Annotated in this window: 59 protein-coding genes, 3 tRNA genes and 1 pseudogene (1 of these 63 cut by a window edge); 39 read left to right on the forward strand and 24 right to left on the reverse strand. The window is 54.1% G+C overall.

Translation table 11 applies throughout. The annotated features are described in order from the left end of the window. Window positions 1–25 precede the first annotated feature (25 nt). The 3 genes from HALO_RS05440 (at window position 26) to HALO_RS05450 (ending at window position 372) form a co-directional block, all read left to right on the forward strand. Window positions 26–102, forward strand: a tRNA-Asp gene (locus HALO_RS05440). Window positions 103–142: 40 nt separating this feature from the next. Then, window positions 143–218: transfer RNA gene (locus HALO_RS05445), tRNA-Val, on the forward strand. Window positions 219–295: 77 nt separating this feature from the next. After that, window positions 296–372, forward strand: a tRNA-Asp gene (locus HALO_RS05450). 121 nt (window positions 373–493) lie between these two features. Here the strand turns inward: HALO_RS05450 and HALO_RS05455 are convergent. The 4 genes from HALO_RS05455 to glcD all read right to left on the reverse strand — a co-directional run bounded on the left by HALO_RS05455 (window position 494) and on the right by glcD (window position 4913). Next, window positions 494–898 (reverse strand): heme-binding protein, encoded by a 405-nt coding sequence (locus HALO_RS05455; protein ID WP_035585408.1) that lies wholly within the window; start codon window positions 896–898, stop codon window positions 494–496. A gap of 107 nt (window positions 899–1005) precedes the next feature. After that, entirely contained in the window at window positions 1006–2238 is a 1233-nt protein-coding gene (glcF, locus tag HALO_RS05460; protein WP_050713153.1) for a glycolate oxidase subunit GlcF, read from the reverse strand. 11 nt (window positions 2239–2249) lie between these two features. Beyond that, the gene (gene glcE, locus HALO_RS05465) at window positions 2250–3344 is read right to left on the reverse strand and encodes a glycolate oxidase subunit GlcE (RefSeq protein WP_050713154.1); all 1095 of its coding nucleotides are present in this window, start codon (window positions 3342–3344) and stop codon (window positions 2250–2252) included. Between the two features lie 69 nt (window positions 3345–3413). Next, on the reverse strand, window positions 3414–4913 hold the full coding sequence (glcD, locus tag HALO_RS05470) for a glycolate oxidase subunit GlcD (protein ID WP_050713155.1): 1500 nt from the start codon (window positions 4911–4913) through the stop codon (window positions 3414–3416). Between the two features lie 205 nt (window positions 4914–5118). Here glcD and glcC point away from each other — a divergent pair, with 205 nt between their 5' ends. After that, a complete protein-coding gene (gene glcC / locus HALO_RS05475; RefSeq protein WP_050713156.1) occupies window positions 5119–5898 on the forward strand; it encodes a transcriptional regulator GlcC in 780 nt (259 codons plus the stop codon). Window positions 5899–5903: 5 nt separating this feature from the next. Here the strand turns inward: glcC and HALO_RS05480 are convergent, their stop codons facing one another. Further along, window positions 5904–6587, reverse strand: coding sequence for a GntR family transcriptional regulator (locus HALO_RS05480; RefSeq protein ID WP_035585400.1), 684 nt, complete (start codon window positions 6585–6587; stop codon window positions 5904–5906). Window positions 6588–6796: 209 nt separating this feature from the next. Between HALO_RS05480 and HALO_RS05485 the strand changes: the two genes are divergently transcribed. From HALO_RS05485 to HALO_RS05525, 9 genes are all read left to right on the forward strand, one after another. Beyond that, window positions 6797–7258: a GlcG/HbpS family heme-binding protein gene (locus HALO_RS05485; RefSeq protein WP_035585398.1), complete on the forward strand. Its 462-nt coding sequence runs from the start codon at window positions 6797–6799 to the stop codon at window positions 7256–7258. Between the two features lie 317 nt (window positions 7259–7575). After that, window positions 7576–8550 carry a TRAP transporter substrate-binding protein gene (locus HALO_RS05490; RefSeq protein ID WP_035585396.1) on the forward strand — a complete coding sequence of 325 codons (975 nt, stop codon included), beginning with the start codon at window positions 7576–7578 and terminating at the stop codon, window positions 8548–8550. A gap of 66 nt (window positions 8551–8616) precedes the next feature. Next, window positions 8617–9177, forward strand: a complete 561-nt coding sequence (locus HALO_RS05495) for a TRAP transporter small permease (RefSeq protein WP_035585393.1) — start codon at window positions 8617–8619, stop codon at window positions 9175–9177. Between the two features lie 9 nt (window positions 9178–9186). Further along, complete coding sequence (locus HALO_RS05500) at window positions 9187–10470, forward strand: TRAP transporter large permease (protein ID WP_035585392.1); 1284 nt, start codon at window positions 9187–9189, stop codon at window positions 10468–10470. Between the two features lie 69 nt (window positions 10471–10539). Then, window positions 10540–11346, forward strand: coding sequence for an enoyl-CoA hydratase/isomerase family protein (locus HALO_RS05505; RefSeq protein WP_035585389.1), 807 nt, complete (start codon window positions 10540–10542; stop codon window positions 11344–11346). A 42-nt stretch (window positions 11347–11388) separates the two neighbouring features. Then, window positions 11389–12576: a CaiB/BaiF CoA transferase family protein gene (locus HALO_RS05510; RefSeq protein WP_035585387.1), complete on the forward strand. Its 1188-nt coding sequence runs from the start codon at window positions 11389–11391 to the stop codon at window positions 12574–12576. A 100-nt stretch (window positions 12577–12676) separates the two neighbouring features. Beyond that, window positions 12677–13888: a pyridoxal-phosphate-dependent aminotransferase family protein gene (locus HALO_RS05515; protein WP_050713157.1), complete on the forward strand. Its 1212-nt coding sequence runs from the start codon at window positions 12677–12679 to the stop codon at window positions 13886–13888. An 18-nt stretch (window positions 13889–13906) separates the two neighbouring features. Next, window positions 13907–16909 carry an FAD-binding and (Fe-S)-binding domain-containing protein gene (locus tag HALO_RS05520; protein ID WP_035585384.1) on the forward strand — a complete coding sequence of 1001 codons (3003 nt, stop codon included), beginning with the start codon at window positions 13907–13909 and terminating at the stop codon, window positions 16907–16909. A gap of 33 nt (window positions 16910–16942) precedes the next feature. After that, window positions 16943–17467, forward strand: a complete 525-nt coding sequence (locus tag HALO_RS05525; protein WP_035585382.1) for a gamma carbonic anhydrase family protein — start codon at window positions 16943–16945, stop codon at window positions 17465–17467. A 106-nt stretch (window positions 17468–17573) separates the two neighbouring features. Here HALO_RS05525 and HALO_RS05530 read toward each other — a convergent pair whose 3' ends face one another. Beyond that, window positions 17574–19265, reverse strand: a complete 1692-nt coding sequence (locus tag HALO_RS05530; RefSeq protein WP_035585380.1) for an L-lactate permease — start codon at window positions 19263–19265, stop codon at window positions 17574–17576. Window positions 19266–19652: 387 nt separating this feature from the next. Here HALO_RS05530 and HALO_RS05535 point away from each other — a divergent pair, with 387 nt between their 5' ends. From HALO_RS05535 to HALO_RS05545, 3 genes are all read left to right on the forward strand, one after another. Beyond that, window positions 19653–20345: a glutathione S-transferase family protein gene (locus HALO_RS05535; RefSeq protein ID WP_035585378.1), complete on the forward strand. Its 693-nt coding sequence runs from the start codon at window positions 19653–19655 to the stop codon at window positions 20343–20345. A 103-nt stretch (window positions 20346–20448) separates the two neighbouring features. Further along, complete coding sequence (locus HALO_RS05540; protein WP_035585376.1) at window positions 20449–21138, forward strand: glutathione binding-like protein; 690 nt, start codon at window positions 20449–20451, stop codon at window positions 21136–21138. A 181-nt stretch (window positions 21139–21319) separates the two neighbouring features. Further along, window positions 21320–21679 (forward strand): phasin family protein, encoded by a 360-nt coding sequence (locus tag HALO_RS05545; RefSeq protein ID WP_035585375.1) that lies wholly within the window; start codon window positions 21320–21322, stop codon window positions 21677–21679. 75 nt (window positions 21680–21754) lie between these two features. Here HALO_RS05545 and HALO_RS05550 read toward each other — a convergent pair whose 3' ends face one another. Both HALO_RS05550 and uraD read right to left on the reverse strand, forming a co-directional pair. Next, the gene (locus tag HALO_RS05550; protein WP_035585373.1) at window positions 21755–23122 is read right to left on the reverse strand and encodes a uracil-xanthine permease family protein; all 1368 of its coding nucleotides are present in this window, start codon (window positions 23120–23122) and stop codon (window positions 21755–21757) included. 152 nt (window positions 23123–23274) lie between these two features. Beyond that, on the reverse strand, window positions 23275–23811 hold the full coding sequence (gene uraD, locus HALO_RS05555) for a 2-oxo-4-hydroxy-4-carboxy-5-ureidoimidazoline decarboxylase (protein WP_035585371.1): 537 nt from the start codon (window positions 23809–23811) through the stop codon (window positions 23275–23277). Window positions 23812–23957: 146 nt separating this feature from the next. On the opposite strand from uraD, the gene uraH reads away from it, so the two are divergent. The 3 genes from uraH to HALO_RS05570 are packed head-to-tail and all read left to right on the forward strand — an operon-like array spanning window position 23958 to window position 26320. Next, a complete protein-coding gene (gene uraH, locus HALO_RS05560) occupies window positions 23958–24311 on the forward strand; it encodes a hydroxyisourate hydrolase (RefSeq protein WP_035585369.1) in 354 nt (117 codons plus the stop codon). 11 nt (window positions 24312–24322) lie between these two features. Beyond that, window positions 24323–25525 (forward strand): urate hydroxylase PuuD, encoded by a 1203-nt coding sequence (locus HALO_RS05565; RefSeq protein ID WP_035585367.1) that lies wholly within the window; start codon window positions 24323–24325, stop codon window positions 25523–25525. A 15-nt stretch (window positions 25526–25540) separates the two neighbouring features. Further along, window positions 25541–26320 (forward strand): GntR family transcriptional regulator, encoded by a 780-nt coding sequence (locus HALO_RS05570; protein WP_050713158.1) that lies wholly within the window; start codon window positions 25541–25543, stop codon window positions 26318–26320. A gap of 7 nt (window positions 26321–26327) precedes the next feature. Here the strand turns inward: HALO_RS05570 and ilvY are convergent, their stop codons facing one another. Next, complete coding sequence (ilvY, locus tag HALO_RS05575) at window positions 26328–27206, reverse strand: HTH-type transcriptional activator IlvY (protein ID WP_035585742.1); 879 nt, start codon at window positions 27204–27206, stop codon at window positions 26328–26330. A 208-nt stretch (window positions 27207–27414) separates the two neighbouring features. Here ilvY and ilvC point away from each other — a divergent pair, with 208 nt between their 5' ends. The 3 genes from ilvC (at window position 27415) to HALO_RS05590 (ending at window position 30693) form a co-directional block, all read left to right on the forward strand. After that, on the forward strand, window positions 27415–28887 hold the full coding sequence (ilvC, locus tag HALO_RS05580; RefSeq protein ID WP_035585363.1) for a ketol-acid reductoisomerase: 1473 nt from the start codon (window positions 27415–27417) through the stop codon (window positions 28885–28887). 123 nt (window positions 28888–29010) lie between these two features. Next, window positions 29011–30498 carry a molybdate ABC transporter ATP-binding protein ModF gene (modF, locus tag HALO_RS05585; RefSeq protein ID WP_035585362.1) on the forward strand — a complete coding sequence of 496 codons (1488 nt, stop codon included), beginning with the start codon at window positions 29011–29013 and terminating at the stop codon, window positions 30496–30498. Window positions 30499–30543: 45 nt separating this feature from the next. Further along, complete coding sequence (locus HALO_RS05590) at window positions 30544–30693, forward strand: CopG family antitoxin (protein WP_081899176.1); 150 nt, start codon at window positions 30544–30546, stop codon at window positions 30691–30693. A gap of 112 nt (window positions 30694–30805) precedes the next feature. Here the strand turns inward: HALO_RS05590 and HALO_RS05595 are convergent, their stop codons facing one another. The 3 genes from HALO_RS05595 to HALO_RS23705 all read right to left on the reverse strand — a co-directional run bounded on the left by HALO_RS05595 (window position 30806) and on the right by HALO_RS23705 (window position 31916). Next, a complete protein-coding gene (locus HALO_RS05595) occupies window positions 30806–31102 on the reverse strand; it encodes a type II toxin-antitoxin system RelE/ParE family toxin (protein WP_035585360.1) in 297 nt (98 codons plus the stop codon). Further along, complete coding sequence (locus tag HALO_RS05600; protein WP_035585358.1) at window positions 31102–31356, reverse strand: type II toxin-antitoxin system ParD family antitoxin; 255 nt, start codon at window positions 31354–31356, stop codon at window positions 31102–31104. The genes HALO_RS05595 and HALO_RS05600 overlap by 1 nt, the downstream gene beginning before the upstream one ends. A 113-nt stretch (window positions 31357–31469) precedes the next feature. Next, window positions 31470–31916, reverse strand: a complete 447-nt coding sequence (locus HALO_RS23705; protein ID WP_442905733.1) for a DUF2971 domain-containing protein — start codon at window positions 31914–31916, stop codon at window positions 31470–31472. Between HALO_RS23705 and HALO_RS23445 the strand changes: the two genes are divergently transcribed. Then, entirely contained in the window at window positions 31850–32080 is a 231-nt protein-coding gene (locus HALO_RS23445) for a hypothetical protein (RefSeq protein WP_231896812.1), read from the forward strand. The two genes, HALO_RS23705 and HALO_RS23445, sit on opposite strands and share 67 nt — an antisense overlap. 319 nt (window positions 32081–32399) lie before the next feature. Here HALO_RS23445 and HALO_RS05610 read toward each other — a convergent pair whose 3' ends face one another. From HALO_RS05610 to HALO_RS05650, 9 genes are all read right to left on the reverse strand, one after another. Beyond that, on the reverse strand, window positions 32400–33014 hold the full coding sequence (locus HALO_RS05610; protein ID WP_035585354.1) for a hypothetical protein: 615 nt from the start codon (window positions 33012–33014) through the stop codon (window positions 32400–32402). Window positions 33015–33135: 121 nt separating this feature from the next. Continuing rightward, window positions 33136–33378: a hypothetical protein gene (locus HALO_RS05615; protein ID WP_035585352.1), complete on the reverse strand. Its 243-nt coding sequence runs from the start codon at window positions 33376–33378 to the stop codon at window positions 33136–33138. A 111-nt stretch (window positions 33379–33489) separates the two neighbouring features. Then, window positions 33490–33741, reverse strand: a complete 252-nt coding sequence (locus tag HALO_RS05620; protein ID WP_035585350.1) for a hypothetical protein — start codon at window positions 33739–33741, stop codon at window positions 33490–33492. A gap of 100 nt (window positions 33742–33841) precedes the next feature. After that, a complete protein-coding gene (locus HALO_RS05625) occupies window positions 33842–34579 on the reverse strand; it encodes a hypothetical protein (RefSeq protein WP_035585348.1) in 738 nt (245 codons plus the stop codon). Window positions 34580–34686: 107 nt separating this feature from the next. Beyond that, entirely contained in the window at window positions 34687–35001 is a 315-nt protein-coding gene (locus HALO_RS05630; RefSeq protein WP_050713159.1) for a hypothetical protein, read from the reverse strand. Window positions 35002–35111: 110 nt separating this feature from the next. Beyond that, window positions 35112–35657, reverse strand: coding sequence for a hypothetical protein (locus HALO_RS05635; RefSeq protein WP_050713160.1), 546 nt, complete (start codon window positions 35655–35657; stop codon window positions 35112–35114). Between the two features lie 327 nt (window positions 35658–35984). Beyond that, complete coding sequence (locus HALO_RS05640; RefSeq protein WP_035585346.1) at window positions 35985–37451, reverse strand: NCS1 family nucleobase:cation symporter-1; 1467 nt, start codon at window positions 37449–37451, stop codon at window positions 35985–35987. A 29-nt stretch (window positions 37452–37480) separates the two neighbouring features. Then, window positions 37481–38839 carry an NCS1 family transporter gene (locus tag HALO_RS05645; RefSeq protein WP_050713161.1) on the reverse strand — a complete coding sequence of 453 codons (1359 nt, stop codon included), beginning with the start codon at window positions 38837–38839 and terminating at the stop codon, window positions 37481–37483. A 148-nt stretch (window positions 38840–38987) separates the two neighbouring features. After that, window positions 38988–39752 carry an aspartate/glutamate racemase family protein gene (locus HALO_RS05650; protein WP_035585342.1) on the reverse strand — a complete coding sequence of 255 codons (765 nt, stop codon included), beginning with the start codon at window positions 39750–39752 and terminating at the stop codon, window positions 38988–38990. A 309-nt stretch (window positions 39753–40061) separates the two neighbouring features. On the opposite strand from HALO_RS05650, the gene puuE reads away from it, so the two are divergent. From puuE to HALO_RS05680, 6 genes are all read left to right on the forward strand, one after another. After that, window positions 40062–41000 carry an allantoinase PuuE gene (gene puuE / locus HALO_RS05655; RefSeq protein WP_035585340.1) on the forward strand — a complete coding sequence of 313 codons (939 nt, stop codon included), beginning with the start codon at window positions 40062–40064 and terminating at the stop codon, window positions 40998–41000. Window positions 41001–41022: 22 nt separating this feature from the next. Beyond that, window positions 41023–41898, forward strand: a complete 876-nt coding sequence (locus tag HALO_RS05660) for a MurR/RpiR family transcriptional regulator (RefSeq protein ID WP_050713162.1) — start codon at window positions 41023–41025, stop codon at window positions 41896–41898. 340 nt (window positions 41899–42238) lie between these two features. Then, entirely contained in the window at window positions 42239–43093 is an 855-nt protein-coding gene (locus tag HALO_RS05665; protein ID WP_197671977.1) for a transporter substrate-binding domain-containing protein, read from the forward strand. Between the two features lie 8 nt (window positions 43094–43101). Then, window positions 43102–43779 (forward strand): amino acid ABC transporter permease, encoded by a 678-nt coding sequence (locus HALO_RS05670; protein WP_035585336.1) that lies wholly within the window; start codon window positions 43102–43104, stop codon window positions 43777–43779. Continuing rightward, entirely contained in the window at window positions 43776–44432 is a 657-nt protein-coding gene (locus HALO_RS05675) for an amino acid ABC transporter permease (RefSeq protein WP_035585334.1), read from the forward strand. The genes HALO_RS05670 and HALO_RS05675 overlap by 4 nt, the downstream gene beginning before the upstream one ends. Continuing rightward, window positions 44413–45141, forward strand: coding sequence for an amino acid ABC transporter ATP-binding protein (locus HALO_RS05680; protein WP_035585332.1), 729 nt, complete (start codon window positions 44413–44415; stop codon window positions 45139–45141). Before HALO_RS05675 ends, HALO_RS05680 begins: the two co-directional genes overlap by 20 nt. A gap of 11 nt (window positions 45142–45152) precedes the next feature. Here the strand turns inward: HALO_RS05680 and HALO_RS05685 are convergent, their stop codons facing one another. Continuing rightward, window positions 45153–46601 carry a YfcC family protein gene (locus HALO_RS05685; protein WP_050713163.1) on the reverse strand — a complete coding sequence of 483 codons (1449 nt, stop codon included), beginning with the start codon at window positions 46599–46601 and terminating at the stop codon, window positions 45153–45155. 322 nt (window positions 46602–46923) lie between these two features. Between HALO_RS05685 and HALO_RS05690 the strand changes: the two genes are divergently transcribed. The 7 genes from HALO_RS05690 to HALO_RS05720 all read left to right on the forward strand — a co-directional run bounded on the left by HALO_RS05690 (window position 46924) and on the right by HALO_RS05720 (window position 53000). Beyond that, on the forward strand, window positions 46924–47754 hold the full coding sequence (locus HALO_RS05690; RefSeq protein ID WP_050713164.1) for a bifunctional allantoicase/(S)-ureidoglycine aminohydrolase: 831 nt from the start codon (window positions 46924–46926) through the stop codon (window positions 47752–47754). Window positions 47755–47763: 9 nt separating this feature from the next. After that, window positions 47764–48252, forward strand: coding sequence for an ureidoglycolate lyase (locus HALO_RS05695; protein WP_050713165.1), 489 nt, complete (start codon window positions 47764–47766; stop codon window positions 48250–48252). 104 nt (window positions 48253–48356) lie between these two features. Further along, a complete protein-coding gene (gene pyk / locus HALO_RS05700; protein WP_050713166.1) occupies window positions 48357–49841 on the forward strand; it encodes a pyruvate kinase in 1485 nt (494 codons plus the stop codon). Further along, a complete protein-coding gene (gene modA, locus HALO_RS05705) occupies window positions 49819–50613 on the forward strand; it encodes a molybdate ABC transporter substrate-binding protein (protein ID WP_035585322.1) in 795 nt (264 codons plus the stop codon). Before pyk ends, modA begins: the two co-directional genes overlap by 23 nt. A 41-nt stretch (window positions 50614–50654) precedes the next feature. Then, complete coding sequence (gene modB, locus HALO_RS05710; RefSeq protein WP_035585321.1) at window positions 50655–51323, forward strand: molybdate ABC transporter permease subunit; 669 nt, start codon at window positions 50655–50657, stop codon at window positions 51321–51323. Next, complete coding sequence (locus HALO_RS05715; RefSeq protein ID WP_231896814.1) at window positions 51316–52464, forward strand: ABC transporter ATP-binding protein; 1149 nt, start codon at window positions 51316–51318, stop codon at window positions 52462–52464. The genes modB and HALO_RS05715 overlap by 8 nt, the downstream gene beginning before the upstream one ends. 2 nt (window positions 52465–52466) lie before the next feature. Next, the gene (locus tag HALO_RS05720; RefSeq protein WP_050713167.1) at window positions 52467–53000 is read left to right on the forward strand and encodes a DUF192 domain-containing protein; all 534 of its coding nucleotides are present in this window, start codon (window positions 52467–52469) and stop codon (window positions 52998–53000) included. Window positions 53001–53109: 109 nt separating this feature from the next. Here HALO_RS05720 and HALO_RS05725 read toward each other — a convergent pair whose 3' ends face one another. Further along, window positions 53110–53844 (reverse strand): ParA family protein, encoded by a 735-nt coding sequence (locus HALO_RS05725; RefSeq protein ID WP_035585317.1) that lies wholly within the window; start codon window positions 53842–53844, stop codon window positions 53110–53112. Between the two features lie 76 nt (window positions 53845–53920). On the opposite strand from HALO_RS05725, the pseudogene HALO_RS23710 reads away from it, so the two are divergent. Then, window positions 53921–54046: pseudogene (locus HALO_RS23710) on the forward strand (DUF192 domain-containing protein); the annotation flags it as partial. Here HALO_RS23710 and HALO_RS05730 read toward each other — a convergent pair. After that, window positions 54021–54875: a DMT family transporter gene (locus tag HALO_RS05730; protein ID WP_035585314.1), complete on the reverse strand. Its 855-nt coding sequence runs from the start codon at window positions 54873–54875 to the stop codon at window positions 54021–54023. The pseudogene HALO_RS23710 and the gene HALO_RS05730 sit on opposite strands and share 26 nt — an antisense overlap. Window positions 54876–55201: 326 nt before the next feature. Between HALO_RS05730 and HALO_RS05735 the strand changes: the two genes are divergently transcribed. Next, window positions 55202–56083 carry a sugar phosphate isomerase/epimerase family protein gene (locus HALO_RS05735; protein WP_050713168.1) on the forward strand — a complete coding sequence of 294 codons (882 nt, stop codon included), beginning with the start codon at window positions 55202–55204 and terminating at the stop codon, window positions 56081–56083. A gap of 47 nt (window positions 56084–56130) precedes the next feature. Continuing rightward, window positions 56131–56903: the 5' portion of a hydroxypyruvate isomerase family protein gene (locus HALO_RS05740; RefSeq protein ID WP_035585312.1), read on the forward strand. It continues 127 nt past the right edge of the window; 773 of the gene's 900 nt are visible here — the first part of the coding sequence; the start codon lies at window positions 56131–56133; its stop codon lies off the right edge, out of view.

The following is a 56903-nucleotide window of genomic DNA, read 5'->3' on the forward strand; positions in this document are numbered from 1 at the left end:
TGATTGAAAGAGTTGTTATCGATTCGGACCGGTAGTTCAGTCGGTTAGAATGCCGGCCTGTCACGCCGGAGGTCGCGAGTTCGAGTCTCGTCCGGTCCGCCACGATAACTGCGAAGATAGGTTGGCAATACGCCAATAGATTGGGTGGTTAGCTCAGTTGGGAGAGCACCAGCCTTACAAGCTGGGGGTCACTGGTTCGAACCCAGTACCACCCACCATCGCCTACCCTTTAGAAGCGCCTCTGAACCGCTTGTAAATGTTAGCTTCGATGGTTGTTTTAAAAGTGCTTTAACGTGGACCGGTAGTTCAGTCGGTTAGAATGCCGGCCTGTCACGCCGGAGGTCGCGAGTTCGAGTCTCGTCCGGTCCGCCATTAAGCATTTGTGTTATTAGCTGCATTGTTAGTAAATATCGGCATTGGCCGAACGAATTCAAAAAAAGCCCGGATCATTGATCCGGGCTTTTTCGTATGTCTGCATCTTAAGTTGCAGCTGTTAGCCCGTAATCGCGGCAACGCCTGCTTTGGCAACCTGCACATCCTGGTCGGGTTTTACGCCGGAAATGCCCACGGCACCTACCACATGACCGTCAACAGTAATCGGCACGCCACCTGAAAGCAGGCCTTGCAGCGGTGCGGTGACGAACGCAGTGCGGCCGCCATTAATCATCTCTTCAAACACCTGGGTCTCTTTACGGCCTAGCGCTGCGCTGCGCGCTTTGTGCGTAGCGACGTCGGCGCTGAAAGGGGCAGCGCCATCCAAACGGCGCAGCGCCAATAGATGGCCGCCATCGTCAGTCACCGCGATGGTCACTGGCCAGCTATTACTGTCAGCCTCTTTCTGCGCGGCGTCCAGAACGTTGAGTACATCGGCTTGAGCGAGAATGGCTTTTGTTTGCATGCTTACATCCTATTAATGGTAGGGAGTGAAGTTGTCGCGCCCAACAATAGCAGCGCAACCAGGGGTTATGAAGGCTAAGAATTAATGCAAAGCACTAATGCAAAGCACTAAGTGAGCGCCGCATCGACGATCTCCACCCAGTGGCGTACCGGGGTTCGATTGGCGCCTGCGAGGKGGGTCTGACAGCCGATATTAGCCGTTACTATCACCTCGGGATCACCGGCCTCCAATGCATTGAGCTTATTGTCGCGAAGTTGAGTGGCCAGTTCAGGCTGGGTAATCGAGTAGGTGCCCGCCGAACCGCAGCACAGATGCGCATCCTGAACCGGGGTTAACGCAAAACCCAGTTTACTCAGCACGCCTTCGACCGCGCCGTTAAGCTTCTGTGCGTGCTGCAGTGTACAAGGGCAGTGGAACGCCAGGCGTTGTGACGCTGTGACATTCAGTGTGTCTAGGGGCTCATCGCGCAAAATTTCGACGATATCTTTGGCCAAGGTGCTGACCTTTTGCGCTTTAATGGCGTAATCGGGGTCATCTTTGAGCATGTCGCCATACTCTTTGACGAAAGCGCCGCAGCCGCTGGCGGTTTGAACAATGGCTTCGGTGCCTTGTTCAATATATGGCCACCAGGCATCAATATTGGCGCGCATGCGAGCACGCCCATCGTCCTGGGCGTTGAGGTGAAAATCAACGGCGCCGCAGCAGCCTGCTTCAGCCACTGGCGTGACGCTAATGCCGAGCCGGTCAAGAATCCGCGCGGTGGCAGCATTGGTGTTGGGTGACAGCCCCGGCTGTACGCAGCCTTCCAAAATTAACACCTGCCGGGTGTGGCGGTTTGCATCGGGGCGTGCGCCTGCATCTATCGGGTTCGAGGGCATTTTACTGCGTAGCTTGCTGGGCACCAGCGGTTTAAAGGTTTGCCCCAGTTTTAGCAGTGCCTGGAAACGTTTAGGCTCGACCATCATTTTTCGCAGCGCATAGCGCTGGGCCCGCTCGCCTGCAGGGCGGGGGACGCGACGCTCAATTTCGGCACGGCCAATGTTGAGTAGCTTGTGGTACTCCACGCCCGAGGGGCAGGTGGTTTCGCAGTTAAGGCAAGTCAGGCAGCGATCGAGATGCAGGCGCGTCTCATCGGTGACCTGGTCGTCATCGTCATGGCTCTCCAGCAGCTCCTTCATGAGATAGATACGCCCACGGGGGCCATCGCGCTCATCGCCTAACAGCTGGTAAGTGGGGCAGGTGGCGTTACAAAAACCGCAGTGAACGCAGGTGCGCAAAATGCGCTCCGCTTCTTTAATATGCGGCTTCTGAAGGTCGGCATCGGTAAAGTGCGTTTGCATGTCAGCTCTCCTTAAAACGCCGCATAAAGGCGACCGGGGTTAAAAATGCCACGGGCATCCAGCTCCGCCTTTAGGTTACGGTGATATTTTTCCACTACTGCATTGAGCGGTGTAAACGGCTCAGCGGCGCCGCCTTGGGCGTGGGGGGTATAGCAGGTGGCATGCCCCCCCACCGCAGCACAGGCAGCGCGGAGAGKGTCCGCATCCAGGGTGGTTTTCACCCAGCGCTGGCTGCCCGCCCAGTCGTAAAAAATATCGGCCTCGGGAATATCCAGCGCCAGCGGTGCGGTGTTGGGCGGTAGTGATAGGCGCCACAGTGCTTGGTCGTCGTTACAGGCGAAGAAAGCGTGGGTATGGTCGCGCAGCTCGCGCCAGAAGCTAGCATCAAGCGGCTCGCCGCCTAGGCTTGCCTGGGTGGCGGCCACAGAGCTTTTGCCGCCTTCCAAGCGTAGAAACAGTTCGCCGTGGTGCCAAGCGGCGGCGGTAATCGGTAGCGGCTTTCGACCCAACTCGGCGAGTTTTTTGAGCGCTTCATCCAGCCCAACGGCTAAGCGCAGGCTGTGAGTCGCGGTGGGAATAGGCAGCACTTTAAAGGAGATATCGGTCAATACGCCGAGCGTACCCTGGGCGCCTGCCATCAGACGCGACAGGTCGTAACCGGCAACATTTTTCATCACTTCACCACCAAAGCGGAGCAGCTTGCCCTCTTGGGTGATGATGCGTGTGCCCAGCACAAAGTCACGGGCAGCACCCGCCCAGGGGCGGCGTGGGCCGGAGAGGCCAGTGGCCACGGCGCCACCAATGGTAGATGTATCACCAAATATGGGCGGCTCAAAGCCCAACATTTGGTGTTTTTCCGCCAGCACTTCCTGAAGTTCGCTAAGCCGCGTACCAGCGCGTACGGTGACCACCAGCTCCACCGGGTCGTAGCTCACAATGCCGCTATGTTCGGCCATCTGCAGCGCTTGGCCTTCTACCGGTCGGCCATAAAAAGCACGGGTATCGCCGCCTACAATGCGTAGCGGCGTACGCGCGTCATAGGCGCTGCGCACCTGTTCACACAGGGCATCAGCGATATCGCGGTCGGTAATCGCTCGTTCGGTCATGGTCTTTTCCATTATTAGTCTTGGCTATTTATTAGCTTGGCTATTTATTAGTCTTTTTAGGCCGCAGCACTAAAAACGTGGCAGCTCCGGGTGCGGGAGTTCGTTGTTATGCACATGCATAGCGCCAAACTCAGCGCAACGCGCTAGGGTCGGAATGTTCTTACCCGGGTTGAGCAGCCGCTGTGGATCAAAGGCGGCTTTCAAAGCATGAAAAACGCTGATTTCATCTGCCTGGAATTGGCTGCACATTTGGTTGATCTTTTCACGCCCAACGCCATGCTCGCCGGTGATTGAACCGCCCGCGGCCACGCAGAGCTCCAGGATCTTGCCGCCCACCTCTTCGGCAAGGGCCAGTTGACCTTCTTTATTGGCATCAAACAGGATCAGCGGATGCATATTGCCATCACCGGCGTGGAACACGTTCGCGACCGCCAGGCCGCTCTCCTCGGAAAGCGCCGCAATGCCTTTAAGCACGCGGGGCAGCTCGCGGCGGGGGATAGTGCCATCCATACAGTAGTAATCCGGCGACATACGACCCACCGCAGGGAAGGCGTTCTTACGCCCGGCCCAGAATTTGGCACGCTCGGCTTCATCCCGGGCCTGCTGGATATTGGTCGCACCGGCGGCTTCCAGCACGCGGCGCACGGTCTCGCAGTCGTCATCTACATCGGCTTCAACGCCATCCAGCTCGCAAAGCAGAATCGCCTCGGCGTCGAGTGGGTAGCCCGCTTTGACAAAATCCTCGGCGGCTTTAATCGCCAGTTTATCCATCATCTCCAGGCCACCAGGAATAATCCCTGCAGCAATGATATCGCCGACGGCGCGACCAGCCTTTTCGACGTCGTCGAAGCTGGCCATCAGTACCTTAGCGGTTTCCGGCTTGGGCAGTAGTTTGACGGTAATCTCGGTGACCACGCCGAGCATGCCCTCCGAGCCGTTCATCAAGGCCAACAGGTCAAAGCCAGGCGCATCAAAAGATTCAGCGCCCAGCGTCATTGCCTCACCCTCAATGGTGAGTACATCAACGCGCATGACGTTGTGAACGGTTAACCCGTATTTTAAGCAGTGCACGCCACCGGCGTTCTCAGCCACATTGCCGCCGATGGAGCAGGCAATTTGCGAGGAGGGATCCGGCGCGTAATAAAGCCCATAGGGTGCTGCGGCTTCCGAAATCGCCAGATTGCGTACACCCGGTTGAACCCGTTCCAAGCGGGCATCCGGGTCGACTTTGAGAATTTGATTAAAGCGCGACATGACCAGCAGCACGCCCTGTTCCAGTGGCAGGGCGCCGCCGGAAAGCCCGGTACCCGCGCCGCGGGTGACCACTGGTACGCTAAGCGCATGGCAGCGCTTGAGTAGCGCTTGAACCTGAGCAAAGGTTTCGGGCAGCGCCACCAGCATAGGTAGCACGCGATAGGCCGCCAGCCCATCGCACTCGAAGGGGCGCAAGTCTTCTTCGCGGTGTAGTAGCGTCATTTCAGGAACGGCTTKCTGCAGGKCGGCTAAGACCTCGCTTTTTTCGCGCCGAACCAATTCGCCGTCCAGGCGCTCATCAAAGAGGATATTCATTACGACATCCCATGCTTATTATCGTTAAAGGTAAATGCTAAAACGGTCTGTAGATAACATGGCCTCAATTTGGGCTTTTTTTACCCGCCTGTCTAGGCTGTGGTGCATTGGTCTGACCAGTAATTAGTCGACTGTGTTGTCTTCTTTGTTTAGTACTGGGTTAAGTACTGGCAAGCTGGACATAAAGCCCATCAGGAGAGCTAACATGCCAGAGGAGAATCAAGCCTTGTCACCTGGGCTGCGAATGCCGGATCAGGTGGCTACCCGGCTTGAACGTTTAATTCTTGATGGCGTTTTTCGKCCCGGCCAACTGCTTCCTTCTGAGCGGCGGCTGTGTGATCGGCTGGGCGTCTCACGTGCTTCGTTGCGTGAGGGGTTGAGAATTCTGCGCAGTAAAGGAATTATCGAGACCCGCCAGGGCCACGGCTCGACGGTCGCCACGCTGTTGCCGGTGGGTAACCAAAGCCCATTGATGCATCTGTTTAAAGATCATCCGCGCACGCTGTTTGATCTGTTAGAAGTGCGCGCCCTGCTGGAAGGGGAGTCGGCGCGTTTAGCTGCGAGCCGCGGCACCTCCGCCGACCGGGTGCTGATCACCCGACGCTATCGTGAAATGGCCGACTACGCGGAAAGCGCAGAAAGCATTGATGTCGAGCGTCTAGCCAGGCTGGATCACGCCTTTCACCTGGCGGTCTCCCAGGCGTCCCACAACCCGGTGTTGGTGCATACGCTGCAGAGCCTGACCGATTTACTGCTCAGCTCGGTGTTTGCCTCGGTCAAGCACCTTTATCACTTGCCAGCACCCAGGGCGATGATTAATCAGCAGCATGCGCGGTTGCACGATGCTGTCGTCAGTGGCGACGCCGAGCAGGCAGAGCAGGTGGCGCTGGAGCACCTCTCCAGCATTAGCCAACTGCTGCGCGATTTAGAGGAGGAGCACGAACGGCTAGAGCGTTCATCCATGCGCCTTGAAGAGTGGCAGTAGCTGAATTAGCTATTAGCCACATTCTTATCGTCTTCTGTGTCTATCACGCCCGCTAAAGTCGCTACTTCAATCTTATTGCACAGGTGGTCACGCAGGATCTGACCAAGCAATTGGCTGTCACGCTTTTCCAGCGCCGCCATCATGTTTTCATGGTCTTTTACCGCCTGACTCCAGTAGCGTTCGGTCATCTTCTTGGAGTAGCGCACGCGCTTAACGCGCTGGCTTAAGTTGCTATACATTTCCTGCAATACGTCGTTATTGGACGCCGCCAGAATACTCTCGTGAATCTGCCGATTAACCTGGAAATAAGGCATTAAATCCCGGTTGCGGTAGTGCTCCAGCATCGTATTGTGAAGCTGCCTTATGGCCGCAATTTCAGCGTCGCTGATGTACTGGCAGGCAAGCTCGCCTGATAGCCCTTCAAGTGCTGCCATCAAGTCATAAGTGTCTTTCACGTTTTTCAACGTGAGCCGTACCACTCGCGCGCCGCGATTGGGTAGCAGTTCAATCAAGCCTTCGGTGGCAAGCACTTTCAGCGCTTCACGTAACGGCGTGCGTGAAACCCCAAAGCGGTCACACAGCTGCTTTTCAGATATACGTTCGCCGGGTGAAAGCTCACCGTGCTCAATCAGATCGCCAATCCTATCGGCCACCTCACGATATAAGTTGCGCTGCAAAATTTTTGTCATTTGTCAGTTCCTTGTCAGTGGCGCACCTGGCTTATTGCCGAGCTACCCAGACCACCTGGATCGTTTTGAGCACGATACCATTTATGCCATATCAGCTTTGTATAGTGGCTATTGTTTATATGATCTGCAAAAGTAATTATGAATTCAATATTCCTTTGGTGGTKCTTTTGCCCACCACTGCCGACTAACAATGACAAAGGTAAAACCTAATGGCCGGACAAGTATTCCATTGCAGTGTACAGCTCACCAGAGAGCAGGGCAGAAAGATAATCGATGGGGCCATGGCGCTGGCACGCAAGGCGGATTTGACGCCGTTGACGATCGTGGTGCTGGATGGCGGCGGCAACCTAGTTGCTGCGGAGCGCGAGGATGGCTGCGCGCCGCTGCGTTTTCCGGTGGCCAAGGGTAAAGCTTACGCCTCTCTGGGCATTGGGGTTGCTAGTGGCGTGCTAGGTGAACGCAATGCCGAGCGCACAGCCTTTGTTGCCAGCGTGGCTTCGGCTTCACAGGGCCACTTTGTGGCAGTCGCTGGCGGGGTGCCCATTCTCAATGAGCAGAGCCATGTCATCGGCGCTGTAGGCGTTAGTGGCGCCTCGTCAGACGAGGATCAACAAGCTGCGATTGCGGGCATTGAGCTTGCTGAATTGCGCTGGGGGCTGGAGCCTAGTTAGCAATTTTGGCGGGATAATGGCGCTCCTCAACGGGCAGTTTGGCTTATAGAGCCACTGCCCGTTTTTTTATTGGCAACTATTTTTTTATTTGCTCGTTTATAAACAATCGGTTGCAACAGACTTTTTGTGGCAAGACGAAAGTTTAATACCTAATTTTGAATTTTGAATTCAAATTGAAGTGGAGAGAGTCTTAAGCGTAGAGCACGTCCAATAACAAGTAGGTCTACACGAATGACTCCCCAAGCAGGTTTCATCGGGACACAGAGCCACGATGACAACATTGCCTACAACAACAAATGCTTTACCTGGAGTTCACTATGAAATTGCTCAAAACAGCACTCGCCACTATCGTTGTGACGTTTGGGGTGCAGGCCGCCGCCAATGCCCAGACGGAAATTCGCCTTGGTCATGTCGGTGGCCCTGGATCTCTGTTTGAAATTTCCGCGAATCGCTTTGCCGAACTTGCTAACGAGCGTCTAGAGGGCGTTGCTGAAGTTAACGTCTACGGCAATAGCCAGTTGGGTGGTGACGAATCGATGATGCGTCGACTGCGCTTGGGTTCGTTGGACCTTTCGCTGCCTTCGACGGTGATGAGTTCTGAATCCGCTGAGTTTGCGCTGTTCGAGATGCCTTACTTGATTGAAGACCGCGAGCATATGAAGCGCGTGCGCGAAGAGATCGTTCGTGGCCCGCTATATGACGCCGCAGAAGCGCGCGGTTTTAAAATTATCGGCGTTTGGGAAAACGGCTTCCGCCAGATTACTAACAACGAACGGCCAATCGTTACGCCAGAAGACCTTGAAGGTATAAAGCTGCGCGTACCCGGTGGCACATGGCGTATTGATATGTTCCGTAGCTACGGCGCGGCACCCTCACCAATGTCGCTGTCGGAAGTGTTTGTTGCCCTGCAAACCGGCGCAATGGACGGCCAGGAAAACCCCTTTATTCAAACCTACTCCTCGCGCTTTCATGAAGTGCAGGACTACCTCTCCATCTCCAACCACGTTTATACCCCTGCTTACCTGACAGCAGGCGCTAGCTGGAGCCGCCTGCCTGAGGAAGTACAGCAGGTGCTTGAAGAAGTCGCCGTTGAAATGGAGGACTTCGTACTCGAAGAAGGCCAACGCCTGGATGATGAAACCCTTGTAAAAATGCGTGATGAAGGCATGGAAGTGAATGAAGTTGACTTCGATGCTTTTGTTGATGCCTCTGAGACTATCTATAGCCAGTTCGCTGAAGAAGTGGATGGTGGCCAGGACATGATTGACGCCGTGACTGCTTTACGCGAGTAAGCAAAGCGCCACTCTATTAGAGGCGCGTCGCGAAGCCGCGGGGCGCCTCGTCTTTCGGAGGTCTCAATGAGTACTTTTACAAAGTTCAAGAACGCCTATTTCGCGTTTCTTGAAGGCATCGTGGTCTTTCTAGTGATTGCGCTTGCGGCTGTGGTCACCCTGGGCTTTGTGACCCGTTACCTGGGCTCGCCGCTAAGCTGGTATGACGAGCTCGCCGCTGCGCTGCTGGCCTGGGTGACCTACTACGGCACAGCATTAGCCGCCGCCAAGGGCGCGCACATCACCTGCCCAAGCGTGTTAAACATGTGTCCACCCTCTATTCGAGTGCCCATCGCGTTGTTAGCCGAAGCCATTACGATCGGTTTCTTCGTGTTTTTGGGGCTCGCCAGCTACCAAGTCATGTTGATTCTCGACGGCGTGGGTATGGTTAGTCTTCCAGGGGTGTCTATGCAACTGGTTCACTCAGCGATTCCCGTCGCCGCTGTGCTGTTCATCATTGCTGAACTGCTGCGGCTGCCTGACGTGATTAAAAGTGCTCGGGGCCGAGGCTTTATTGACCATGAGCTTGAAGAAGCAGGCATCGATGCGGAAGAAGTCGCCTCTGTCAGCACACATCAGCGAGGGTAAGTAGATACCATGGTCATACTGTACATATTTATAGCGCTGATTCTGCTCATTCTGATTAACGTGCCGGTCGCCGTTGCCTTGGCGCTGGTCGGCACTATTGCCACCTTTATGACATACGGCAACATGGCAATGCCCACGGTGGGCATGACCATGTTTGAGGGTGCGACCAACTTTCCGCTCATCGCAATACCGTTGTTTATTTTAGCCGGTGCCATTATGAACGCCTCGAGTATTTCGCGGCGCTTGATCGACCTAGCCATGGCAATGGTGGGATTCATCAAGGGTGGCTTGGCAATGGTGACCATCGGCGCTTCGGTTTTCTTCGCCGAAATCTCTGGGTCGGCAGTGGCGGGTGTATCGGCGATCGGCAGTATTCTGATTCCTGCCATGCGCAAGAAGGGCTACTCAAAAGAGTTTGCTGCTTCCATATCTTCATCCGCTGCGAGTCTGGCGATTATCCTACCGCCCTCTATCCCGATGATTCTTTACGCGGTGATGTCGGGTGAATCAGTTGTGCAGATGTTTGTGGCGGGTATTTTGCCAGGCTTATTGGGCGCGATGGGCTTAGCCGCGATGTGCTACTACTTAGCGCGCAAGAACAACTTCCCTTCTGAGGGGCGCTTCCGGGTTTCGCAACTTTGGTTAGCCTTTAAGGATGCGATCTGGGCGCTGCTGATTCCCGTCATCATCTTGGGCGGTATCTTTGGCGGCTTCGTTACCGCGACCGAAGGTGCGGCGCTGGCAGTGTGTGTGGCTATCTTTATCAGTGCAGTGGTTTATCGCGAATTCACTATCAGAAATTTCATCGATTCCTGTAAGAGTGCGGGTGTCCAAACGGCGGTGGTTATGCTGCTAGTGGCCGCGTCAGCAGTGGTGGGTGGCTATCTTACTGAAACCCGCGTGCCTCAAGAAATCGCGATGCAGATCAGCGAACTAACGAATAATAAATATCTGATCCTGGCACTTCTCAATGTCATCTTCTTGATATTAGGTATTTTTCTGCACTCTGCCGCCGCGATCATCCTGGTAGTGCCGATCGTTCTGCCGCTGGTATTGGAAGTCGGTATCGATCCGCTGCACTTTGGCCTGATTGTGACGCTGAACTTAGCTATTGGTCAGCAAACGCCGCCGGTGGCCAGCGTGCTCATCGCATCTTGCTCAATCGCCAAGTCAGATGTGTGGGCAACGTCCAAAACCAACCTGTGGTTTATCGCCGTTCTGTTCGCCGTGTTGATGATTAACACCTATATCCCAGCGTTTGCGCTGGCATTAGTGAACTTTGTATATGGCTAAACACGCGAGATGTTGGCGTGCTATGACGGGCGGTAACGCCCGGCATCGCTTGCCATACAGGAGAAGCTGATGAGCAACACAAACGAACGACAACTCGTTGACAGCGTCACGTTTGCCATTCGCCATGGGGTGGCTTGGATTGGCTTCAATCGTCCCCAGAGCCGCAATGCCATGACCTGGGAGATGTACGACGCCCTGGAAAAGCACTGCGATCAGTTGGCAGAGGACGACGCTATATACGCCGTTGTATTGCACGGGGTAGGCGGTGAAGCCTTTGTGGCGGGCACTGATATCAGTCAATTTTCAGACTTTACCAAGCCTGAAGACGCGATTGGCTACGAGCGACGTATTGACCGTGTTGTGGGCAAACTCGAAACCTTTCCCAAGCCTACCCTGGCGCTGATCGAAGGTGCCTGCGTGGGCGGCGGTGCGGCGCTGGCGCTGGTGTGCGATTTTCGCTACGCCACGCCAACGATGAAGTTTGGCGTGCCGATTGCCAAAACGCTGGGTAATACGCTCTCGATTAACAATGTCTCCCGGATGGTCGACATGCTCGGCATAGCGCGCACTAAAGAGGCGCTGATGATGGCGCGGCTGTTTAGCGCTGATGAAGCCCTCGCTGCTGGTCTGGTTAATCAGTTATTCGACGCTGAGGCGATTTACGCCGAAGTGGCCGCACTGGCTGAAGCTTTTGCTAAGCGCGCACCACTAACGCTTCAAGCCAGTAAAGCATTGATTGGCCGTGTTCAAGAGCAACGTCGACTCACCGCAGAGGCTAGCGACGACTGGGTTACCACCTGCTATATGAGCCGGGATTTTGCCGCGGCGGTGGATAAATTCGTCAATAAAACGCCGTTTGAGTGGTCAGGCCACTAGCCCCGAAACAGAGTGCAAATCTACTAATTGGGAGGAAAGCCGATGCTTCCCCTACAAGACATAAAAGTGTTGGACGTGTCACAAATTATGGCTGGCCCTTACTGCACCATGGTGCTGGCGGATATGGGCGCTGAGGTGATTAAAGTAGAGAAGCTCAATGGTGGTGACGACAGCCGCCAAATGGGGCCTTACGTAAATGGTGAATCGACCTGCTTTTCGCAAATTAACCGTAACAAAAAGAGCATATCGCTCAATCTTAAAGACGAGCGGGCACGGCAGATTTTCTATCGTTTAGCCGCTGATGCCGATGTGATTGTGGAGAACTATCGCCCTGGCGTGACCAAATCGCTGGAGATCGACTACGAGACCATCAAAGCAATCAACCCTGGCATCGTTTACTGCTCTATTTCAGGCTATGGCCAAACCGGGCCCTATAGCCATAAAGGGGGTTTTGATTTAGTGGCGCAAGGCATGACAGGGTTGATGTCGATGACCGGGGAGGAGGGTAAGCGACCGCTGAAAACCGGTATCGCGGTTTACGATATTGGCGGTGGCTTAACCGCGGTCTATTCGATTCTGGCGGCGTGCATCCACAAGATGAAAACCGGCGCCGGGCAGCATATCGATATCGCCATTACCGAATGCGGCCTGCCCTGGTTTACCTGGGAAGCGGCGGCCTATTTTTCCGAAGGCACCGTGCCTGGGCCGACGGGCTGGCGCCACCGTGTTTCCGCTCCTTATCAAGCAGTCAAAGCAAGCGATGGTTTTTTGATGCTCGGCTGTGCCAACCAGCGCACCTGGGAGCGCTTCTGTCAGGATGTACTAAAGCGCGAAGAGCTTATGCAAGACCCACGCTTTATCACTAACCAAGACCGTGGCCGGAACGTTGAGGCGCTGGAAGCACTGCTCGAAGAGTTAATGGCCGATAAAAGCGTCGACGAGTGGCTAACGCTCTGTGATACCGCTGGTGTGCCTGCCGGCCCAATCAACGACTTCGCTCAGGCAATGCAGGATGAGCACTATTTAGCGCGGGGCATGGTGCAGGAGATGGAACATCCTGTGATGGGCAAAATGAAAACCATTGGTTTTCCCAGCAAGTTTTCGGCAACGCCCTCGCAGATTCGCAGTCCCGCACCGCTGTTTGCCCAGCATACCGATGAAGTGCTCGACAGTTTAGGGTTCTCAGGCGATGAACTTGATGCCTTACGTGCCGAAGGATGCATCAAATAGCGCTTTTTTAGTACGCATAATTGCATTCATTATACATTTTAAGTAACGCTAACCGGCAGTGCTAACACCTAGCCGTACAACAACAAACAGGAAAGCCACTATGTTAAAGCTTAATTTTCACCCATCCGGCCGTCACTTTTTGCAAATCCCTGGCCCATCGCCGGTGCCAGACCGCATCTTGCGGGCCATGAGCCTACCCACTATTGATCACCGCGGGCCGGAGTTTGGCGCTCTCGGGCTTGAACTATTGAACAAGATTCAAAAAATCTTCAAAACCGAGAGCCCGGTGATTATCTACCCGGCCTCAGGCACCGGGGCTTGGGAAGCGGCACTAGCCAATACCATGTCGCCTGGTGACCGTGTATTGATGTTCGAGACCGGGCACTTCGCCACGCTGTGGCACAAAATGGCCCTGCGTTTGGACGTGCAGCCCGAGTTTTTGGGTTTACCGGGCTATGAAGGCTGGCGCCACGGTGTTCAGGCCGACATGATCGAAGCGCGCCTGAAAGAGGACACCAACCACGAGCTTAAAGCGGTCTGTGTGGTGCATAACGAAACCTCTACTGGCGTAACCAGCGATATTGCCGCTGTCCGTAAAGCTATCGATGCCGCTGACCATCCAGCATTATTGATTGTTGATACCATTTCCGGCTTGGCCAGCGCTGACTACCGCCATGATGAATGGGGTGTTGATGTCACTGTATCTGGCTCCCAAAAGGGCTTAATGCTGCCACCGGGTATTAGTTTTAACGCGCTCTCTCCTAAAGCCATTGAGGTCAGCAAACAGGCAAAACTGCCTAAAAGCTTCTGGGCCTGGGATGAAATTCTAGAGGCTAACAAGAACGGCTACTGGCCCTMCACGCCCAGCACCAACCTGCTTTACGGTCTCAATGAAGCGCTGGATATGCTGCTGGATGAAGGTATGGAGCAGGTGTTGGCCCGCCATCAGCGCTGGGCCGCTGGGGTGCGTGCGGCGGTTGAGGCGTGGGGTTTAGAGATTCAATGTCTAGATCCGTCAGTTTACTCGCCGGTACTGACGGGTGTGGTAATGCCAGAGGGTGTCGATGCGGATGCGGTACGCAAGATTATCTATGAGCGTTTTGACCTTTCACTGGGAATGGGGCTGGGCAAGGCCAAAGGCAAGATGTTCCGGATCGGCCATTTGGGCGACTGCAACGATTTAACGCTGATTGCCACGCTGGGAGGCTGTGAAGCGGGTATGAAGCTGTCGGGCGTTAACCTTAAAGGCAGTGGTGTAACGGCTGCCTTGGACTACTTTGCTGCCAACCCGCTTAACGCAGGCAAGCGCTAAACGACGGGGGAGAGCCATATGACGTCTCTGACGAACCAATACCCGTCCCGTGATGCCAAGATTAAACCGCTCGGCGAACTAGCCGAGCGGTTATCCCGGGAGATGGCCGGAGAGGTGCTGTTTGACCGGGCAACTCGGGGGCGCTATTCAACCGACGCTTCGATTTATCAGGTGACGCCGGTAGGTGTGATCATCCCGCGCCACCAGGAAGATCTGAAAATTGCCCTGGATATTGCCCGTGATGCCAAGGTGCCGATTTTGGCTCGGGGCGCGGGTACCAGCCAGTGTGGCCAAACCGTTGGTGAGGCGCTGGTGATCGACACCACCCGCTGGCTTAACGAGATCGTTGAGTTCGACGCCGAGGCGCGCACCGTGGTGGTCGAGCCAGGAGTGGTGCTTGATCACCTAAACGCTTGGCTTAAACCCCATGGGCTCTGGTACCCGGTGGATGTGTCCACCAGCGCCCAGTGCACCATCGGCGGCATGGCGGGGAATAATTCTTGCGGGTCGCGTTCGATTTATTACGGCAATATGGTGCACAACGTGCTGGGCGTGGAAGCGCTACTGGCTGACGGCAGTGCGGCGAGTTTTGGTTTCGTTGACCGCTTCGCGGAAGGCTCTCAAGAGCAGCGCCTTGCCCAACAGGTGAAAGCGATTGCTGAGCGGGTAGGCCCGGAAATTCGCGATCACTTTCCTAAAGTGTTACGCCGGGTCGGTGGCTACAACCTGGATCTGTTCGATTGCCAGAACCCGATGCCTTACGACCCAGATAGTCGCGCTAACCTAGCTCACCTGCTGGTGGGCTCGGAAGGTACGCTAGGGGTGAGCCAGCGTATTAAACTCAGGCTTTCACCTTTACCCGAGCAAAAAGTGCTGGGCGTGGTGAACTTCCCGACTTTTTATCAAGCGATGGACTTCACCCAACATATCGTCAAGCTCGGCCCTACGGCGGTGGAGCTGGTTGACCGCACCATGATTGAACTGTCGCTGGAGAACCCGGCGTTCCGCCCAGTGATTGAGAAGGCGCTAATTGGCAAACCGGAAGCCATTCTGCTGGTGGAGTTTGCGGGTCAAGATCACGCTAAACAGCTAGAAGCGCTTCGCGGGCTAAACGAGCTAATGGGCGATTTAGGCCTGCCGGGCAGCGTGGTGGATATGCCAGAGGCCGCCGAGCAGAAAGCGCTATGGAACGTGCGCAAAGCCGGGCTCAACATCATGATGAGTATGAAGGGCGACGGTAAGCCAGTCTCCTTTATTGAAGACTGTGCGGTGCCGCTAGAGCACCTTGCCGAGTACACCAGCAAGCTCACTGATGTGTTTAACCGTTACGGCACCGAGGGCACCTGGTACGCCCACGCCGGTGTTGGCACGCTGCACGTTCGGCCGATTCTGGATATGCGCCGAGACGGTGCTGAAAAAATGCGTGAAATCGCCGAGCTAGCCTCTTCGTTAGTGCGCGAATATAAAGGCGCATACTCCGGCGAGCATGGTGACGGTATCTGCCGCGGCGAGTGGGTGGCGTGGCAGTTTGGCGAAACGGTCAACAACGCCTTCCGTGAAATTAAGCAGCTGTTTGACCCTAATAATCTGTTCAACCCCGGCAAAATCGTCGATACCCCTAAGATGGATGACGAACGTTATTTTCGTTTTCCAAAAAGCTACACCACTATCCCGCTTACCCCGGTGTTTGACTGGTCCGCCTGGAACGTAAAACGCGACCCGCTTACTGGCGAACAAACGCCGCCAGGCTCCGGCGGCGATGCCACCCATGGCTTGGCCATGGCGGTGGAAATGTGCAACAACAACGGCCACTGCCGCAAGTTTGATGCAGGCACCATGTGCCCGAGTTTTCGTATCACCAAGGACGAGCAGCACCTAACCCGCGGTCGCGCTAACACTTTGCGATTAGTGCTCTCAGGGCAGTTGGGTGAGGAGGGGCTGGCTAGTGACGATGTGAAAGAGGCGCTGGATCTCTGCGTATCGTGCAAAGGCTGTAAGCGTGACTGCCCTACCGGCGTAGATATGGCCAAGTTTAAGATAGAGGCCCGTACCGCCCGCGCTCGCGTCAATGGGATCTCTTTGCGTGACCGCATGGTCGGCGAAATGCCACGCTATGCACCCTGGGCTAGCAAATTTTCGCGGCTGGTCAATAGCGTTGAGCGTATGCCGTTTCTGGCTAGGCAGATCAAGCAGGCGTTAAGGCTGGCACCGCAACGTTCACTGCCGGTGTTTAACGGTAACTTCCTGGCCAGTGCCGAGGCGTCTAAGCAACCGGCTGCGGCAGAGCGCGAAGTGCTGCTGTTTGTGGATACCTTCAATAACTATATGGAAGGTGATAACGCCAAAGCGGCCAAGCGGGTGCTGGAAGCAGCGGGCTATCGTGTACATCTCAATGTGACCAAGGGGCAGCGGCCGCTCTGCTGTGGGCGTACTTATCTGTCATCGGGCCAGTTCGATAAAGCCAAGGCGGAAGCCAAGCGTACCCTGGAGCACCTGATGCCATTTGTGGAGCGTGGTGTGGCGGTGGTGGGTTTAGAACCTTCCTGTTTGCTCAGCATGCGCGATGAATTCCTGCAGTATGGCTTTGGCGACGAAGCGAAAGCGTTGTCAGCATCCGCCTATCTGTTTGAAGAGTTTTTGGTTAAAGCGCGTGCCGAGGACCAACTTCCCCTTAAGCTCAAGTCGCTGCACTACGAGCGGGCGATGCTGCATGGGCACTGCCATCAAAAAGCGTTTGATGCGCTGCGCCCCGTTGAGCAGGTGCTGGGCTGGATTCCGGAACTGAAGGTCGAGACCATTGAGTCTTCCTGCTGTGGAATGGCGGGCAGCTTCGGCTATGAAGCAGAGCACTATGAAGCGTCTCAAAAGATGGCTGAGCTATCGTTATTGCCTGCGATCCGTAAGGCGGATGCAAATGCGGTCATGGTTGCTGATGGCACTAGCTGTCGCCATCAGATTCACGATGGCAGTGGCCGCGAAGCGATTCACGTTGCTCGATTGCTGGAACAAGCACTAGCCTGAGGTTAGAGTCAAACCAAAAATAAGGAGATTAATGTGGCCATTTACCAATACGGCGAGCATCAGCCAGATATCCATGACGATGTCTATATTGCCGAAACCGCGGATGTTATCGGCCAGGTAACGTTAAAGGCACGCGCAAGCGTGTGGTATCAGGCCGTTTTACGCGGAGATACCGATCACTTGGAAATTGGTGAAGAGAGCAATATCCAGGATGGCGCAGTGCTTCACGCTGACCCCGGTTTTCCCCTAAAAGTAGGGCGGGGCGTCACGGTCGGCCATCAGGCGATGCTGCATGGCTGCACCGTTGGCGATGGCTGCTTAATCGGTATTCAAGCGGTAGTACTTAACGGCGCCGTGATCGGCGAAAACAGCTTGGTGGGCGCGGGTGCTTTTATTAAGGAGGGCGCCGAGTTTCCAGCTAACTCACTGATTGTTGGCTCGCCTGCGCGTGTTGTGAGGGAGCTGTCCGCGGAAGCGGTGGCGGGTTTGAAGCAGAACGCCCAAAGCTACGTAGAGCGCGGCAAGCTCCACAGCCAAGGGTTAAAGCGCATCGGCTAACGCGGTAAACCATCAATACATAGGGCTTGAACGTCGCGCTAAAACAGCAAACCCCCAGGCTAAGCCTGGGGGTTTGCGTTTGAACACCTGCGAGTAAGTTTTAGGGCTACATCAATGGATCCGTTACGCCAATCACGTAGAACGCAATTAGCGCGATGATGCCAGTAAAGATGAGGTAGTAGAGGGTGGGCAGAATCGTCTTACGCAGCGTGGCGCCTTCACGGCCTAACAGCCCGACCGTTGCTGACGCCGCGACCACGTTATGAATGGCAATCATATTACCTGCCGCCGCACCCACGGCCTGCAGCGCTACCATCATGGCCGTAGAGAGGCCCAGGGTTTCAGCAACACTAAACTGGAATTCCGCCAGCATTAGATTGGATACCGTGTTGGAACCTGCAATAAAGGCGCCCAGCGCCCCTACCGCTGGAGCAAAGAAGGGGTAAATGCCGCCTACGCTACTGGCTACCGCCTGGGCCATCATCACCGGCATTGAGACAAGATCCGCGCCATTAACACCAGAGTTGATCAAGATGCGCACCATCGGCACGGTAAAGATCAACACGAAGCCCGCACCAAAAATCGTTTTGGTTGATTCAGACACCGCTGCGCTCATCTTTTGCGGGTTCATGCGGTGTAGGAAGTAAGTGACGATGACCACGGCAATAATAATGCCGCCCGGCAGGTAGAGCGGCTGAACACCACCGCTGACACCCGCTTCGCCAAGAATATTGCTCCAACTAAGATTAATTGAGGTTAGAGCGTTACGCAGCGGCTCGATAGTACGAGAGGCCACCAAGAACAGAGCGAGCAACACATAGGGTACCCAGCCTTTAAAGGTGGACATCGGCGCTCTGCCGACAACGTCATCAAGTTTGATCTGCAGGTTGCCGATCCACTCGTCTGGCCAAGAGGAAGACTCGGGGAAGTCCCAGGTGTCTTTAGGCAGCAGGAAACCACGTTTGGCGGCAGGTACTACAATCGCCAAGCCGACCATGGCGCCGATCATTGACGGGAACTCAGGGCCCAGTAGCACGCCTACCAGCATGTAAGGCACTACGAAGCAGATGCCGGTAAAGATGGCGAAAGGGGTAATCGACAGTCCCTCTTTCCACGATTTGTTAGCGCCAAAGAAGCGCACCATCACGGTGACCAAAATCAGCGGCATTAAAATACCCACGATACCGTGAGTAATCGCCACTTCGCTGGTCACAAGCTGGAAGAAGACATCCCAGCTAGAGCCTACCGAGTCGAGTTCGGCGCTAATACCTGCACGGTCCAGGCCGCTACCTACACCGACCACAATAGGCGTGCCTACTGCACCGAAGGAAACCGGCGTTGATTGAATCATCATACCCACGACCACCGCTGCCAGCGCAGGGAAGCCAAGAGCGACCATCAGTGGTGCGGCAACTGCCGCTGGCGTACCGAAGCCTGAAGCGCCTTCGATAAAGCAGCCGAACAGCCAAGCAACGATCAACGCCTGTACGCGGCGGTCAGGGCTAATGCCTGAAAAACCGTTACGGATAGCGGTAATGCCGCCGGAGTGCTTAAGGGTGTTAAGCAGCAGGATGGCGCCAAAGATGATCCACAAAAGACCAGCGGTCTGAATCAAGCCTTGAATAGTCGATGCCGCCACGCGGCTAAACGACATATCCCAAGCGGTTAAGCCAATAATGGCGGCGGTCAGAAAGACAATCGGCATCGCTATCTTGGCAGGTATTTTAAACCCGATGAGCAAAATACCGGCCAGCAACAGCGGCAGAAAGGCCAGAAGTGCAAGTATCGTTTCATTCATGGGAGGAACTGCCCCTTGTTATTGATTTGGTATGCTCCGCAATAACCGTCTGGCCGTTGTGGTGCCAGTCGGGTGTAGGTGAAAGATACGTTTAGGCTAACAAGATGACTACATTGGAAAATTGGTCTTACCAGTGCAACGCTTGTTTGGAATGCTGTTTTACGTTCTGTTTTTTAATATATAACATTGTTTTAATTGATTTTTTAGGGTTTTTCCGAGAGAGGTAGTCTAGCTGCTTCATTAGACTAATAGACAGTACAGTTACCCGCCATAAGATAAGTACAGCGCAAGCGAATCACATCGCTTGCGTCACAGGTAGCTTGCGCTCATTGTTATCGGCGTAAGTACCTATTACCAACAATGATCGACCACAAGGAGTTTAATACCGTGGCTATTACCCTCTATGATTTGTGTGGCCGCGATGAACGGCTTCGCTTTTCACCTTATTGCTGGCGCGTGCGTATGGCGCTTGCCCATAAAGGTCTGGAATACACCACCGTGGCATGGCGATTCCTCGATAAGGAAGCGCTGGCGTTTGCTGACTACGACAAAGTGCCGGTGCTTTGCGACGGCGAACAGGTGGTTACCGACAGCTTCGAGATCCTGAGCTATTTGGACAAGGCGTACCCCGAAGCACCCGTATTGGGCGAAGGCGTCAGCTATCAACGGGTATTACTGTTCAAATACTTCGTTGAGCGCAGCGTGAACCCGGCGCTTTTCCGCATTATTGCGATGGATTTATTCGCGGCCGTGCACCCAGACGACCGCGCCTATTTCCGTGAAACCCGTGAGGCGCGGTTTGGTTGCACGCTTGAAGAGTTCCACCAGCCCGAGCAGGGTAAGCAGCAGCTTAAACAGGTGCTGGCGCCAGTGCGTGATTTACTGCGTGACAGTCGCTTTTTAGACGGTGATTCCCCCAGCGGCTCAGATTACCTGCTGTTCGGGAGTATGATGTGGGTGCACGTTGTATCAACTCAGGCCGTCGTTGAGCCCGGCGACCCGGTAGATGAGTGGTTTAAACGTATGTTGAGCGTGCACGATGGTGCTGCAAGCAGTGCGCTGACTGTTCGCGATGTATAGTGTTAGTCGTACATATTGGCGGCACAGCGATGTGCCGCCTGAGGTAATGAGAAAACATTGATAGGCTCACGAGTGAATCAACGTTTTCCTAAAGGAGATGGCAATGATTGACCTGTACTACTGGACAACCCCCAACGGCCATAAAATCTCCCTTATGCTCGAAGAAGCCAACCTGGCGTACCGAGTGAAGCCGGTTAACATTGGCCGAGGCGAACAGTTTGATCCTGAATTTCTTACTATTGCCCCCAATAACCGTATTCCTGCCATTGTCGATCACTCCCCCCAGGATGGCGGCCAGCCGCTGTCGATGTTTGAGTCGGGTGCGATCCTAGAGTATCTCGCTGATAAGAGCGGGCTCTTTTTGCCTTCAGCCGGGCGCGAACGCTATATCGTATTGCAGTGGCTGCACTGGCAAATGGGCGGGTTAGGCCCAATGGCAGGCCAAAATCACCACTTCTGCCACTACGCGCCGCAAAAAATTGACTACGCCATTGAGCGCTACGTGCGCGAAACCAATCGGCTTTACAGCGTGTTGGATCAGCGCTTGGCCCATCACACCTATGTGGGTGGCGATGACTATTCGATTGCCGATATGGCGATCTATCCCTGGATTGTACCTTGGGAAAAACAGCGTCAAACGTTAGAAGAGTTTCCGGACTTGGAGCGCTGGTTCGATATGATCAAAGCACGCCCAGCCGTGCGTCGTGCCTACGCTTTGGTCGAAGACGTTAATCCTCAGGCGGGCGTAGAAATGGATGAGCAGGCGCGTAAGCACTTGTTCGGTAACCGCTAGTAGCAAGGCGGCTGTCGGCCATTCTAACGGTCAGTGAGTGAGCATGCGCAGGATGAGGAAAAATCATGTTGCGCTGCACAAAAAGCACTGCTAGCTTTAAGCCAGCAGAGGCAAAAGCCTGACGTAAGAACCGCCTAACCGAGGCGTGTTTATGTGCTAGCTCACTCTTGGAGGTATTACGATGAATAAAGCAACGACTGATAAAACCAAGCAACAGTTTGAGTCTGTTTTTGTTTCACCGATGCGTTCTTACACACTGACTGCGCTTGATTATTATGACCAGTTGTTCAGTGCTCAGTTGGATGCTGCCCGTGCCTACTCGGACATGGCGATTACACAAGCGCGTACTTGGCTTGACGTCAAAGACCCAGACAGCTTCAAAAAAGCCATGGAAAGCCAGCAAAAAACCGCGAGTGATTTTATGGAGCGGATGAAGGGAGACACGGAAAAAGTCACCTCCATCAGCAAAAGCTTTGCGGAAGATAGCCAGAAGCAAGTAGAAGAGACCACTAAGAAAGCGGTAGAGACTGCCAAGCAGTAATTGAAAAAGCAGTAATCGAAAGTAACACCGCTTAACAACGCCGCGCCCGATAGGGTGCGGCGTTTTGCTTGAAAGCTATTGTTGACGAGAATCAGCTTCAGCCTTCGCCAATTTAGCACGCCTATCTGGCTTGCCCGGCAAGATGGCATCCAACAGAAGCGCGGCGAGTGCCGCAGGCACCAAGCCTGATTTAAGCAACAGACCCAGCTGCCCTGGCATGGTGTCAGAAATCGCCTCAACGGCGGGTAGGCCGATACCCAAGCTTAGGGAGACGGCAATGATCAGCATATTGCGCTGATCCAGCTCGCACTCTTTGATGATTTTGAGGCCCGCTGAGGCGATCATGCCGAACATCACCACACCCGCACCACCCAGTACCGCAGGTGGCATGGCCGCCACTAGCCCGCCCAGCTTGGGGAATAGACCCATGGCGATTAATAGCAACCCGCCAATGGTGACTACGTGGCGGCTAACTACGCCGGTGAGGGTAATCAGGCCGACATTCTGGGCGTAAGCGGTGTTGGGCAGTGTATTGAAAACGGCGGCAAAGGACGTTGCTACGCCATCGGCCATCACGCCGCCGGAAAGCTCGCGGTCTTTAGCAGGGCGGCCAGCCCCTGTGGTGGTAATTGCAGAGATATTACCGATCGTCTCTAAGCCAACCACAAACATAATCAGCGTCATACCGACGATCGCGGTGCCAGAGAACGTCATGCCGTACTCCAGTGGCTTGGGGAGCGCAAACCAGGCAGCATTGCTCAGTGAGGTGAAATCAACCTTGCCTAGGGCAATAGCGACCAGGTAACCGGCCATTAAGCCAAACAGAATCGAGGAGGCTTTAATAAAGCCCCGCCCATATTGGTGAACAGCAATCGTAATACTGAGTACAAAGAGCGCCAGCGTGAGGTTGCCGGGGGATGCAAAGTCATCCGCGCCCACCCCGCCAGCGGCGTAATTAAGGCCCACTGGCATCAGCGTAATACCGATCAGTAGCACCACAATCCCGGTGACCACTGGGGAGAACCAGTGACGAATCTTCTTTAAAAAAGCCCCCAGTACAATTTGCAGCAAACCCGCCACAAATGAGGCGCCCAGAACGGCGGGTAAGCCAAACGCCTTCGCCAGTGGCAGCGCCACTGGTAAAAAACCAAAGCTGGTGCCCTGTACAATTGGTAAGCGTGCGCCAAAGGGGCCGATACCGATGGTTTGTACCAACGTGGACACCCCCGCGACAAACAGCGCTACCTGAATTAAAAAGATCTGCTCCGCTGGATTGGCGCCGATGACGCCCGCAATAATAATCGGTGGCGTAACGTTGCCCGCGAACATGGCCATAATGTGCTGAAGGCCAAGCGGAATCGCTTTTGATAACGGCGGCATCGCATCGGGGTTTTGATTAATGGTACGCGAAGGCCGCGTTTGGGCATCGGGCGGAGTCGACATAAAAAGCCTTTATTCGCAGTGGGTGGCATTGTTTTCTTCTTGCATCCATTAACTAATAAAAGTGTATACAAGAAACAATTGCAATAGCCCGTTTGGCGAATAGTCTTCAACGCTTGTCGATTTAACCCCGCCCTTTAGCTGTACCCAATGATTTATTGCTCGGCGCGCGCCCTCAAACGAAAGCGTGCAATGCGAATAATTTGTTGAATGGCCGTTTGCCGCTCGGTTACTGCGTCGTTGTTCAGGCGCTCCTCAAAAGCAGCTAATATGGCATGGCGATCCAGCCCTTTAACGGCAATTACAAAGGGAAAACCAAATTTCTTCTTATACGCCGCGTTAAGCGCCTCAAAGCGCGAAAATTCTTCAGGACTGCACTGATCAAGCCCTGCGCCTGCCTGTTCGCTGGTCGAATCCTGGGTTAATTCACCGGCAAGAGCGGCTTTGCCGGCTAGATCCGGGTGCGCTTGGATCACCTTGATTTGCTGTTCACTGCTCGCCTGCTGCAACATAAGCCCCATCAGTTCGGCCAGCGCGTCCGGGGTATCATGGACTTCAGTCAAGCCTTGCTGCCAAGCGGATTCGGCTACCCAGGGCGAGTGCTCATAAACGTCCCCATAGTGATGGGTCATCATTTCCAGGCTGCACTGGCTGGGCGCGGGTGAAAGCAGTAACGGATTAGATGTGGGCACTGGCACTCTCCAAAGCGGGAAATTTTAATGCGACAAATGTTCAAAACGTGCAGGGATGGAATTACTGTATACAATAAATAGCAGTAACGGTACTCTTTGACCAGTAGGTCAAGTCGTGCAAACAACGCTATTAATAAGGAGTGGCCATGGGACGCTTAACCACCCACGTACTGGATACCGCCAAAGGTCAGCCCGGTCATGGCATTACCATTGAGGTGTTTCGCCTTTCAGGCAGCGAACGCCAGCATCTAACCACAGTGACCACCAACAGTGACGGACGTTGCGATGCGCCCATTTTAGACGGTGAGGCACTCACCGCAGGGGAGTACGAACTGGTGTTCCATGCTGGCGACTATCTGCGTGCTCAGGGCGTTGAAGCGGCTGAACCACGCTTTTTAGACGTTATCCCGCTGCGCTTTGGCGTTGCGGATGCCAGCCAACACTATCATGTGCCGTTGCTGCTTTCGCCTTACGGTTATTCAACTTATCGCGGTAGTTAAGAGGGCCTGGCATGCAAGCCTATATTATTGATTTTGTGAACTTGCTGCTGCGCTGGCTGCATGTGATTGCGGCTATCGCCTGGATCGGCGAGTCGATCTATTTCGTGATGCTGGATAATAGCCTGCGCTCGCCGAAGGCAGCGGAAGACCGCGAAAAGGGCGTGTTTGGCGAAATGTGGTCGGTGCATGGCGGCGGCTTCTACCACAACCAGAAGTACGCCACGGCGCCTGCCAAGCTGCCCAATGATCTGCACTGGTCATTCTGGAAAGCCTACACCACCTGGCTTTCCGGCTTTGCGCTGTTCGTCATTCTCTACATGGTTAATCCGGGCTTCTATTTGGTAAACCCTAATAGTCCCTGGCAGTGGGCCGCCAACATGACGGGCTGGCAGGCCAATATTCTGGCGTTGGCCTTTTTATTAGGCGGCTGGGTGGTTTACAACGAACTGTGTAAGCGCATTAGCCCCAATATGGATCGCGACGGCCTGCTCAGCGTTGCGGTTGCCGTCATGATGGTCGTGGTGGCCTACCTAAGCACGCAAATGTTCACCGGCCGCGCCGCCTTTTTGCTCACCGGTGCCGTCATGGCGACGGCGATGTCGGCTAACGTCTTCTTCTGGATTATTCCCGGCCAGCGCCGCATGGTAAAAGCCATGAAGGCGGGCGATGCGCCCAATCCGCTGGATGGCAAACGCGGCAAACAGCGCTCGGTGCATAACACCTACTTCACGCTGCCGGTCGTTTTGCTGATGGTGAGTAATCACTACTCGTTTATCTACTCCCATGAGCTTGCCTGGGTGGTGATGGTGCTGTTTATCTTTGCCGGTGCTTTGATACGGCAATTCTTTGTTCTAATGCACGCAGGCAAAACCCAGCCCGCGTATCCCGCTTTTGGGGTAGGGCTTATTCTGTTGGCGTTTTGGGTGGCCGCACCGAGTGCTTCGTCAACGGGTAGTGATGCCGACGCACAAGGGCCTGATCAGGCACAAATCACCGGTTTGATTGAGCAGCACTGTGTGCAGTGCCACGCACGCAACCCGGAACATGCCGGTTTCTCCGCACCACCGGCTGGGTTTGCGTTTGAGAACTGGGATGAAATTCTCGGCCAGAAGACGCAAATTCAGCAGGTCGTGGCCAGCCGCTATATGCCGTTAGGCAATATGACCAACATGAGCGATGAAGAGCGCGATATCATTGCCGCTTGGGAGGAATAATCAAAGAGGCCAGCTATGAGTGATGCGCAGGCGCCGGAAAAGCGGCGCGCTCCTGTCAAAGAAGGTAAAGACAGCAAAGAGGGCGACGAGCGCCACGAGTCTATCTATCGTGCCGTCAGCGATGCGATTGTTGAGCAGCGCTTAAAGCCCGGCGCACGGCTGCGCGAAGATGCGCTGGCGGATGTCTTTGGCATTAGTCGCACCGGTATTCGTAAAATTCTGCAGCGCTTAGCGCTGGAGCAGTTAGTCACGCTAACACCGCGCCGCGGGGCCAGCGTTACTCGGCCCACTGCCGATGAAGCCAAAGACGTTTTCGATGCCCGCCAGTTAATTGAGTGCGGATTAATGCCTGACGTAGCCCGACGCATGGGCGAAAAAGCGGCCGCGGAGCTGCGCGAAATGGCCCGCCAGGAGCGTCAGGCGCTGCGCAGCGGCCAACAGAGCGTCGCCATTCGGCTATCGGCCGACTTTCATGTGCGCCTAGCGCAGCTATCAGGCAACGCCACCCTGGCGGAATTTGTCGAGCGGCTCTGCTCGCGCTCTTCGCTGATCCTTGCCGTCTACGGCCACCGCGGTCATTTGGGCTGCGAATCCCACGACCACGACGATCTGATCGGCTACCTGGAGGCAGGCAACGGCGAGCGCGCCAAAGCCTTTATGAGCCGCCACCTAAAAGCCATCGAAGCCTCGCTCTCCATGGTCGAAGAGGAAGAGAGCGCACCGGATCTGCAGCAGATTTTTGGCGGGKAAGGGCGGTTTCGGATCGCTAAAAAAACAGCGCCTGGGGCTTATTAAGCAGGGCTTACATCAACCGCCAAAACGCGTCGACCAGTGGGTTTTTTAGGTTTTTCTTTAAGGTAAACAAACCAATATCGTAGGGTTCCAGTTCCGGTGTCACGTCGAGCACGCGAATGCGATCCATCAATGGGCTGTTGTCGAGGACGATTTTTGGCACCACGCCAATCCCAAAGCCCAAGCTCACCATGCTCACGATGGCTTCATTGCCGGTGACCTGTGCATAAATGCGCGGGGAGACATCCAACTGGCGAAACCACTCATCCACACGGGCTCTTGAGACACCGCTCTCCGATAGAATCATCGGGATGCTCGCCCACTCTTGCGGTGTGGTTGGCGTGTTCGTTGGCACATTCGGCACCTGCTGCTCAAGGGGCGCAATAAACAGCAAAGGCGACGTGGCAATGGATTTAAACGCCAGGCCTCGCGGCAAGTTGGCAGGCTGGGCCGCGATGCTAAGATCTTCTTTACCATCCAGAACATGCGCAATCGCGTGTTCTGGATCCCCCGTGCGCAGCTTGATTTCTATGATCGGGTAGGCAATACGAAAACGGCGCAGCAGCTCGTGCAAAAAGCTGTAGCTGGCGGTGACGGAGCCATACAGGCTGATTTCCCCGCTTAATTGATCAGGATTGTCCGTCAATTCATGACGAATCAAATGCCATTGGCTGCTGGCATCGCGGGCGTACTTGAGAAACTTTTGCCCCTCCTGGGTCAACACCACGGTACGGTTGTCGCGATTAAACAGCGACACCCCCAGCTCCTCTTCTAAATGCCGAATATTGCGCGACAGGGCAGAAATGCTGACATAGCACTCATCGCTGGCGCGCCCGAAATGCAGGGTTTCTGCCAAGGCCAGGAATTGTTTTAAAATTTTAAAATTCATAAACGCCATCATAATTGAGTTTTGCAAAAAAAGGGACATGCTGTTGCAAATATATCAATTTAAGAAATGGTCATTTTTGGTTAGATTGGCCTTACTCACATAACGCTGGGTCTCGCATCTGGCGGCTGTGTCMCTCTCTTAAGTACCGGTTTTAGCATCGGTGTGCCTCACATCGATGTCGCGATCATAAAACATTAGGATGCTAACGATGGCTAACTACTTCAATACGCTGCCGCTCCGCGAGCAACTGGCTCAACTCGCCAAATGTCGTTTCATGTACAGCTCTGAATTTGCCGATGGCGTAGAAGCGCTGAAAGGCAAAAAAATGGTCGTGATCGGCTGTGGCGCCCAAGGCCTCAACCAAGGCTTGAACCTACGCGACAGCGGCTTAGACGTCTCTTACGCACTGCGCCCTGAAGCCATTGAGCAAAAGCGTCAGTCGTGGAAAAACGCCACCGAGAACGGTTTTGTTGTAGGTACCTACGAAGAGTTGATCCCCACGGCAGACGTTGTATTGAACCTGACGCCCGATAAGCAGCACACCTCTGTTGTAAAGGCGGTAATGCCGCTGATGAAAGAGGGCGCCTGCCTATCTTACTCCCACGGTTTCAACATCGTAGAAGAGGGCATGAAAATCCGTGAAGACTTAACCGTCATCATGGTGGCGCCCAAATGCCCAGGTTCCGAAGTTCGCGCTGAATACGTGCGTGGTTTCGGCGTTCCCACCTTGATCGCCGTTCACGAAGCCAACGATCCGAAAGGCGAAGGCCTTGCCCTGGCAAAAGCCTACGCAGTGGGCACTGGCGGCCACAAAGCTGGCGTACTGATGTCCTCTTTCATCGCGGAAGTTAAATCCGACCTGATGGGTGAGCAGACGATCCTTTGCGGCATGCTGCAAACCGGCTCTATCCTCTGCTTCGACAAAATGATCGAAGAGGGTATCGAGCCTGGCTACGCCTCTAAGCTGATCCAGTACGGCTGGGAAAACATCACGGAAGCACTGAAATACGGCGGCGTGACCAACATGCTGGACCGTCTTTCTAACCCGGCCAAGATCAAAGCTTTTGATCTTGCTGAAGAGCTAAAAGACATCATGCGTCCGCTCTACAACAAGCACCAAGACGACATCATGAGCGGCCATTTCTCTCACACGATGATGGAAGACTGGGCGAATGATGACGCGAACCTGCACAAATGGCGGGCAGAAACAGCAGAAACCAACTTCGAGAAAACTCCTGCTGCTGACGTAGAGATTACTGAACAGGAATACTTCGACAACGGCATCTTGATGGTAGCGATGGTGAAAGCGGGCGTTGAGCTTGCTTTCGAAACCATGACCGCGGCTGGCATTATCGCCGAGTCGGCTTACTACGAGTCGCTCCACGAAACGCCACTGATCGCCAACACTATCGCGCGTAAGAAACTGTACGAAATGAACGCGACCATCTCTGACACCGCGGAGTACGGTTGCTACCTCTACAACCACGCTTGTGTGCCGCTACTGGCTGACTTTATGAAAGGCATCAAATCCGATGTTATCGGTAAAGGCCTGGATCTGGACGACAACGGCGTAGATAACGCCCGTTTAATCGAAGTCAACGATGCCCTGCGCGCTCACCCGGTTGAAGCCGTGGGCTCAGTGCTGCGTGGCCATATGGCGGACATGAAGAAGATCGTTTAATCGGCTGATTAAATGATAGACCGCTAAGTCATCAAAAAAGCCGAGATATCGCCACGATATTCTCGGCTTTTTTGTCTCATTGCATGCGAACAGTGATTTTTCCAAACAATAAGGAACACATTGATGGAGCCTTCAAGCCGCTTAGCGCGTATTCAGCTAAATAAAGCGACGATCAGTTTTGATGACCGCTTCACCCTAAGCGAGATTGATTGGATCATTGAACCCTACCAGCATTGGGTTATCACTGGCACCAATGGCTCAGGCAAATCGGCCCTGGCGGCAGCGTTGGCTGGCGTTGGTAAGATTGAAGCGGGCACTATTCAAGGGCTTCCCAAAAACATTGGCTTGGTCTCTTTCGAAGCGCAAGCCGAACTGATCGCCAAAGAGTTAAAAAAAGACGATGCCGATATCATGGATGTCATTTCACTTGGCACCCCCGTCAATGAAATGATTTTCGAGCAGTGCCAAGACCCTGAACTCGCCAGCGAGCTGGTCGAAAAGTTCGGTCTTACGAAGCTACTCGACCGCGCCTTTCGTAAGCTCTCCACGGGCGAAACCCGAAAAGTCATGCTGATTCGTGCTCTGTCGAGCAAGCCGGACTTGCTGATTTTAGACGAGCCGTTTGATGGTTTGGACGTCGACACCCTCGCCATGCTGCAAGCCCATCTCGCCTCCATCATCGATACCGTTCCCATGGTGATGGTGCTGAATCGCTTTGATGAAATGCCGGACTTCATCACCCATATTGCCTATCTGGATAAACAGCGCTTGGAGAAAAAGAGAGGAGATAAAAAGCGAGGAGATAGCGGACGTTTAGCATTCACCGTAGACCGTCAGGACGAAGCCGCCTTCAATGAGCTTTACCAATTGCTGCATTTGAAAACCACCGACCTAAGCCTGCCCGAGGCCGACCCAGCCAATAAATTACCCGCTCTCGACCCCAGTCAGCCGTTAGTGAAGCTCAAGCAAGCGACTATCCAATACGGCGATACCGTGATTGTCGATAAGCTGGATTGGACGATAGAGCAGGGGCAGCACTGGCAACTAAGTGGCCCCAACGGTAGCGGTAAAACCTGTGTTTTGTCCCTGATCACAGGGGATCACCCCCAGTGCTATACCAACGATATTTTTGTGTTTGGCTTCCAGCGCGGTAACGGCGAAAGCATCTGGCAGATCAAGCAGTTTATCGGCTATGTCTCCACTGCCCTGCAGTGGGAGTATCGCGTCAGCACCAGCTGCAAAAACGTGATTATTTCCGGCTTCTACGACAGCATCGGCGTGTACACAAAATCCACCGATCATCAGAAAAAAATCGCCGACCAGTGGCTCGAACTACTCGGCATGAAAGACCGCGCCGATCAGCCCTTTAACAAACTCTCTTACGGCGACCAGCGCTTGCTGCTTATCGCCCGCGCCATGGTGAAACACCCGCCGCTGTTGATTCTAGACGAGCCCTGCCTCGGCCTGGACGATATGAACCGCCAGCTGGTTCTCGCGCTCATCGAGAAAATTTGTGCAGGGAAAGAGACCACGGTGCTTTACGTCAATCACCACACGGAAGATAAAATAAAAGAAATAGACAATCATTTGGCGCTGGAGAAGAATCACTAGTTGTAACCTCCGCTCGCGATATGCACCGAAAGGAGAGGGCTGTTTATGAGCAAGCTAAAAAAGATGCCTGAGTTCAAAACCGAGGAGGAAGAGCGAGAATTCTGGGAAACCCATGATTCTTCCGACTATTTGGACTGGAGCCAAGCAAAACCGGTTTCTTTCTCGAAGCTGAAGCCCTCAACCACGACTATCTAACTCCGCTCACCGGAAAATTAGGAGCGTAGCGAGTAATTGTCGCTATTTGTTGGGCGGCAACGGCACGGGGCTTGCTGGAGATCTTGAAGCTGCGCCGAAAATATAGCGCCCACTACTCCAGAAGCCTTTCCGGTGCATCCATGTCCTCGTGAAGCACACGAACAACGAGCACTTCCGAGTCATGCAGTTGATAAAAAACAGCGTGGTGCTCGACCTGTAATCTGTGATACCCAGAAAAAACATGGTCGTAGTTCGCGCCAAGCGATGGATGATCAATCAGCCGTTTCATGCCGGTCTCAAGCCGATCCAGGTAATTATCCGCCTGATCAACGCCCCATTCCTCACAGGTATACACCCAAATTCCGATGAGATCTGATTCCGCCTTTGGCGTGACATTTAACTCAAGCACTAATCAACCGCCTTGATCCGCTTACGGCCAGCCGCCTTAATAGCCGATATATCCAGGGGTTTCGGGTTCCCGCTTGACTCACCCTCAACGAGGGCTTGTCTTAGCATGGCAAGGCGTTGTTTGGTCTGCTGATCCCTTCGGATAAGATCGCGGATGTATTCACTATCATTGCCATAGTGACCGCTTTCAATCTGAGCTTTTACCCAGTCGTTCTGCTGCTCAGTCAGCGTGATGGTTTTCCGGTGCATGCTCATAGTTGATACTCCAAACATGGGAGAGGTATGACATTATCATACTCTTCCCGACCCTGAATCAATGCTCTTCTTATTGCTGTCAGCAGGGCTGGGGGTTAGAAACTCCCAGTGATTTACTTGAGGCCCCGTCGCTTCGCATCGAGGTGACTGGTATAAGTAAAGTGTTCAAATTCGACCTTAAAGTGCTCCTCACTCCGCAGTCCCTGCCAAAATCTAACATTCGGGTTCTGACCAGAAAGGATAAGGCACACGATCTCCATACAGTCTGTGTCAATATCTGGGCCGAAATACACTCCGCGCAGCGCTTCGGAGGGATATGTGAAAGCTGTTCCAGCTACATGGTGGATGGCTCGCCATTCTCTCTCGTAACTCCAGTTAATCGATTTTGTACAAAACAGGTTCAGGTAGTCGTCGTATCTGTCTTGAAGAATTATTGTGATTGGATCGATTCTTGGTATCTGCTCTACGTATTTGACTTCTCGGAGCTTATGGAATGGCTCGTAGTCAGTGGCAAACTCCAAGCAAAAACCCTTATACCGCCCGCCATAATGAGACCACATTAGAAGATCATGGTGAATCTCTGAAAAGCACGATACTCCTTTCTCTGAAAGAAAGTTCTCCGCGTAATCCTCAGCAACCTTTCGGGCGCTTCGCACCACAAGTTCTCGAAGTTGTTCACAACTCAAATGTTCCAGTTCTTCTCGACCTTGTTCAGGCAAGTTGAACCGAGCCAAGTAGTGCCGTCGAACCTGTTCGATCTGTTCGTCTGTCGGTACTGCAAAGTTCGGCCTCAAAGCACAGTCGTAAGGGTCGTTGAAGTTTTGTGGTGATCCAAAATAGATTGTCTGCGTCTTGAGGTTGCGCAAGGACTGAACGGTAAAGTCTTCGTACTTGTATATGGTCGAAGGGTAAGAGTCATTCATATGGCTTTATTCACTACACCTCGACGTTGATGGTGAAAGTTTCTGGATGCCTAACGCTGCCAACACCTGCCGTGCGTAGTGAGGTCCAGCGCACGTAGTGCGCGATGGTGCTTGACCTTGTTATGCACTGTCTGCCCCCAACTTATTCATAAGCTTATCTTGTGCTCTATACCGCTCTTCTTGAATCTTAATAATTTGCTTTCTCTTGTCGTTAAGCATTTCATTTGGACTCCAATTCTCCGGTGCTTCAAAAGCAGGGAGCTTTGCGTACTTTCTTAGTCTTTTAGCCAGCCCCATGGCGAAAAGGCCCAGCTCAGAATAATGTAGCTGTCTAGCTTCAAACCCCTCTTCGTAATATGGTGGCCCTTCCACATGATCGAATATGGAGGATATGGCTTCATTTGCAGTTTCTATCTTATTTGGCAGGTTTAAAATTTCGTACATTAGATTTGAAGGTAGCGATCTCCAATCTACATCAAGATCATTCGGGTTAAACTCTGGTGGTGTAACCTGTATACGCGCACACCCATCCTTGTCATATTGACCATACGAAGTACCATCATCCTGAGCTACATCAACACACCTATAAACAAAGCGATCCAGTTCACAAGCCACTCTTATTGCCAAATATTCATATTCCTTTTTTCTCTTTGCCTTTTGAAATATCCAGTCTTTTAGAATTCCAAGCAAGACACCAAGGGCAACGCCGACTAAACCTATTATTGCTTTATCCATTGCCTACTCGCTCATGTCTTTGAATTGCATAACGCACGCTACACAAGCGAGCAACTTGTTGCGAGTCGAGCGCCCAACGGGCGCGTTTGTGCTGGCGCTGTTTATGAGCTTGTGAGCGCATCTACATCAATTCCCATGGTAAGTCGCGTCTTCCATTTACGGGTTTAAGTACACCATCATTTCTTAGCTGCTGAGCAGCCCAGCGAATATCATACTGCCAGGTATACAAGAGATCGCCGGAGGCTTTGAGTTCTGCTTCGTGATTGTCCCAAACATATTTTGAAACTTCACGAGGCCAACCACTACCTCCTCGCTGTTGAAGGCATGCAATTATCCAAAGTTTCATGCTTTCTCTGGTTACCATGAGATCTCCTGGCTGGCCCCTCATAACGCCGGTTATGTGCGGCGCGAGGAACGAGCGTCTGGCGCCCACAGGGCGCGTACACAATAACCTTGTTATATGGTATTGAATGCACTATTTGTTCAAAGTATCCACCAGCGGGCCAATCCCTTCCTGTTCTAGGGTCGAATTCGGCTCCGCCATCGCCTTATCATCAGAAGCTAACTGGTCATCCCATATCGTTGAAGTCCCGCTTTCATCAACCACTTCCCGGAAACACCCTGTGGGTGGCTCAATTCCCCGATAAGTCCGAACGTCAATAGTGTGACCATCCAGGGTGAACTCCTGACAGTGGCGGCTGTCTTCATTTGGATACTCTTCCTCCATCTCGCCTCCCCTCGATCAATTCAATGACTTATAACACACGCCTCAATGGCCGGAGGTCAGATTGCAGGCGTTTGTTATGTGATTTTAAAGGTGTAAATTTTTAACCTTCTTCACCATCAGGATACCTTTCTGACGGGCCTATAATGTTAATAAGTTGAACAATAAAATGATACGTCGCCAATATATAATCTTGCACCCTTAAAGGTACATTGCTTATAGATTTTCCATCGTATATTCTGAAATATTGAAATTTTGCAAGCTGCTCATCGACACTATATGAATGCTTAATTTTATTATTAAGAACTCTAATTTCGTTAATTGTTTCGTACGCTGCAAGTAGCTCAATATCAAAGTCATTTTCTTTAAATTTATTGACTATTTCATGCCATCTATGAGAGTTTGACGCTTGCTTTGATAATAAAACTTGAAGAGCACGATTGGTATACTGCTCTATAGTAGCCCAGAGGTTAATAACCAAGCTTTCATTGGCAATACACTTGATTTGGCTTTGTTGTTTGTAAATATCAAATGCATTGAATGCCATTCGAGTGGTTGCTACTTGTTCAGGGTTATCATCACAAACGTTGTCGAAAATTCCCTGATAATGTTCATTGAATGCTTCAAACCCTGGCTCTACAACTTGTTGATTATTCTTGTGTGTAACCATCACAAAGCGATGGAACATAACGATATCATCTATCCTTTGAATTGCTTGCAGCCTCAACTCGAAGCGTTTCTCACCTTCTGGAAACTCACAGATATCATCAATCATTTCCTTATGCAGGGGGTTGCCATCGTTTTCGTTAATAAATTCATTGATTGTTGGTAAAAATGACATAAAAGCATCCTTGAAATTTGGCTATGAGCCACATAACGCCCCTAAGCAGCGGCATATTTTGCGCTTTGAGCGCAGCGAAGMAAAATATTTCCGACTGCCATGGTTGGTTATGTTTTTGGTGCCCAGCCATTACGCTCAGCCAAGATTTGCCACTCGGGCCTTTTTGTAGGGATTATATTTTCACAATATTTAATAAGGCTTTCTATATGGAGATCCTTGACGTTGTAGAGGTTGCCCGGAGTGGATTTTCCCTTTACCTTTGGATTGGCATGAGAAGTTTGCAGCTTCGTTATCACCTTGCCTAAAAGCTGCTTGAGTTTAGCATCTTCAGTTTTATTCATAATTTTACCAAGACTCTTGATGTGGGAGGCTACAGTCTCCATTTCCTTAAGTGCATCTACTGTTTCTTCATAAATCGTCATAACTTCCTATCCTTCTTGGTAAAACATAACGCCTCAATAACCGGCAGCTGTAACGGAGCGAAGCGTAGAGTAAGCTGTCCGGCGCCGCAGGCGCGAAGTTGATTGATTTGTTAAGTGTTTCCACTCCCGCCAAACTCAAACCTAGCCGACCGCCAAGCTTTAAGCGGATGATAAAGAGGCATTAACCGAGATTTATGGCACGCTCCACAAGCATCCTTCATAGTTGAGTAAACCTCATTCATTATACTAATGCGACCGCAGTCATCACACTCCAAAAACATATCCTTATATCCCCACGCCACATCATCATGCCACTCTTGCGATGGAAATACAGTTTGCAAGCCATAGGACTCACCACAGTCCCACTCTCCAGGCTCCGGTGGCTTACCAATTGCTATTAAAACCTTTTTGCCAATAAGTTCAGAGAAGAGTTGTATGGTTTCATCATCATAGTCGCCGGTGCCTTTCACCTCGAAGAAACTATTAAAATCAGGCAAATAGAAATCGGGCAGATACCATGTTCCATTTACATCGTAACCTTCGAGCTCGTATTCCCACTTAATTTTCGCGGTGTCAAAAAATACAGCCCATCGAGCTTCACTCCGGCTTCTAAACCGATACCCTTTATATTTTGTCTCGATTGCTTTGATGTACATGAGCTCTCCGTACACTTAACAGTTTATTCATAAGCATGCTCGTTTTCCTGGAAAACCAAAATGTACTAATAATTCACAAATTACTGATATAGCGTAAAAACTCACTTTATCTCGCTGCAGGCTACCAGAAAAACGCGCACTACAGCTCGAAAATATCTCATTCCGCTGAGTTTTGATAGCGCAAAATACGTTACTTGGTAGCGCTATGGGAGCATGCACGCAGTTTCTAACTGGCCACGCCAGCCCGTGACCAAAAAAAAGCGCCATCGGCAAAACCGATGGCGCTTGTATGAGCTTCTAATCAGCTAGTTACGACCCTTTTGTCAGCTATTGAGCCAGCGCAGCCTCAGCCTTAAACTGCCGCATCAACCCGTAGTAGAACAACCCACCTAAGCCAGCACCAATCAGCCAGCCGTAGCCGCCCAGGCTGGATAGTGCGGGTACTAACACGGTAGAAAGCGAGAACAGCGCCGCCACGCCAAAAGCGATAAGCGCGCGGGTGTTCCAGCCGTTGACGTAGTAGTAGGCGCTGCCCGGTGCTGATGAGAAGAGCTCCTGCATGTTCAGGTGCTGTCGCTTAATCAGGTAGTAGTCGACTACGATAATGCCGTAGAAGGGCGCGACGATGGCGCCTAGCGCATTCACAAAGCCGGGAACGCCAATCTGGCTGATGACTGAGAGCCATAGCGCACCGACGAAGAACGCGATTACCGCGGTAATCAGGCCGCCCATTTTAAAGCTGATTTTGCTGGGAAACAGGTTGGCCAGGTCGTAGGCTGGGGGAATAAAGTTGGCGACCAGGTTGATGCCTACCGTGGCGGCAAAGAAGGTCAGCGCAGCGATAATCGTCAGCGGCAGTGAATCTACCCGTTCAACGATATCGGCGGGATTGGTCAGCGCCTCGCCAAACAGCACCAGGGTGCCTGCGGTAATAATCAGCGCGATAAACGAGAAGAATGCCACGTTAAGCGGCAAGCCGAGCAGGTTGCCTAGCTTCATCTGACGTTCGGTTTTTACAAAGCGGGTGAAGTCGCCGAAGTTGATCACCACTGCCGCAAAGTACGCCACCATGGTGCCTACAATCGCCATAAAGGCCGCGATTGAGCTGCCGCTGGTTTCACCATCGCCGCTAAAAATAGTGCCAATAGCGGGGATTAGCTCACTTCCCGCCTGATACCAAACGATGATCATCAGCACCAGCATCACCACGTAGACCAGCGGGCCTGCCCAGTTGAGAAAGTGCTTAATGCGCTCGATGCCCTGCCAGAAAATGGCGATTTGAAACAGCCACACAATCACAAATGACACCCAGGCCACGCCGGAAAGCCCCAGGAAGGTGCCACCATCGCCTGCGCCAACAAAAGCGGTAATCAGTAGGGTGACGGCGGTGGAGGCGAAGTAGGTCTGCACGCCGTACCAGAAAATCCCCACGATCGCGCGCAGCATCGCGGGTAGGTTGGCGCCGCGTACCCCCATGCTGGCGCGCACCATCACCGGAAAGGGAATGCCGTATTTAACGCTGGGTTTGCCGGTGAGGTTAACCAAAAACATTACGATCACACCGGCCAGAATAATCGCCGCCATCACCGCCCAGCCGTTGAGACCGTAGGTTAAAAACAGTGAGGCCGCCAGGGTGTAGCCAAACAGGCTCTGGATGTCGTTAGACCAGACATTAAATATCTCAAAGGCACCCCAGTTACGATCCTGGGGTTTCAGCGGCGCTAGATCCTCGTTATATAACGTGGGATCGATATGTTTGATATCCAGATCACTAACGTCGTTGCTCTCTTTCATTGTCTTGACTCGCAGGTTGGCAAATGGGATTACTGGCTAAAGCGCTGGCAGGGTGCCCAGTACTTCATTAACAGGTAGTAGCTCACGCCTGCGGGTATCAGGCTGGCGTACCACGAGATCGCCGAGAAAGAGAGCGCCGCCGCAATACCGATCGCGGTGGCAATAAACGCAGCTAGGTTCACGCCTTGGTAAGGGCCGTTGGCGTCATAGAGTTTGTCGATATCCAGCGTGCGACGACGAATAACGTAATAGTCCACCACCAGAATGGCGAAGATGGGGCCTAGGAAGGCAGAGTACGTTTGAACAAACAGCTGTAGACCTGCTGCGGAGCCCGGCTGAACAAGTTTCCAGGGGAAGGTGGCGAAGGCCAGTAGTCCAACGATCACCGTGGCGACGGGGAACTTGATCTTAAACACGTCCATCAGCACGTAGGTGGGCGGTACTACGTTATTGAGTACGTTGGTGGTCACCTGGGCAAAGGCGATGAACAGCAGGGTGGTCATCAGCAGCGGCGTGTTGTCGACGGCGTTGGCAAACACCTGGATAGGGTCGGCGGTGCCGGTGGCCTGGGAGACCATATAGCCGATCAAGCCCATAAACAGCGTGCAGGGCAGAATCGACATGGCGTAAATGGTGGTCAGCAGGCTTTGGGCGGTGCCCTTTTTATGCTCGCGAGAGTAGTCGCTAACGTTGAGCATCATGGTGCTGTAGATGCCCAGGAACAGCATGGTCGCACCCCAGAACGGCATGCCCCAGGAGCCTTCCATGGTCAGCAGGCTGGCGGAAAGCTCATCGCCATAGCGCTGCACCGTGGCGTAGAACATATACATCAACGAGACGAGGATAAAGGCGCTGCCGATATTCTCTAACCATTTGATGCCCTGAAAGCCCATTACCGACAGGCCAATTTGCAGGAACTGGAAGGTAATAAAGTAGAAGATAAGGTTGTCGAAACCGAACAGGGTGGCCGACACCATATTCAGTGCCCCGGCGCCAATCCAGCTTTGAAAGCCGTACCACACTACCGCAGGCACCGCGCGCACTAAGCCGGGCAGCCGCGTGCCGGTAAAGCCGAAGGCGCTGCGCGCCTGCMCCATAAACGGAATGCCGTACTTGTAGCCCGCGGCCCCGTTAATGGCGAGAGCTATACCGATCACAAAGCACCCGATGGCGATGGCCAGGGTGGCTTGTAACAGGTTTAAGGTGCCGACCACGCTTGAGCCCATGGCGAAGGTGCCAATGGAAACGCAGCCGCCGAACCAGGCCAGAAAATAGGAGCTACGCCCCATAATCCGGGTGTGTTGCGGGGCTAAGCTCTCCGCCCCTATTGCTTTTGATCCAGCATCGGATCGGTCGTCTGACGCAAGAGCCGAGGTTGAAGCGCTCATGGTGTCGTCCTCGCAAGATTATCGGTTTTATTAATCCCCGATTTAACATCGGGAAACGCTTGCGGCGTGGCGTGCTATTGGACGTTCGTGTTTCTTAATTTATTGTTATTAAATGTTTTTTAGTCATGGTTTTGTGAGACGTTGTTTTTTAGAGCGTTGATGGCTTAAGCGGTAGCGCAAGGTCAGTAAGCCCAGCAAACTTGCCGGTGAACGCTTTCGGCCGTGGGTAGGCGAGATCGCCGTGCTTGCTGGTATACAGACCTAAACCGACCAGCGATTCCGCCAGTTTTAGCGCAGCGCTAACACCTTCCACTACCGGTAGGCCGACTTCGCGGCTGATCTCCTGGGTCAAATTCGCCATGCCGCCGCAGCCTAGAACGATGGCGCCAATGCCGTCTTCATCCCGGGCGCGGCAGCACTCTTCAACAATGCGGGTAAACGCCGCTTCAGGGTGGTGCTCAAGATCCAACACCGGAATTTCCGCAGCGCGAATGCGGCGGCAGTGGTGGCTAAAGCCGTACTGCTGTAGCAAGTGCTCGGCAATAATGCCGGTGCGACCCAAGGTGGTCACAATAGAAAAACGGGTGCTCACCAGGGTGGCAAGATGAAACGCCGCTTCGGCAATGCCAATCACAGGTGCGCGGGTGAGTTCGCGGGCAGCGAGCAAGCCTGGGTCGCCGAAACAGGCCACCACGTAGGCATCGATGCCGCCTTCGCGCTCGCCTTTAAGCACCTCTTCGGCAACTCCCACCGCGCTGATCGCTTCGTCAAAATGGCTTTCAATCGAAACCGGGCCTGCGTCAGGCTGGGAAGCGCTGACCGTGGTGCCTGGCCCCGCCTGCTGCTGTGCTGCCTGACCCATAGCAGCGGTCATGGAAGCCGTGGTGTTAGGGTTAATGATGCGTATATGCACGTTGAGCAATCCGTATGTAAACAATATAAATTTTCTTGTATACAAAAATAGGGCGGTTTCTAGCCTTACGCAAGCCTCTAAACGTGAATAGACGATAAAAATGTCCCGCTAAAAGTTTGACCAATTGTTCAGGATTCAACAGCTTAACGATGTTTTAACTTAGAAACGCTATGAGTGTCAGGGGATTAGCGTCCGGCCGCGTTGCGGTCCGTTATTAATCTCGCTATTTTGTATACAAATAATTTTCTGTATCGCTGGGCTGCTCATTCGCCAGTGACGAGCCAGAAATAGGCATAAAAGGAGCTAGCTATGTCGTCATCCTCTAAGAGCCATTACCCACGCGACTTAATCGGTTACGGGCGTAATCCACCCCACGCTAATTGGCCCAACAAGGCCAAAATTGCCGTTCAGTTCGTGCTCAATTACGAAGAAGGTGGCGAGAACTGTGTGCTGCATGGCGATTCAGGCTCCGAGCAGTTCCTGTCAGAAATCATCGGCGCACCGGCTTATCCTGATCGCCACCTGAGCATGGAGTCGATCTACGAGTACGGCTCCCGCGCTGGGGTATGGCGCATTCTTCGTGAGTTCGAGAAGCGCGATCTGCCGCTCACGGTGTTTGGCGTGGCCATGGCGCTGGAGCGCAACCCGGATGTCGCCATGGCGTTTAAAGAGCTAGGCCACGAGATTGCCTGCCATGGCTACCGCTGGATTCACTATCAGGAAGTCTCCGAGCACGTTGAGCGGCAACACCTTCAACAGGCCATGGAGATTTTTCAGCGCCTTTACGGTGAAAAACCCCAGGGTTGGTATACCGGCCGCGACAGTCCCAATACCCGACGCTTAGTTCTGGATGAGGGCGGTTTCCTTTACGATAGCGACTACTACGGCGATGATTTGCCTTTCTGGACGCAGGTGACCGATAGTCAGGGTAGTGAGCATAACCACTTAATCGTACCTTACACCCTGGACAGCAACGATATGCGCTTTGCCGCGCCGCAAGGTTTTAATACCGCGGATCACTTCTTTACCTACCTGCGTGACGCCTTTGATGTGCTCTACGCGGAAGGGGAGGAGGCGCCGAAAATGCTCTCTATCGGTATGCACTGCCGTTTATTGGGGCGGCCAGGGCGTTTTCGCGCGTTGCAGCGCTTTTTGGATTACATCGAAACCCACGACCGGGTGTGGGTGGCCCGGCGGGTCGATATCGCCCGCCACTGGGCGGAGCACCACCCGCCATCAACCCGCTAATCAGACAGCTCAATAGGATGTTATGACGCCGCATATCGGACAGCGAATTACCGCCCAGTTTGACGCGCTAAGTGCCCAGGAGCAGCGGGTGGCGAGCTTTATCCTCGATCACTTTGATGATCTAGCGGTGTACAGCGCCGCTGATTTGGCGCGCCTGACCGGGGTTTCCAAATCGACCGTCAGTCGCCTGTTCAAGCGGTTGGGGTTTGAGAGCTACCGCACCGTTAAAGACCACGCCCGCCAGCTGCGCAACCTGGGGGTGCCGTTGGTGATTGATGCCAACGCCATGCAGGATGAGGCGGGGGCGCCGTTTCAGCGTCACTTGCAGCGCGAGCAGGAAAACCTGCAGCGCTGCTTAAACGGTATTGCCGCAGATCAGTTTTCAGCGTTGGTAGAACGCCTGGATAGCGCGCGCCATGTGGTGGTGATCGGGTTTCGTAATAGCTACCCGTTGGCGCTGCATTTTCGTCAGCAGTTAATTCAGGCGCGCACCCAGGTGCGGGTGGTTCCCCMCCCTAACCAGTCGTTAGCCGAAGAGATTGTCGATTTAACCGAGCAGGATGTGGTGGTGCTGTTTGGTTTCCGCCGGCGCCCAGCGGCGTTTGCTGCGCTGATCAATGCCCTTGAGCGAACGCCTGCCAAGGTGGCGTTAATTGCTGACCCCACCGCGGTAAATTTCGCTTCTCAAGTCAACTGGTTGTTGGAAGCGCCGCTAGAAAGCCTTTCGGCGTTTGATAGCTACGCCGCCGCTAATAGCTTGATCTGCCTGCTCGCCAACGGCGTACTGCATCGGCGCCTTGCAGAAGGTCGAGAGCGGATCAGCGCGATCAGCGATGTTTACGCCGAGCTTAGTGAGCTGGAAGCGCCCACCATGAGCGTAGATTGGAGCGCCCAGTAGGCTCGACCTCCTTTAATGGTGCACCTGGTCTTGTCGATGGATGAAAACTGCACCAAGACGTTGCACTTATTTTTATTCAAACTCTCCTTCCGATGCGGTTTCAATGGCATTGCGGCTACGCATGCCCGCTAAGCTACTGTTATAAAAAATCTTAGTGACTTCTGGTATCACGATTGCTTTTAGGTGATCAGGTGAAACGAAAGTTTCTTTGTTAGATTTTATGCAACAAAACTTTCATTCGCTTTGCTTCCATTGCTCAGACCACCACTGCTAATTATTCAGCGAATTGTCTCTAGCAAAACCAAGATTTTGCAGAACATGCGCTTGCTAGGAGAGCTTTATGAAATCGTTATCACACCGCCTTAATCACTCCCTTACCCGTCGCTTCAAGTGTCTACAGACTAGCGTTTTAGCCACGGGACTGAGTGCCGCAGTCGCCCTGGGTGCGTTCGCCACCAGCCCCAGCGTTCATGCGGATGCTCTTGAGGATATCGAGTCCCGCGGCACCATCCGTATTGCTGTACCACAGGATTTTCCGCCGTTTGGCTCGGTGGGCACCGACCTGGAACCGCGTGGCTACGATATTGATATGGCCAACTACCTCGCTGACGAGATGGGCGTTGAGCTTGAGCTGATCACCGTTACCAGCGCTAACCGGATTCCCTATTTGCAGACCGGTCAGGCGGATTTGGTGATCTCTAGCCTGGGTAAGAACCCGGAACGCGAAGCGGCGATCGACTTTTCAGACGCCTACGCGCCGTTTTTCTTAGGCGTGTTCAGTGCTGATGAAGATGAAAGCGTGGAAGGCCCGGACGGTTTAGCCGATAAAACCATCGGCGTAACCCGCGGTGCTGTTGAGGATATGGAGCTTTCTGAGGTTGCCCCAGACTCGACCACAGTTCAGCGCTTTGAAGATAACGCCACAACTATTTCTGCGTTTCTATCCGGTCAAGTCGATTACGTCGCCACCGGTAACGTAGTCGCCGCCGAAATCGCCGAACGCAACAGCGATCGCGCGCCCTCGCTGATTTACCAGCTCAAAGATTCACCCTGTTATGTAGGCATGAATAAGGACGAGCCTGCGCTAATGGAAGAAGTGAATCGCCTGATCGCCCAGGGCTTGGAAGATGGCACTTTGAATGAGATGTCTCAGCGCTGGTTCAGCGCCGACCTGCCTGAAAACTTCGGTAGCTGAGGGTCACCATGGGGCCAACACTCGATTTCCTTACTCTGTTGCCCTATGTCAGTGAGCTGCTCAAAGGTCTTACCACCACGGTCATTTTGACCGTGGTGACTACCTTGACGGGGCTAGCGCTGGCAGTGGCAGTAGCGTATTTACGCGTAAACGCGCAGCCATGGGTGCGCTGGGGGCTCGGCGGCTACGTCGAATTGACCCGCAACACGCCCTTTATCGTGCAGCTGTTTTTTATCTTCTTCGGGCTTCCCGGGCTCGGCATCAAAATCGATGCCATCACCGCGGCCTTTATTGCCATGACGCTTAACCTGGCCGCCTATAGCGCCGAGATTTTACGCGCAGGTATTAGCGCCACGGCGAAAGGTCAGCTGGAGGCCGGACGGGCGCTGGGCATGACCACATTGCAAAGCTATCGCCATGTGGTGCTGGTGCCTGCTTTTGCGCGGGTTTACCCGGCACTGATCAGCCAGTCGATTATCGTCATGCTGGGTTCGGCGGTGGTGTCGCAGATTTCTGTGTTTGATCTGACCTACGCGGCTAACTTTATCCAGTCGCGCAACTTCCGCAGCTTCGAAGTCTACCTGCTGATCACGCTGGTCTATTTGCTCCTCGCCTTCGGCATGCGGCGCAGCTTTATGCTGGTGGGCAAGCGTGTATTCGCCTATCAGCAAGGAGAACAACGATGATTGAGTTCACCTTCTGGGATATTTTGCGCAACCTGTTGCTGGCGGCTCGCTGGACGGTTGTGCTGTCGCTGATTGCCTTTTTGGGCGGGGCTACGGTGGGGCTGCTATTGACCTTTATGCGCCTCTCAAGCAATCGCTGGCTGCAGCGCTTAACGTCACTCTATGTGGATCTTTTCCAGGGCACGCCGCTACTGATGCAGCTGTTTTTGATCTTCTTTGGCGCTGCTGCCATGGGGCATCCGATCTCCGCCTGGTTGGCCGCCTCCATTGCACTCACCCTGTTTACCAGCGCCTTTCTGTGTGACATCTGGCGCGGCTGCTTGGAAGCGGTGGCTAAAGGGCAGTGGCATGCGTCACGGGTACTGGGCATGAACTACTTCCAGACCATGCGCCATGTGATTCTGCCCCAGGCGCTGCGGCTGTCGATTCCCCCCACGGTGGGTTTCTCAGTACAGGTCATTAAAGGCACGGCGCTGGCCTCCATTATCGGCTTTGTCGAGTTAACCAAGGCGGGCACCATGCTCAATAACGCCACCTTTGAACCCTTCACCATCTTTGCCCTTGTGGCTTTGCTTTACTTCGCGCTGTGCTTCCCCCTTTCCTGCTACGCGCGCTATCTGGAGAAAAAGCTCTATGACGCTGGTCTACGTTGATAACGTTCATAAAGCCTTTGGCGACCTGGAAGTGCTTAAAGGTATTAACCTTTCGGTTGCGCAAGGCGAAGTCGTGGCGATTATTGGCCGCAGCGGCTCGGGTAAAAGTACTCTGCTGCGTTGCTTGAATCAGTTGGAAAAACACGACAGCGGCGAGATCACCATTGCCGATAAGCAGCTCGATGCGGCGTCGATGTCGCCCAAAGAGCTGAGTGAAAACGTCGGCATGGTATTCCAAAGCTTTAATTTGTTTCCGCATAAAACCGTGGGTGAAAACGTCTGTTTGGCACCGCTGGTGGTGCGCGGCGAAGCCAAGGCTGAGGTTGAGGAAATCGCTCGGGAAGTGCTTGAGAAAGTCGGCCTATCGGACAAGTACGATGCCTATCCGGCACAGCTCTCCGGCGGTCAGCAGCAGCGCGTGGCTATTGCCCGGGCGTTGGCGATGCGCCCGAAGGTCATGCTTTGCGATGAGGTGACGTCAGCGCTTGATCCTGAATTGGTTGGGGAAGTGCTGCGGGTGCTGGAAGCTTTAGCAAAAGAGGGTATGACGCTGATTCTAGTCACCCACGAGATGAGCTTCGCCCGCGACGTAGCTGACCGCGTGGTATTTATGCACCAGGGGCGCATCCATGAAGAGGGCGCCCCCGGCGAGCTGTTCAGCAACCCGCAAACGCCGGAGCTAAAGCAGTTTATCTCTGCGGTGCTCTAGTCGATCCACTTCTAGCCGGTCCACTGCGTTGCCTGGGCAAAGATAAGAAAGCCCAGGGCAATCACTACCCATACGCAAAAAAGTGGGAAGAAGAATTTGACCCACTTTTGCCATGGCACGCCCGCAAGCGCCAGAGTGGCCATAAAGTAGCCTGACGTTGGGKAGAGAATATTGCCGATGCCATCGCCAAGCTGATATGCCAGCACCGCCGTTTGGCGAGTAACGCCAATAATGTCGGAGAGCGGTGCCATCAGCGGCATGGTGACCAGGGCCTGGCCGCTGCCGGAAGGGACAATAAAATTGAAGCCCAGCTGGGCGAAGAACATGCCAATCGCGGAAAGTAGAGTAGGTAAGCCACCGACGAGATTGCCTAGCCCAAACACCAGCGTATCCATGATCTGGCCATCTTCCAGCATCACGGCAACGCCCCGGGCGACGCCTGCGATCATGGCGCCGACCAATACATCGCGGAAGCCCTGGTTGAAGCCCGAGCATATTTCGTCGGTGTCGAGGCCCGCAATCAGGCCAACCACAATGCCCATGATGATAAACAGACCCGCCATCTCCATCATGAACCAGCCTTGCTGCAGGACGCCATAAACGAGGACTGCAAAGAAGGCGAACGTTGCGACAGCGGCCAGTTTTTGGCGAGCGGTGGCGATTAATGCAGGGCTATTATCAGCGTGTTGGTACAGCGTGCGTTTTTCGGATTCGCCCTGGTCGCGGCTCAATAGGCTGAACGAGGGTGTTTGGCGCACTCTGCGGGCGTAACGCATGACGAAAAAAATCGCCACAGCCAGCATGACAATAAACGCCATAATACGCAGCCCATAACCGGAATAGAGCGGTAGGTCTGAAAGTTGCTGCCCAAGCCCTGTGTTAATGGGGTTGAGTACGCCCGTCGTAAAGCCGACCGTGGTGGCGCAAAGCGCCMCCGCTGCGGCCGTGACTGAGTCGAAGCGCAAGGCAATCATCAGCGGCAGGATGACGGGCACATAGACCAGTGCCAATTCCTGAGTGCCGATGACGGTGGCTATCAGCGCAAATACTGTCATCAAAACGGGAATAGTGAGCAGGCTCTGGCGGGCAAAGCGGCGTGTTAACTTATCCMCACCTATTTCAATAATGCCGGTGCGCCTTAGCACCATAAACATGCCGCCAATCATAAAGGTGAAAAAGACGACTTCTCCGGCACTCATCAAGCCGTTGGGTATCGCCAGCATAAAGTCGACGATGCCAACCGGTGACGAAGCGATCTGCTCATAAGAGGTCGGGTCGATAGTGATGCGCCCATTCGGGCCAGGAACACGCTCGAACTGCCCGGCCGGCACAAAGTGCGTAGCTATCGCGGCCAGGGCGATAAAGATAAATAGAACCGCGTATATATCAGGGATCCGACACCAGCTTTTCTTAGGTGTGGGGCTGCCCGGGGAGGACGGAGAGGGGGTGTGTTGGGACATGCTAAGCCTCGCGTTTTAGAGCTGCCATCCAGGATGGCTGTTGTTATCAATATCGGCGGTTATAAGCGCCYGACCGAGCAACGATAGGGTTCGTGAGCGCAACGGTTTGCGGAAGCCAATTCGTGCCGAGGATGCTGTTTGTGGACATGTTCGTATGGTTTTAGAATTATGAAACGAAAGTTTCTAAAGACGTTACTATTGGGAGGAGTGTTTCACAAGCGTTTTGCTAAAGAGCTTCGCCAAAGATCGCTTTAATATGGTTCGCTAATATTGTATACAAGATATATGTCTCTTGTTTTTACTAAGCAATATAGGTTTAAAAATGCCAGCTACTTACTACGCCCCCACCGGCGGGCACCCGCCACAAACACAAATTACCGCCGACCGTGCGGTATTTACCGAAGCCTATGCGCTGATCCCTAAAGGCGTCATGCGCGATATCGTTACCAGCAATCTGCCGTTCTGGGAAGGCACTCGGCTATGGGTGCTGGCGCGGCCGCTGTCGGGGTTTGCCGAAACGTTCTCCCAGTACATTATGGAAGTGCAGCCCCAGGGCGGTAGCGATAAACCCGAGCCAGATTCCCAGGCCGAGGGCGTGCTGTTTATTGTAGAGGGTGAGTTAACGCTTACCCTTGCTGGTGAGCGCCACACCCTGCAGCCCGGCGGCTATGCGTTTATTCCCCCCGGCAGCAACTGGCAGGTGCGCAATGAATCTAACGCGCCGGTACGTTTCCACTGGGTGCGTAAGGCCTATGAGTTTGTTGAAGGGCTTGAAGTACCAAAGGCATTTGTTACCAACGAGCAGGACATTGCTCCCATCGAAATGCCGGGCACCGAAGGGCGCTGGGCCACCACGCGCTTTGTCGACCCCGCGGACGTCCGCCACGATATGCACGTCAATATCGTGACCTTTCAGCCCGGCGGCGTTATCCCCTTTGACGAAACACATGTCATGGAACATGGGTTGTACGTGCTTGAAGGCAAAGCTGTTTACCACTTAAATCAAAACTGGGTAGAAGTGGAAGCTGGGGRTTTTATGTGGCTGCGCGCTTTTTGCCCCCAAGCCTGCTACGCCGCTGGCCCAGGGCCGTTCCGGTATTTGTTGTATAAAGACGTTAACCGTCATGCTTCTCTTAAACTGTCGTCTCGCTAAGGAACTGCAATKCTTGAACTAAAAGCCGAGCCGCTAACGGCTGACGCCTTCGCCCCTTTTGGCGATGTGATTGATGCACGCMCTTCAGCGTCGTTTCCTATTAACGCTGGGCGCACCCAGCGCCACCATGATCTTGCCAAGGTGGAAACCCAGGGCGAAAACGCTCACACGCTGATCAATATCTTCGTGAGCCAGCCGATTACACTGCCGTTGGAGCTAACGTTTTTAGAGCGCCACCCCCAGGGCAGCCAAGCGTTTATGCCGCTTCACCAGGAACGATTTATTGTCGTGGTTGCCCCGGCAGGTGAGAACATTGATCCTGCATATGTACGCGCTTTTGTCACCGATGGCCGCCAAGGGGTGAACTACCGCGCAGGCACTTGGCATGCGATTCAATCGGTGCTGGAACGTGAAGGCGAGTTCTTGGTGGTGGACAGGGGCGGCGATGGCAATAACTGTGATGAGTTCCCTCTGGCGATCACGGTGACGCTAGCGTAGTCCAACCCGATACGTTGCACCGCTGTCATGTAGAGCGCGTTAAACTGATAAGCTAGGGTGACTAAATAGAGCCACTACACGTTAATTTGCATGGTTGGAATATTATGAACGCACTGCACTTCTCTTCGATCCGTCGTACCAAAATTGTCGCCACCCTTGGGCCTGCCAGCGACCGGGAAGGCGTGTTGGAAGCCATGCTTAAAGCGGGTGTGGATGTGGTGCGTCTAAATTTCTCCCATGGCACCGCCGATGACCACCGCCGCCGTTTGACCGAGGKGCGTGAAATTGCTGCCCAGCTAGGCCGCAGTGTCGCGGTGTTGGGTGATCTGCAGGGCCCCAAGATTCGTATTGCGCGGTTTAGAGATGGTGCCGTGGTGCTCAAAGAGGGCCAGCCGTTTATTCTTGATATGGCGCTGGATGGCGATGCGGGTGATATTCACCAGGTGGGCTGTGATTATAAAACCCTCTCCCAAGACGTCACCGCCGGTGACCGCCTACTATTAGACGATGGGCGCTTGGTGCTCGACGTGGCCCGCGTTGAAGGTCAGCAGGTGCACACCACTGTGGTCGTGGGCGGTAAGCTCTCCAACCATAAAGGCATCAACAAGCAGGGCGGTGGGCTATCAGCGCCGGCATTGACCGAGAAAGACAAAGAAGACCTCAAAACCGCTGTTGAGATTGGCGTCGACTACCTCGCCATTTCTTTCCCCCGCCATGCCGAAGATATGCTCGAAGCGCGCCGCCTGTTGGGCGAGGCGGGCAAGGAAATTGGTTTGGTTGCCAAGGTCGAGCGCGCCGAAGCTGTGGCGGATGACGCCACACTGGACGGCATTATCGAAGCCTCTGAAGCGGTAATGGTAGCGCGGGGCGATCTTGGCGTTGAAATTGGCGATGCCAAACTGGTCGGCGTGCAAAAGCGCATGATCAAACGAGCACGCTCGTTGAATCGTGCGGTGATTACCGCCACACAAATGATGGAAAGCATGATTTCGGCGCCGCTTCCCACCCGCGCAGAAGTGTTTGACGTGGCCAACGCGGTGCTGGATGGCAGCGATGCGGTCATGCTTTCGGCGGAAACCGCTGCGGGCGATTACCCGCTGGAAACCGTGGAAGCGATGTCGCGTGTTTGTTTGGGTGCCGAGCGTGAAAAGTCCGCCCAGGAGTCCGGCCACCGTATTCATGAAGGCTTTACCCGCCCGGACGAAACCATCGCGCTTTCCGCCATGTACGCTGCCAACCATATGACTGGCGTCACCGCGATTGCCTGTATGACGTCGTCGGGCTATACGCCGCTGATTGCCTCGCGCATTAGTTCGGGCTTGCCGATTGTGGGCCTGGCCCATAACCCCATCGCCCAGCGGCGTATGGCGCTCTACCGCGGCGTTGTCTCGCTGCCGTTTGATACCTCTGAAATGAGCGCCACCGAGCTAAACGGTCGTGCCCTTGAGCTACTGGTGAAGATGGGTATCTCTAAAGTCGGTGACCATGTGATCCTTACCCGCGGTGACCACATGAATGCCCACGGCGGCACCAACACCATGAAAGTGATGGAGATTAGCGACGAAAATGCTGAAGCTAGCAACCGCTAAAGCCGCTCGTGGGCTGCTGCTGGCCTGCCTGCTGCTGATTGGGTCCCCTGCGATGGCAGGGGCGCCCATTGTCGCCGCGGCTTCGGATCTGCAGTTTGCCCTCACTGAAGCCGCTGAGCAGTTTAAGCAGCAAACCGGCCATGCCCTGCGGCTCAACTTTGGCTCGTCGGGCAACTTTCGCCGCCAAATCGCCCAGGGCGCGCCTTTTGAACTCTACCTCTCGGCTGACGAACGCTACGTTCAGGCGCTGTATGAAGAGGGTTACACCAAAGACGAGGGCGTGATCTACGCCATTGGGCGTTTAGTGTGGCTGCAGCGCAGCGGGCACGATAATTTGCCCAGTGAGGATACCCCGCTAGCGGCGGTGAAAAGCGCGCTGGAAGCTCACGCAAGTGGCGCCACTGAGCGCATCGCCCTGGCTAACCCAGAGCACGCGCCTTACGGCGTGGCGGCGAAACAGGCGCTTGAGCATGCCGGGCTTTGGGAGCAAACCGAGCCTTTGCGCGTACTAGGCGAAAATGTCTCCCAGGCAGCGCAGTTTGCGCTTTCAGACGATGCTCGCGGCGGATTAGTTGCTTACTCTTTGGCGCTTGCCCCTGCGTTGAGTGAGCGAAGTGAGTACGTACTTATTCCTGAAGCATGGCACAGCCCACTACGCCAGCGCATGGTACTGACCAATCAGGCGGGAGAGGTCGCCAGCGCTTTCTATCAGTGGCTGCAAGAAGACGAAGGGCAAGCCATTCTGCGCCGCTACGGCTTTAGCGCCGAATAATGGCTGGTTCATGATGGGCTGCTCGTAATGGATGGTTCTTAATGGATTGGTCGGCGCTTTCGGTCTCGCTTCGCCTTGCCGGGTTTACCTGCTTGATTCTTATCCCTGTCGCTATCTGGCTAGGCCGCGCTCTGGCCTACGCGCGTTTTCGTGGCAAAGGCTTATGCGAAGCGCTCGTAGCGTTACCGCTGGTATTGCCACCTACCGTACTGGGCTTTTATCTGCTGCTTAGCTTCGGTAGCGACGCGCCGGTGGGTTCTTTTTGGGCACAAATGACCGGCAACGGGCTGAACTTCACTTTTACTGGCATTCTGCTGGCCTCTCTTATCGCTAACCTGCCGTTTGCCGTTCAGCCGATTCAGCGCGCCTTTGAGCACGTTCCTCATAATCTACGCGAGGCGGCCTGGTGCAGCGGGCTTAGCCCTTGGCAAACACTGCTACGCATTGAGCTGCCGCTGGTATGGCCAGGGATTATGTCAGCGGCAGCGCTCACTTTTGCTCATACGCTGGGGGAGTTCGGGGTGATTTTAATGGTGGGCGGCGCCATTGATGGCGAAACCCGCACCCTCGCCATCGCTATCTATGATCGCGTTCAAGCGTTTGATGAACAGGGCGCGGCGCAGATGTCGGCGCTGCTATTGTTGGTATCCTTTATTACCTTGGGGCTGGTGTATGGGCTGGCCGGGCGCAGGCGGTGGGCACGTGGCTGATTCGCGAATGGCAGAGCCGTTTCAAGGGCTATGCGTGGCGGTCGATCAACCGGGGCCGATTCCCCTGGCCGCCGAGTTTGCTTGCCAGCCTGGTGAACTGCTGGCGCTGGTAGGGCCATCGGGCAGCGGAAAAACCACGCTGCTGCGCACTATCGCCGGGCTTTACCGCCCCCAAAGTGGACGAGTGGCGTGCGCGGGCGACGTTTGGTTTGATGCTGAGGGTAAGCATTCMCTCTCGCCGCAGGGTCGGCAGGTAGGCATGGTGTTTCAGGACTATGCGCTGTTTCCCCACCTAACCGCCTCGCAAAATATTCAGCTCCCCCTGCGCCATTTAGCCCAACCGCAACGCCGTGAGCAGGCGGAGCAGTGGCTTGCCAAGGTGCGCTTGGAAGGGCTGGGTGAGCGTTACCCGAATGMGCTTTCCGGTGGTCAGCGCCAGCGAGTGGCGTTGGCCCGCGCTTTGGCCCGTGACCCCAAGGTGCTGTTGCTGGATGAGCCGTTTTCGGCGGTGGATCAGGTTACCCGTCGGCGGCTGCAGCGCGAGCTGGCGCTGCTGCGCCAGCAGATAGACATTCCGATTGTGCTAGTGACCCACGATTTGGAAGAAGCCTCCGCGCTAGCCGACCAAATTTGTGTGCTGCACAACGGGGTAAGCCTTCAGCAGGGCACCCCCGAAGCGCTATTTAGTCGCCCTTCATCACCGTTAGTCGCGCGTTTGTTGGACCGCCACAATTTGTTTGAAGGCGTGATTGTGGAGGTGGATGGTGAACGACGGTTGCAGTGGGGTGAAAGCTGCCTGGAAGTCGCCGATGGGCTCAACGGTTTACCTTTGGGCGAAAGTGTCACCTGGTATTTGCCGCCGTCAGATATTGTGCTTCACCGCCGCGACCGCCCATCCCAGGGAGAGCGGGAAAACCCGATCACGGCCACAGTCAGTGAGTTGGTGGTGTTGGGGGGCATTACGTCAGTTTCATTGCGCGCAAACCATGGTGATATGTTACGTTTCGATATCGCCACCCATGCCGCACGGCGCAATCAGTTAACCTGCGGCGCTGTGGTGAACGTTTCGTTACTGGCGGCAGGCATTCACCTGATGCGAGGCCACCGAGTTCGCGCAGATGCGCATGATAAAAGGAAGTAAGCATGGATCCCACGCGTCGCACGCTGCTTAAAGCATCGTTACTATTACCGCTGGCGGCGCTGCTGCCGATGTCGCTGCTTAGCTCGTTGGCTTGGGGGCAGGCGTCAACGAAAGAGATGCAAACGCTGGCGCTGGCTATTCACAGCGAGGGCGGTCCGCATCGTTTAGACGTTGAAGTGGCGGAAACAACGCCTCAGCGTCAGCGCGGCTTGATGGAGCGTGAGAGCTTGCCCGAAGAGCGCGGCATGCTGTTTCGCTTTGAGAGCGAACAATCGGCCAACAACGCTTTTTGGATGTATCGCACGCTGATCCCCCTCGATATTGCCTTTATCGATGGCGACGGGCGCATCGTGGCGATCAATACCATGCAGCCCTGCGAATCCTCGTCGCCGAGTGACTGCCCCTCTTMCCCGGCGGGTGCGGCTTACCATTCAGCGCTAGAGGTCAATGGCGGCTACTTTGCCGAGCGCGGTATCAAAGTGGGCGACTGCGTGTCGATTCCTGACGAAGCCGGTTTCTGCCAACCTGCCGATTAAGCGGGGCATTGGCGAGGGCGGAGTCTGATCACAATCAGGACTATGCCCGCGACCACCAAGTCGCTGCCCCGACCTTGAGCGGGTTGAGGCAGACAGTTGATGCAGACGGTTATTGCAGACGCTGCGCGATCTCTCGCCACAGCGCGGCGTAGGCGCGACCGCCCCGGCTGCTGCGGGCAAAATGCCCGACCGGAGCGCGTTCGATACCCATGCGCTCGACCTCACTGGCGTTGGGCACGGTCGTCGAAAGGCGCCTCGGCCAGCGTTCACTAAGACTCTCCATTACCTCGCGGTGCAGGGTCTTGCGGCGGTCGGCGAGGGTCACGAACGGCCAGATTGGGCAGGCCTGTTCGACCGCGTCGAGATGACCTTCTAGTTGCTCAAGGGTGCGCAACGACAGGGTAGTCGGCACCACCGGCACCAGCAGGGCATCGACGCTGGAGAAGATCTGCTCGGCGAGCGCGGACAGGCTTGGCGGGCAGTCGAGGATCACTAAGTCGTAACTGGCCATCACCGGCTTGAGGATCTTGCGCAGCCGACTGGGCTTGCGGGCTTCCATTGACGCTTCCAGGTCGCGCGAACCCAGCGCCGCAGGCAGCAGGTCGAGCCCTTCGAAGTCGGTCTCGCGGATCGCTCGATCAAGGTCGGCCTTGCCTTTGACCAGTTTGTCGACGCCACCGCGCACTTTAGGTTTGCTGCGCAGATAAAAGGTGGTGGCGGCCTGCGGATCGAGATCCCAAAGCAGCACTCGCCTGCCATCGCGTGCTGCTTCGGCGGCGAGATTGACGGCGGAGGCGGTCTTGCCCACGCCGCCCTTAATACTGTAAAGCGCCAGCATCTGCATGGGGAACTCCCTGCTCAGTGAAAGGCTAGTCTAACCGATGGTCCCCCGTGGAAATGTGACGTTTCGATGACGGGCCTGCGAGTCCTCGTCGCCGAGTGACTGCCCCTCTTATCCGGCGGGAGCGGCTTACTATTCAGCGCTAGAGGTCAGTGGTGGCTACTTTGCCGAGTGCGGTATCAAAGTTGGCGGCGGCGAAAATTGAGTACAATCAGAGCGATACCTGCGACCACTAAGCCGCCGCCCACCAGTTTATGCACGCCTAGGCTGTCGCCCATCAACAGCGCACCTAAGCCGACTGCCAGTACCGGTACGAGTAGCGTCATGGGCACCACGCGATTAACCGGGTGGCGGCGCAACAGCGCATACCAAATCCCGTAAGCAACAATCGATGACATCACAGCGGTGTAAATCATCGCCCCCCAGCCTAACCAAGTTGCCTGCTGCATCGCCTGCCACTGACCGCTCTCAAACAGCCATGAGCCTAGCGCTACCTGGGGCACCGCAAACAGTGCCATCCAGCCTGCCAGCGCCATAGGCGCAATCGGCGGGCCGCGCTTGATCAATAGCTGTGATACTGCCCAGCCAATGGCACTACACAAAAGAATCGCCAGCGGGAGCGGAGAGGGTAACGTTGGCCCGCCAGCCAGCACGACGACCCCGGCAAAAGAGAGCAGCAGCCCGGCGATACGCTTGGGCCCCAGCTTCTCTTTCAGAAAAATTACCGCCAACAGCGTGGCAAAAGGCGTCCCCATTTGTACCAGTAGCGCGCCGGTACCCGCCTCAGCGTGCTCCAGGCCAATAAACAGCAGAGCAAAGTGCAGGCTGCCAAAGGTTACCGAGAGCAGCAGCAAAAAGGGCAGTTGTACCCGCGCCACAGGGTAAAACGGCACCAGCAGCGCCGCGACGAGCATAAAACGCAGCGTGGTCATCAACAGCGGCGGTAACTCCGCCACGCCGACCTTAATCACAATGATATTCAGCGCCCAAATGGCGATCACAAACAGGCCGAGCAGTAAATCGCGTAGTGGCACGTTGATGTCCGTTGGTAGAGGGAAACGATAGCCATTGTACCAGTTTGGCCGACGGCAAAAATAATAGTGCTATGAGTAGCTGTTAGGCATCGCTGCTGTTTGATACCAAAGTATTAGGTTTTACTTTAATAGTCTATATGTCGTTTATAACCAATTGGTTGTGAATTGATTTGTGAGGATGTTCAGTTCTTTTGGGCATCTTTTAAGCGGTAAAGCAGACGGCTGACTTGCACATTTAATTAAGATGATCTAAAAAAATGTAACCGATTACATTTTTGCATCGGCGCTTTCACAACCTATAACAATCCAACAACAACGAGGTGGATATGGATACCCCGCGACGCTTAAAACGCATGAGTTCACAGGCTCTATTGGCTGCCAGTGCCGTGACGCTGTCAGCGCTGAGTGTAGCTGGCTTTGCCCAAGCTCAAGACGACGCCGAGCTACCCATTGCCGTGCAAATGTACACGCTGCGGGATTTTGGCAGTTTGGAAGAACAGTTAGCTGCCGTAAACAGGGCAGGTATTTCGGCGATTGAAACGGTGGGCACCCAGGAAGTGACTGCCGAAGAACTCAATGCACTGTTAGAAGAGCATGCGCTTGAGGTGATCTCAAGCCATGTGCAATTGGACGACCTGCGCAATCGCTTAGACGAAACGGTGGCGTTTAATCAGGCGGTAGGTAACGACACCTTGACGGTGCCTTATTTAGCCGAGGACGCTCGCCCTAGCGATGCAGAAGGCTGGCAGGCGCTGGGTGAAGAGCTTGGTGATATTGCCGCTGAGCTAGACGCCGAAGGGTTGCGCTTGGCGTATCACAACCACGATTTTGAAATGGAAGTGTACGACGATAAAACCGCCCTAGAGCATCTTTTTGATGCAGCCGGATCTGACCTGTTGGCAGAACTGGATCTCGCCTGGATCGCACGGGGCGGGTTTGACCCGGCAGAGTACGTAACGCGTTTTGAGGGGCAACTGTTTGCTGTACACGCCAAAGATAACGCGCCAGAAGGCACCGCTGAAGAGGAGGGTGGGTTCGCAACACTCGGCACAGGTGTACTGGATTGGGATGCGATATTGCCCGCCATTGAGGCCACTGATATTGAGTGGTACATCATCGAACACGATATGCCGCTAGACGCTGAAGCGGTGATTACCGAAGGAAATAGTTTCCTAGAGGAGAAATTGGCAGCGCTTCGTGAAGAGTGATGCACGCATAGTCCATCTCATTTAGATGACAAACGCGAGGATGCTTTATGAAGCGCTACCTTATTGATCGGCGTAGCCTGCTGCGCCACTCCGTTACCGGTGCTATCGGCCTGGCTGCACTACCGCATCTTGGGTCTAAAGCCTTAGCTGACAACACACCTGCTCAGCGGGCTTTAAAGGGCAATATCCAGCATTCGGTTGCACGCTGGACGTTCGATTTTCTTTCTCTGGAAGCGCTGTGCCAGCTTTCAACTGAGTTGGGTATTAAGGCGATTGATCTGGTGGGGCCCGAAGAGTGGCCTGTGCTTCGGCGCTACGGGCTCGACTCCGCCATGTGTAATGGCGCGGAGCTGAGTCTTGAAGATGGCTGGGGAGATGTCCGTTTTCATGCCGAGCTGGTTGAACGCTATCTCAATCATATCGATTTGGTCAGCCAAGCGGGTTACACCAATTTAATCTGCTTTAGCGGCAATGCCCGGGGCATGAGACCTGAACAGGGTTTGCAAAATTCCGAAGCAGGTTTAAAGCAGGTGATCGCCCATGCGGAGTCAAAGGGCGTGGTGCTGCAGATGGAGCTGTTCAACAGCAAAATCGACCACCCCGACTACCTTTGCGATAACTCTGTCTGGGGGATTGAGCTTTGCCGTCGCCTCGATTCACCTAACTTCAAACTACTCTACGACATCTATCACATGCAGATCAGTGAAGGGGATGTCATTCGCACCATCCGTGAAAACTCCCATTTTTTCGGCCATTACCATACTGCCGGTGTGCCTGGGCGGCATGAAATAGATGACACCCAAGAGCTCAACTACCCCGC

The sequence above is a fragment of the Halomonas sp. R57-5 genome, from assembly GCF_900070345.1.
In the GTDB taxonomy this organism is placed as follows: Bacteria; Pseudomonadota; Gammaproteobacteria; order Pseudomonadales; family Halomonadaceae; genus Vreelandella; species Vreelandella ventosae_B.

Coding starts and splice junctions, on each gene's coding strand:
- HALO_RS05455 (WP_035585408.1), bottom strand. CDS start 898: ATGCAAACAAAAGCCATTCTCGCTCAAGCCGATGTACTCAACGTTCTG.
- HALO_RS05480 (WP_035585400.1), bottom strand. CDS start 6,587: ATGACAAAAATTTTGCAGCGCAACTTATATCGTGAGGTGGCCGATAGG.
- HALO_RS05485 (WP_035585398.1), top strand. CDS start 6,797: ATGGCCGGACAAGTATTCCATTGCAGTGTACAGCTCACCAGAGAGCAG.
- HALO_RS05490 (WP_035585396.1), top strand. CDS start 7,576: ATGAAATTGCTCAAAACAGCACTCGCCACTATCGTTGTGACGTTTGGG.
- HALO_RS05495 (WP_035585393.1), top strand. CDS start 8,617: ATGAGTACTTTTACAAAGTTCAAGAACGCCTATTTCGCGTTTCTTGAA.
- HALO_RS05500 (WP_035585392.1), top strand. CDS start 9,187: ATGGTCATACTGTACATATTTATAGCGCTGATTCTGCTCATTCTGATT.
- HALO_RS05505 (WP_035585389.1), top strand. CDS start 10,540: ATGAGCAACACAAACGAACGACAACTCGTTGACAGCGTCACGTTTGCC.
- HALO_RS05510 (WP_035585387.1), top strand. CDS start 11,389: ATGCTTCCCCTACAAGACATAAAAGTGTTGGACGTGTCACAAATTATG.
- HALO_RS05520 (WP_035585384.1), top strand. CDS start 13,907: ATGACGTCTCTGACGAACCAATACCCGTCCCGTGATGCCAAGATTAAA.
- HALO_RS05530 (WP_035585380.1), bottom strand. CDS start 19,265: ATGAATGAAACGATACTTGCACTTCTGGCCTTTCTGCCGCTGTTGCTG.
- HALO_RS05540 (WP_035585376.1), top strand. CDS start 20,449: ATGATTGACCTGTACTACTGGACAACCCCCAACGGCCATAAAATCTCC.
- HALO_RS05545 (WP_035585375.1), top strand. CDS start 21,320: ATGAATAAAGCAACGACTGATAAAACCAAGCAACAGTTTGAGTCTGTT.
- HALO_RS05550 (WP_035585373.1), bottom strand. CDS start 23,122: ATGTCGACTCCGCCCGATGCCCAAACGCGGCCTTCGCGTACCATTAAT.
- uraH (WP_035585369.1), top strand. CDS start 23,958: ATGGGACGCTTAACCACCCACGTACTGGATACCGCCAAAGGTCAGCCC.
- HALO_RS05565 (WP_035585367.1), top strand. CDS start 24,323: ATGCAAGCCTATATTATTGATTTTGTGAACTTGCTGCTGCGCTGGCTG.
- ilvY (WP_035585742.1), bottom strand. CDS start 27,206: ATGAATTTTAAAATTTTAAAACAATTCCTGGCCTTGGCAGAAACCCTG.
- ilvC (WP_035585363.1), top strand. CDS start 27,415: ATGGCTAACTACTTCAATACGCTGCCGCTCCGCGAGCAACTGGCTCAA.
- modF (WP_035585362.1), top strand. CDS start 29,011: ATGGAGCCTTCAAGCCGCTTAGCGCGTATTCAGCTAAATAAAGCGACG.
- HALO_RS05590 (WP_081899176.1), top strand. CDS start 30,544: ATGAGCAAGCTAAAAAAGATGCCTGAGTTCAAAACCGAGGAGGAAGAG.
- HALO_RS05600 (WP_035585358.1), bottom strand. CDS start 31,356: ATGAGCATGCACCGGAAAACCATCACGCTGACTGAGCAGCAGAACGAC.
- HALO_RS23445 (WP_231896812.1), top strand. CDS start 31,850: ATGGCTCGTAGTCAGTGGCAAACTCCAAGCAAAAACCCTTATACCGCC.
- HALO_RS23705 (WP_442905733.1), bottom strand. CDS start 31,916: ATGTGGTCTCATTATGGCGGGCGGTATAAGGGTTTTTGCTTGGAGTTT.
- HALO_RS05610 (WP_035585354.1), bottom strand. CDS start 33,014: ATGGATAAAGCAATAATAGGTTTAGTCGGCGTTGCCCTTGGTGTCTTG.
- HALO_RS05615 (WP_035585352.1), bottom strand. CDS start 33,378: ATGGTAACCAGAGAAAGCATGAAACTTTGGATAATTGCATGCCTTCAA.
- HALO_RS05620 (WP_035585350.1), bottom strand. CDS start 33,741: ATGGAGGAAGAGTATCCAAATGAAGACAGCCGCCACTGTCAGGAGTTC.
- HALO_RS05625 (WP_035585348.1), bottom strand. CDS start 34,579: ATGTCATTTTTACCAACAATCAATGAATTTATTAACGAAAACGATGGC.
- HALO_RS05630 (WP_050713159.1), bottom strand. CDS start 35,001: ATGACGATTTATGAAGAAACAGTAGATGCACTTAAGGAAATGGAGACT.
- HALO_RS05635 (WP_050713160.1), bottom strand. CDS start 35,657: ATGTACATCAAAGCAATCGAGACAAAATATAAAGGGTATCGGTTTAGA.
- HALO_RS05640 (WP_035585346.1), bottom strand. CDS start 37,451: ATGAAAGAGAGCAACGACGTTAGTGATCTGGATATCAAACATATCGAT.
- puuE (WP_035585340.1), top strand. CDS start 40,062: ATGTCGTCATCCTCTAAGAGCCATTACCCACGCGACTTAATCGGTTAC.
- HALO_RS05665 (WP_197671977.1), top strand. CDS start 42,239: ATGAAATCGTTATCACACCGCCTTAATCACTCCCTTACCCGTCGCTTC.
- HALO_RS05670 (WP_035585336.1), top strand. CDS start 43,102: ATGGGGCCAACACTCGATTTCCTTACTCTGTTGCCCTATGTCAGTGAG.
- HALO_RS05675 (WP_035585334.1), top strand. CDS start 43,776: ATGATTGAGTTCACCTTCTGGGATATTTTGCGCAACCTGTTGCTGGCG.
- HALO_RS05680 (WP_035585332.1), top strand. CDS start 44,413: ATGACGCTGGTCTACGTTGATAACGTTCATAAAGCCTTTGGCGACCTG.
- modA (WP_035585322.1), top strand. CDS start 49,819: ATGCTGAAGCTAGCAACCGCTAAAGCCGCTCGTGGGCTGCTGCTGGCC.
- modB (WP_035585321.1), top strand. CDS start 50,655: ATGGATTGGTCGGCGCTTTCGGTCTCGCTTCGCCTTGCCGGGTTTACC.
- HALO_RS05725 (WP_035585317.1), bottom strand. CDS start 53,844: ATGCAGATGCTGGCGCTTTACAGTATTAAGGGCGGCGTGGGCAAGACC.
- HALO_RS05735 (WP_050713168.1), top strand. CDS start 55,202: ATGGATACCCCGCGACGCTTAAAACGCATGAGTTCACAGGCTCTATTG.